This is a genomic window from Arthrobacter sp. ZGTC412 (assembly GCF_002929215.1).
In the GTDB taxonomy this organism is placed as follows: domain Bacteria; phylum Actinomycetota; class Actinomycetes; order Actinomycetales; family Micrococcaceae; genus Arthrobacter.
This window is the reverse complement of record NZ_PJII01000022.1, coordinates 1-56356: the sequence shown is the minus strand read 5'-3', so window position 1 is coordinate 56356 and position 56356 is coordinate 1. Positions and strand designations below refer to the sequence as shown.

Below are 56356 nucleotides of genomic sequence, written 5' to 3'. Positions count from 1 at the left end.
GACATTCCTGCCACGTCTGCGCCTTCGGCAGCCAACAACCTGGGCGCTGCGGCTTCCGCCGTGCCGGCAGCTTTGAAGCGCCGTATTCCCAAGTACTCCGACCTGGCTCCCCTGATGCAGTTCAAGAAGCCGGAGTTCAGCAAGGAAGCCCGACTCAAGCGCGCCAGCACCATCTGGGAGCTTCGGGACATCGCCAAACGCCGCACCCCGCAGGCCCCTTTCGATTACACGGACGGCGCCGCTGAGGAGGAAATCACCCTCCGCCGCGCCCGCCAGGCCTTTCTGGACATCGAGTTCCGCCCGGGCATCCTGCGGAACGTCTCCTCGATCGACCTGAGCACCGAGATCCTGGGCAAGCCTTCCCGCCTCCCCGTGGGCATCGCCCCCACCGGTTTCACCCGGATGATGCAGTCCGAGGGCGAGTACGCAGGGTCCCAGGCTGCCGAAGCCGCCGGAATCCCCTACACCCTCTCCACCATGGGCACCGCCTCCATCGAGGATGTGGCCGCGGCCGCCCCGAACGGCCGCAACTGGTTCCAGCTGTACCTGTGGACGGACCGCGACCGCTCGCTGGAGCTCATCGAACGCGCGACCAAGGCCGGCAACGACACCCTGATGGTCACCGTGGACACCGCCGTGGCCGGCGCCCGGCTCCGCGATGTCCGCAATGGGATGACCATCCCGCCGGCTCTGACCATCAAGACCGTCCTGGATGCGTCCTACCGCCCGGCCTGGTGGTTCAACTTCCTCACCCACGAGCCGCTCACGTTCGCCTCGCTGTCCCGCTACACGGGTACCGTGGCCGACCTGATCAACTCCATGTTCGACCCCACCCTCACCTTCGAGGACCTGGACTGGCTGCGCGAAACCTGGAAGGGCAAGCTGGTGGTCAAGGGCATCCAGACCGTCGAAGACGCCCGCCGGGTGGTCGATCATGGCGCAGACGGTGTAATCCTCTCCAACCACGGCGGCCGCCAACTGGACCGGGCCCCTATCCCGTTCCACCTGCTGCCCGAGGTCAAGCAGGCGTTCACTGCGGACAACACCGATGCCGCAATCATGCTGGATACCGGCATCATGAGCGGCGCGGACATCGTGGCGGCACTGGCCCTCGGCGCGGACTTCACGCTGATCGGCCGTGCCTACCTCTACGGCCTGATGGCCGGCGGCCGCGCCGGCGTTGACCGCACCATCCAGATCCTCGAAAAGGACATGGCCCGCACCATGGCCCTGCTGGGTGTCAGCAAGATCTCCGAGCTGACCCCGGACCACGTGCGCCTGCTGAACAAGTAGGTCCCACCCCAACCTGACTCGCAGTAAACGCACCCAAAAATGCCATTTGAGGACGTTATCTGCGAGTCAGTTGCGTTAAGGGGCTACTTCTTGCGGCCGAACTTGGGAAGGTTGGGCAGGTTCGCCAGCAGGTCGGCCGCCTTGGTGGCCGCACGGCCCACGGTCCGGCCGATCTGCTGCGGCACGCTGTCATCGCTAAGCGGCGCCGTTGTTCCGCCAGGGATCACGACGGCGGGACTCAGGTCAGTGCCGTCGGGGGCCAGCACGCCGGCTGAGACAGCGTCGGCGGCAACTGCATCGGCCGTGACGTCTTCCCGCAGGGTCGCAGCAGCATTAGGCGCTGCCGAGACTCCCTCCGGAATGGAGGCAACAGCCGCCGGTGACTGCGAAGCAGAAACCGCAGCGCCGACGTCGAACGTCTCAAGCCAGCTGGCAATCCCTTCCAGCGGCTTGCGGTTCAGCGCGTAGTAGCGCTTCTGGCCCTGCGCCCGCATGCTCACCAGCTGGGCTTCACGCAGGACCTTCAGGTGCTTGGAGATGGTGGGCTGGCTCGCCGCCAGTTCCTCCACGAGCTCCCCCACTGCCTTGTCTCCGGAACGAAGGGAGGTCAGGATATCCCGCCGGGTCGATTCCGCAATGACGGCAAATACGTCGTCTGTCACCATGCCTCCCACCCTAGCGACATATGCCCCGAAAGGCATCAACTATTTCGCCGGTCAGCGGCATTGGGAAGAGGAGGCTGTCAGTCGAACCAGGGATCCAGTCCGTGCAGCGGAAAGACTGCCTTGCGCGTGGCCATAACCGTGCGGTCCACGGCGTCGTTGGGGTCGAACCCCACTTCCCAGGACCGCCACCAGAGTTCCACGTCGTCACCCATCAATCCAGGCGCCTCGGCCCCGAACTTCTCCTCGACGTACCTCCGCCAGTCTTCGGGCACTGCGGTCCGCAACGGCACTGGGCTGCCAGCGGCGATGGCAATCAGATGGCTCCAGGACCGGGGAACCACATGCAGCACGTTGTACCCGCCGCCGCCGGTGGCAATCCAGCGGTTGCCGCAGTAGCGGGCGGCGAGATTCCCGACGGCGGTGGCTGCCTCCCGCTGCCCGTCCACGCTGAGGTTGAGGTGCGTGAGCGGATCCGTCCGGTGCGAGTCACAGCCGTGCTGGCTTACGATCACCTCGGGCTCGAACGCAGCCACCAGTTGCGGCACTACCGCGTGGAAGGCCCGCAGCCAGCCGGCGTCACCTGTCCCTGACGGCAGGGCGACGTTCACGGCAGTCCCCTCGGCGTTGGGTCCGCCTATTTCATTCGCGAACCCGGTACCGGGGAACAGCGTGAGTCCGCTTTCGTGCAGGGACAAGGTAAGCACCCTGGGGTCGTCCCAGAAGATGCTCTCTGTCCCGTCCCCATGGTGGGCGTCAACGTCGATGTACGCCACCTTGCGGATGCCGCCGTCGAGCAGCTTCTGCACCGCCAGAGCGGCGTCGTTGTAAATGCAGAACCCGCTGGCCTTGTCACGGGCAGCATGGTGCATGCCGCCGCCGAAGTTCACCGCGTGCAGGGCAGACCCGTCCAGGATCCGCGAGGCAGCCAGCAGGGAGCCGCCGGCCAGCCTTGCGGCAGCCTCATGCATCCCGGAGAAGGCAGGGTCGTCCTCGGTGCCCAGGCCGCGCGATTCGTCAGTTGCGTACGGGTCTTCGCTGACCCTGCGGACCGCTGCCACGAATTCGGCCGAGTGTACGGACTCCAGCTCGGCGTCGGTGGCGACGTTGGGGGCTGCCACTTCAAGGTGCTCGAGGTCGAAAAGTCCCAGGCTTTGGGCAAGGCGGGCCGTGAGGTCCATCCGTTCGGGCGCCATGGGGTGGCCCGGACCGAAGTTGTAGGCAGTCATGTCGGCACCCCACACCACCGTCGTTGGCGGCGCGGGCTTGCTGAGACCGGGCAGATATGTCATCAATCACAGGCTACCCGAGCCTGTACCCCTTCCCGCCCGGCCATTACGCGGGCAGAAGTGGTTTACTACTGAGGGAAGCAGAACCAACCGAGGAAAAGCCACACATGACGCAAAGCCAGTCGAGGCCCCGGACTCCGGCCAGCTGGCATCCCGCCTCTCAGGAGCGGGAGGGCCTCTGGGTTCTCACGCAGCTCCGCGACTTTATCGACGACATAGCCAACACGTCGCCGGCCCGGCTTGCCCTGAGTGCGTTCGCTGCCGTGTGCCTTGTGTTCACGTTCCTGCTGTCCCTGCCCATATCCTCCGCCGCCGGCATTGTCACACCGCCCCACCAGGCTTTGTTCACGGCCGTCTCGGCCGTCTGCGTCACGGGCCTGACGGTGGTTTCGACGGCAGTGCACTGGTCCTTCTTCGGTCAGTTGGTAATTCTGATCGGCATCTTCATTGGAGGCCTTGGCACCCTGACCCTGGCGTCACTGCTGGCGCTGATGGTGAGCAAACGTCTCGGTGTGCGCGGCAAAATTATTGCAGCGGAGTCCATGAACAACGCCGGCCGCCTGGGCGAGGTGGGTACCCTGCTGCGCATCGTTATCACCACCTCCGTGGTGATCGAGGGAATCCTCGCGCTGGCCCTCATCCCGAGGTTCCTGACCCTGGGCGAGCCTTTCTGGCAATCCGTCTGGCATGGCATCTTCTACTCCATCTCGTCTTTCAACAACGCCGGCTTCACCCCGCATTCAGACGGCATCGTTCCCTATGAGACCGACTTGTGGATCCTGGTTCCCCTGATGCTGGGCGTCTTCCTGGGAAGCCTCGGATTTCCCGTGGTGATGGTCCTGCAGCAGAACGGCCTGAACTGGAAGAAATGGAACCTCCACACCAAGCTCACCATTCAGGTCTCCCTGATTCTGCTGGTGGCCGGCACGTTCCTGTGGGGTCTGATGGAGTGGGACAACGCCCGGACCATCGGTGGAATGGATCTCGGCGAGAAGATCACGCATTCGCTTTTCGCTTCCGTTATGACGAGGTCCGGCGGCTTCAACCTGGTGGATCAAAACCAAATGGAGTCCACCACCATGCTCCTGACTGATGCGTTGATGTTTGCCGGCGGCGGTTCAGCCTCGACGGCGGGCGGCATCAAAGTGACCACCATCGCCGTGATGTTTCTGGCCATCATCGCCGAAGCCCGCGGCGACGCAGATGTGAAGGTGTACGGCAGGACCATCCCCCAGGGCAGCATGCGCGTGGCCATCTCGGTGATCGTCGCCGGTGCCACCCTGGTGTCCGTCTCCGCTTTCCTCCTGCTGCAGATCAGCGGCGCTTCCCTGGACCGGGTGCTGTTTGAAACCATCTCCGCGTTCGCCACGGTGGGGCTGAGCACCAACCTCAGTGCCGAGCTGCCGCCGTCGGGCGTGTATGTCCTCAGCGCCCTGATGTTCGCCGGCCGCGTGGGCACAGTGACCCTCGCCGCTGCCCTGACCTTGCGCCAGCGCAGCCAGTTGTACCACTATCCCGAAGAGAGGCCCATCATTGGCTAGTTCCCCAGACGCCCCCCGGCGCCCCGCCCACAATGCCCCGGTGCTGGTTATTGGACTGGGACGCTTCGGTTCCTCCACGGCTGAGCAGCTCGTCAAGCAGGGCCGCGAAGTACTTGCCATTGAACGCGACCGGACCCTCGTCCAGAAGTGGGCGCCGCTTCTGACGCACGTTGTGGAGGCCGACGCCACCAACATCGACGCACTCCGCCAGCTGGGCGCACAAGAGTTCAGCTCCGCCGTCGTGGGCGTTGGCACGTCCATCGAGTCCTCGGTGCTGATCACCGTGAACCTGGTGGACCTTGGCATCGAACATCTTTGGGTGAAGGCCATTACGCCTTCGCATGGCAAAATCCTTACCCGCATCGGCGCCAACCACGTCATTTACCCGGAAGCCGACGCGGGCGTCCGGGCAGCCCACCTGGTGTCCGGGCGCATGCTGGACTTCATCGAGTTCGACGACGACTTCGCCATCGTGAAGATGTACCCGCCCCGCGAGACGGTCGGGTTCACCCTCGACGAGTCAAAGGTCCGGTCCAAGTACGGCGTGACGATTGTGGGCGTTAAGTCGCCCGGCGAGGACTTCACGTACGCCCGGCCGGAGACCAAGGTGTCCTCCCGCGACATGCTTATTGTGTCCGGGCACGTGGACCTGCTGGAACGCTTCGCCGCCCGGCCCTAGTCCCCAACCGCACCCTCGCCTCGCAAGCTCGGCCAGGGAACCCTGCGGTCGTGGGCCCAAGTCAGCCGAGCTGCTTGGTGATCTCCGCGGCGCGATCCGCAGCCGCGCGCGCACCGGCGGCGATGATGGAGGGGATGCCCCGCTCGTCAAAGGTCGCGATGGCCCGTTCCGTGGTGCCGTTGGGGCTGGTCACCGCTTTCCGCAGCGTCGAGGGATCAGCGCCCGGCTCGGCAAGCATAAACCCGGCGCCCGCCACCGTTTCACGCGCCAGGAGCAGGGACAGCTCGGCATCCAGGCCAAGCTCTTCCCCCGCGGCCGCCATAGCCTCCGCCAGGTAGAACGCGTAAGCCGGACCTGAGCCACTGATGGCCGAGAGCGCGTCCACCTGTTCCTCCGGCACCTCAACCACGGTTCCGGCGCCTTGCAGGATGTCCTTGACCTTCTGAAGCTGTTCCGGAGTGCAGCTGGAGCCTGGCGAGACCGAAACAACGCCGCGGCCCAGCTTGGCAGGCGTGTTGGGCATGGTGCGGATCACGGGCTGGCCTGCCGGCAGGGCAGCTTCGAGCTGGGCGATCGAAACGGCGGCGGCCACACTCACCACCACCGTGTCAGGAGCCAATGCGCCGCTGATCTCGCGTGCCAGGTCGGTGATGCCAACGGGCTTCACGCCCAGGATCACGACGCCGGACCCCTTGGTTGCCTGCTTGTTGTTGTCCGGCTCCTCCTCACCGGCGATCGCCGTGATGCCGTGATGGCGTTCAGCTAGTTCGGCGGCACGCTCGGCGCGGCGGACGGTGGCGACGATGTCAGCGGGGTCCGTCCCGGCTTCCAGCAGACCGCCCAGGATGGCTTCGTTCATGGACCCACAGCCAAGAAATGCGATTCGGTTGCTCATGGCTCCATCATTGCAGTTCGGCCCTTCCGGCGCAGAAATGAATTAAGCAGCAGAAATCGTGTAATCGGGAACTCGCGGAAATGGGTTCACAGGTTGCTCACATGTTGGGCGCAGCTTCCTCACAAGTGTGGTCCCTAATGTAGTTACTACCTCATTGAGGGTGCGAGTGATGCGGCAGGCATGGGGATGTCTGCCCGGGCACCGGCGTACGCAACAGGTTTTCCCCCATTTTCCTGTCGCGGCCGCCGGTGCTTCCGCTTTTAAGCAGCGCAAGACCTCATAGGCGGTGGGCTTTCCCTTCAGACCGCCGCTTCGATAACCGCCGGCGCAACGTGCGGGGCGGGCTCCAACGGCCCGGAGAATACCAGCTGGTCGAGGCGGCGCAGGATCAGGCCCTCGCGGAGTGCCCACGGGCAGATCTTGATCTTCTTGAACTTGAAGAGCTCCAGCGCCGCCTCCGCCACCAATGCACCTGCCAGCAACTGGTGTGCACGGGCTTCTGAAACGCCCGGAAGATGGAGCCGGTCTTCAGCTTTCATTGCCGAGATGCGCTGCGCCCAGACCCCAAGATCCGAGGCGTGCAGCTCGCGCTTGACGTAGGGGCCGGCAGCGCTGGGGGCGGCCCCCGCGATCCGGGCGAGCGACCGGAATGTTTTGGAGGTGCCGGCGACGACGTTGGCCCGGCCCAGCCCGTCGAATTCCCGGACGGCGGGTTTGAGGGTGGCCTGAATGTAGCGCCTCAGCTCTTTGACACTCTTCGCCGAGGGCGGGTCCTCAGCCAGCCAGTCCCGGGTAAGCCGGCTCGCACCCAGCGGCACAGACGTGGCGGCCTCCGGCAGCTCGTCCTGGCCGAAGGCCATCTCGAAGGAGCCGCCGCCAATGTCCAGGTTCAGGATGGGTCCGGCACCCCAGCCATGCCAGCGCCGGACGGCGAAGAAAGTCATGGACGCTTCTTCGCTTCCCGTGAGCTCCTGCAGCGTGACGGTGGTTTCGTGCTTGACCCGGGCCAGGACTTCGGGGCCGTTGGTGGCCTCGCGGATGGCTGAGGTACAAAAGGCAAGGAGGTCCTCGGCCTTGTGCCGGGCCGCAAATTCCCACGCCTCCAGCACGAATTCGGTGAGCTCGTGCTGCCCCGCGTCACTGATGCTGCCGTCCGCCTCCAGATACTGGACCAGGGAAAGCGGGCGCTTATGGGAGGCGAACGGCACTGGCCGCGCGCCGGGGTGTGCATCCACCAGGAGGAGGTGGACAGTGTTGGACCCGATATCGAGGACGCCTAGCCGCATGCTGCCATTATTCCCCGGCACGGTGGTTCTGGCCCAACCGGCACGTCATGTCAAACCGCGACCGGGGAGGAAGTCAGTTCTCGGACGGGTCGGTAGGTGCGTCGTCGGGAAGCTCATCGGCGCGCTTGAAGTCGCGCTTGATGTTGGCAATGCCTTCGGGGTTGATCTCGAAACCGTAGGCTGCGCCCGGGTTAATGACCATACCCAGCTCCTCGCCGATGTTGGCGATGATGGCAGCCCCCTGGGTGCCGAGGACGTTGGGCGCTGCTTCCAGGTACTGCTGGTCAACGCGGCTGGGGTGGGAGAAGACGGCCAGGACGGGGTCGCCGTCGGCATTGGCCAGGACCAGCGGCTCCACCTGGGAATCCTCGCCCTCGATGCCGTCCGAGCTGATGATGTAGACCTCGCTGTTCAGGAAGGACAGGATGACGTCCACGGGACTGGCATCAGGCTGTCCGCCCTGGGCGAGCTTTTCCTCGAGGTCATTAAGCGGAGTGGTGTCGGCAGTTCCGGGCTGTTCAGTCATATGTCTACCCGACCACGTTGTGGTGCCCCGCGCAAACGGGGCACCTCCTATTTCTTCGCTGCGGCCTTCTTCTTGGCCGGTGGCTTGCGGGCCGTCGTCGTGCGCTTTACCGGACCCTTGGCCCGCTTCTCCGCGAGGAGCTCCACGGCCTGTTCACGCGTGAGTTCCTCCAGGGAGGTGGCCCGTGGAACGGTGATGTTGGTGATGCCGTCGGTGATGTATGGGCCGAAGCGGCCTTCCTTCACCACGATGTTCTTCTCCGAAACCGGGTCCGGCCCGAACTCCGCAAGCGGCGGCACGGCTGCACGGGCACCGCGCTGCTTGGGCTGGGAGTAGATTTCCAGCGCCTGCTCCAGCGTGATGGTGAAGATTTCCTCCTCGGAGCCGATGGACCGGGAATCAGTCCCCTTCTTCAGGTAGGGACCAAACCGGCCGTTCTGCACCGTGATGAGGTTGCCTTCGGCGTCCTCACCCAACGCGCGCGGCAGGCTCATCAGCTGCAGCGCCTCGTCCAGGGTGACGGAGTCCACGGTCATGGACTTGAACAGCGAACCCGTCCGCGGCTTGGCCTTCACCGGCTTCTTGGGCGGCTTGGGCTTGCCGTTCTTGTAGTACTCCACCGGCTGATTGGCGATTTGTTCCTCAGTCATCTCGGGGATGACCTCGGTGACGTAGGCGCCATAGCGGCCGTTCTTTGCAACAACCGTGTGCCCCGTATGCGGATCGGCGCCCAGCACGCGTTCCTCGGGTGCGGCAGTCTCCATCAGTTCGATGGCCTTGGCAGCGGTCAGCTCGTCGGGGGCGAGGTCCTCCGGCACGTTGGCGCGGGCTGACTCCACTACTTCCCCGGTCTTGGCATCCACCGTCGGCAAAGTGCTTTCCAGATACGGGCCGAACTTGCCCACGCGCAGGGTAATGCCATCGGCGATGGGCACGGAGTTGATTTCCCGTGCATCGATCTCGCCCAGGTTGTTCACGATGCTCAGCAGCCCGGGTTCGGCGTCTTCACCGTAGTAAAAGTGCTTGAGCCAGGCGGCACCCACAGCCTGGCCGTTGGCGATCTTGTCCAGGTCGCCTTCCATGTCCGCCGTGAATTCGTAATCCACGTAGTCGCTGAAGTGCTGCTCCAGCAGACGGATGACCGAGAAGGCGATCCAGCTCGGGACCAAAGCGGACCCCTGTTTCCGCACGTAGCCGCGGTCCTGGATGGTCGAAATGGTGGACGCGTACGTTGACGGGCGGCCGATGCCCTTCTTCTCCAGCTCCGCCGTCAGCGATGCTTCCGTGTAACGCGGCGGCGGCGAGGTTTCGTGGCCCACCGCGATGATGTCGGAAGCCTTGAGGGCATCGCCCTTGACCACATTGGGAAGGCGGCGGGCTTCCTCGGAGTCGTCGTCGCCGCGGGTCTCGTCCTTGCCCTCCTCGTACGCCGCAAGGAAGCCAGGGAAAGTGATCACGGTACCGGACGCGGAAAACTCAGCGTCCCGCCCGTCGGAAGAAACCGCGCCAAGGCGGATGGTCGCCGTCGAACCCTTGGCATCGCCCATCTGGGAGGCGACGGTCCGCTTCCAGATCAACTCGTATAGCCGGAATTCGTCGCCGGAGAGCTGCTTCGCTACCTGCGCCGGGGTGCGGAACGAGTCGCCGGCGGGACGGATGGCCTCGTGCGCCTCCTGCGCGTTGGCCGCCTTGCCGGTGTAGACGCGCGGCGACTGCGGGATGTACTCGGGACCGTAGAGCTCGGAGGCCTGGCGGCGGGCAGCCGTCACGGCTTCGTCGCTCAGCGCCGACGAGTCCGTACGCATATAAGTGATGTAGCCGTTTTCGTACAGTCGCTGGGCCACCTGCATGGTGCTCTTGGAGGAAAAGCGCAGCTTGCGGCCGGCCTCCTGCTGCAGCGTTGACGTGGTGAAGGGCGCAGCCGGACGGCGGGTGTAGGGCTTGGTGTCCACGGAGCGGACGCGGAACTCCGCGTTCTGCAGCCCGGCTGCCAGGGAGGTGGCCAGCTCCTCGTTGAGGTGGGCGACGTTTTTGGACGTGAGGACGCCGTCGTCATTGAAGTCCCGGCCGCTGGCCACTTTGGCGCCGTCAACGTTGGCGAGCTTCGCCTTGAAGGAGCCGGCGTCGGCGCCGAACTGACCGGTGAGGTCCCAGTAGGAGGCGGCCCTGAAGGCCATCCGCTCCCGCTCGCGGTCAACCACCATGCGGGTGACCACGGACTGCACCCGGCCGGCGGACAGGCCGCGGGCCACCTTGCGCCACAGCACCGGGGAAATTTCGTAGCCGTACAGGCGGTCCAGGACACGGCGGGTTTCCTGGGCGTCCACCAGCGCGGAATCAACGTCACGCAGGTTGCCCATGGCGCGCTGGATGGCTTCCTTCGTGATTTCGCCAAACGTCATCCGGTACACCGGAACCTTCGGCTTGAGCACTTCCAGCAGGTGCCACGCGATGGCCTCGCCCTCGCGGTCCCCATCGGTTGCGAGATAAAGTTCGTCGGCGTCCTTGAGCGCAGCCTTGAGCTCGGTCACCTTTTTCTTTTTGTCCGCGGACACCACGTAATAGGGCTTGAAGTCGTGTTCAATGTCGACGGCGAACTTGCCTACCGAGGTTTTTTTCAGTTCGGCAGGGAGCTCCGACGGCTGCGGCAGGTCGCGGATGTGACCAATGGAGGCCTCTACGATGAAGCCCTCGCCCAGGTACTTGGCGATGGTCTTGCTCTTGGCCGGAGACTCCACAATCACGAGTTTCTTGCCGGTTTTGGCCTTGCTTGGCACGGTGCTCCTACAGAAAAAGGTTGCTCGGGCAGATGCGCCCATACTGGCCTAGTTCACCATATTTTGGAGAATTGTGCGCATTCATGTGGAAAACAAGGGGGTTATGCGGTAGGCCTTCCGCGCCTTATTCAACGGCCGGGATCAGGAAGCCGTCGCGGACCAGGTTGGCCACTTCAGCGAGCAAGCCAGTCCGGAACGAGCCGGCATCGAACCCTTCCCCGCCCGCTCCACCGCCGCCCAGTAGAGCCTCCAGAGCACCGGCAATCTGGCCGGCGCTCAGGTCGCCGTCGCAGGCAGAAATAAACCCTGCGAGTTCCGTGCTGAGGAGGTTGGTCCGGCGCAGGCCTGCGCCCTGGCGGAGCAGGATCACCCCGGGGTGCTCGGCGCCGGGCCGCTGGTGGCGTTCCTCGGTGACGTCCTCCGCCACCAGCAGGTGCGCATCGCTGATGCTGTTCGCGGACAGCCAGTCCTGGCGCTCCAAAGCCGCGCCCAGGTGGGGCCCGATGGGCTGCTCGATGGGGTAGGTGATTTCCTCGAACCGGTTGAACGGCTCCTGCCCGGTTGTCAGGGGCCGGCGGAGCAGCACCATCCCGAAGCCGATTCCTTCCACGTTCCGGGACTCGAAGTCTGCAAGATAGGCGGCGTAGGCGTCCTTATAGTGCTGCCGGTCCCGGCTCTCGGACGCGTCGCGCAGCCACGTCTCGGCGTATTCCTCCGGGCTTACAACTTCGCGCTGGATAAACCAGGCGTCCATACCGGCGGGAACCCATCCCTGGGGGCGCTTCTGCCACGCAGCGCCGGCGGGCACCTCCCAGTTTCCAAGCATCTGTGCCGTGCCGCCGGGAGCGATGACAGCGGGCAGTCCTGCCACGAGGGCTGCCACAATCTCATCGCCGGGAAGGCCGCCGTCGCGGTAGGTAAACTGCCGGGACGTCTCCTCCCCGGAGCTCCGCGGTGTGATGACGAAGGGCGGGTTGGAGACCACCAGCCCGAATTCCTCGCCGGCGACGGGCTCCAGGAGCGAGCCCACGCGCAGGCTCACCCGGTCCCCCAGCCGGGCCGGATCCACCGACAGCGCCTCGGCGTTAAGCAGGATGTTGAACCGGGTAAAGGCCAGGGCCCTTTCGGAGATGTCCGTGGCCGTCACGTGCCCGCAGTGGTGCAGCAGGTGGAAGGCCTGGATGCCGCAGCCCGTCCCCAGATCCAGCGCCCGCTCCGTGTGCCGCCGGAACGTGGTCTGCACCAGGGTGGCGGAGGCCTGCCCGATCCCCAGGACGTGATCGTGCCGGAGGACGCCCTCCTGCTGGTGTGCCGCCAAGTCGCTTGCCACCCACAGTTCCGCGCCGCCGCTGCCGCTGTCGCTGTGACCTTCGGTGTCTTCCCAGCCGTAGGGCCGCAGGTCAGCCTTGGCGGCCACGAGCGCCCTGCCGGGAACGGGCTCCACCAGCCCCAGCGTCTGCAGGCCTTCCGCGCGGATGCCCGGCAGGGCGGCGTCGAGCGTCTCGCTGGGCTGCGGCTCGGCGAGAAGCCACAAACGGACGACGGCGGCGAGCGCCGCGTTGCCCTCGTCCCGCCGCACGGCCCGCTCGACGGTCAGCAGAGCAGGGATGATCTGGTCGCGGTTCAGCGCGGCGTAGGCCGATTCGCCGAGGAGCCGGGCGACGCCGTCGAGCGTGTAATCCACCAGGCGCAGGTCCGCGGCAAGTGCCGAGAGCAGCTCCGGGAAGTCGCTGCGGGGAGCGTCAGGGGTGTTGCCGGCGGTGAATTCGTATGGGGATTTAGGCACCGCCCAAGTTTAGTCCGGCGCCGGGAGCTCGAAACCGGGCCACGCCCCCGGACGGGGTAGCGTGGAGGTATGCCGACACCGCTTTCCATCCTTCCTCGCGCCCGGACTCGGCCGGCCGGCACCCGGCCCTTCCCGCTTAGGGCCTGGGCACTTGCGGGTATGGCGGTGGCCCTGGCGGGGTGTTCGCCCGTGGTCTCGATCGAGAACGCGGACGTTCCAGAGTGGCGGGCCACTGCGCTGCCAACCGCACCTGGCACCGTTATCGGAGATGCCGGCAAGATCCTCAACCGGGACCGAATTATCCAGGAGGCGGCCGGCGTCCCCGCCGGCCGATACACCCTGACGGCAACCTGCGAGGGCGGCGGCAAGGCCTTCTTCGCGGTGTCGCTGGATGGAGAGGCTGTGGTGGACGCAGGAGCGGCCTGCAACGGCAGTAAGGAAATCACCAGGATCACTTTGCCTCGGTCCGGGACACTGGAAGTCAGCACCTCCAGCGTGGACTCACCCCTTATTTATGCCTACCACCTGACACCCGCAGAATAGGTATGGCCCGCGGGAGCGCGCGGGCTTAAAGTCGGACTATGCCCAGTGTGTGGACGTCCTCCGCGCCTTCTCCGGGGCGGACCGCCCGGGAGCCGCTAAAGCGGAACCCAGCGGCCGCCGTCCTCAGTGTTGTCCTGACGGCAGGGCTGGCGCTGGGCGGCTGTGAATACACGTACGACGACGGCCGGAACCGGAGCGATGCTGCTGAAGCCGGGGAGACGGTTGCCCCGGCGCCCGCGTTCACCCGGGACCCGATGCGGCGCGAGCCCGTCAGTGAGGCCGAGCTTGAAGCATGGGTGGCGCGGACGCTGCCGGAGACCGGGCATCCGGTAGTCCATGCGGGCGCCGGGCTGCTGGCGGCGGGTGAGGACCGGACGGAAGCAACAGCCGTGCTGGAAACCGGCACCTACGCGCTGGCGCTGACCTGCCGAAGCCAGCGGCGGGTGACCTTCACCGTAAAGAGCGACTCACTCACCCTTGTGGACATGGGGCTGCGGTGCGGGGTCAACCGCGAAAACGTCATCTATCTGTCCACGGAAACTGCATTGAGTATCACGGTGGAGGCCAGGCGGAGTGCCAACTACGCCTACCGCCTCCGGCGCCTGTGACATCTGTTTGCCTGGCAGCCTGGTACGTCTGCTTGCTTGACGGATTCCTAGGCGGTGCAGCCTTGCGGGCACCGCAGGGTTTCCGGGCTGGAAGCGCACTCGGCGCAGTACAGGGTGAGGGTGCGGCAGCTGGGGTTGGAGCAGTTTTCGAATTTGCTGGTAGGGGCCGCGCAGCGGGTGCATTCTCCGATGGTTTTGGCGTCCTCGCTGAACTCGAGGTGCATGCGCTTGTCGAAGACGTAGAGCGAGCCTTCCCACAGGCCCTGGTCCTTGAAGGTTTCCCCGTACCGGACAATGCCGCCGTCCAGCTGGTAAACCTCCTTGAAGCCGCGGTTGACCATGAGGCTGGAGAGCACCTCGCAGCGGATGCCGCCGGTGCAGTAAGTCACTACAGGCTTGTCCTTAAGGGAGTCGTACTTGCCGGACTCGAGCTCCTTGATGAAGTCGTGGGTAGTGGCAACGTCCGGCACCACCGCGTCCTTGAAGCGGCCGATCTGGGCCTCGAACGCGTTCCGGCCGTCGAAGAAGACAACCTCTTCGCCGCCCTGTTTTTTGGCGTCAACGAGCTTGTGCAGCTCTTCGGGCTTGAGGTGGGTGCCGCCGCCCACCACGCCGTTGGCATCAACCTTGAGTTCGCCCGGCGCGCCAAAGGAGACGATCTCATCGCGCACTTTGACGCTGAGCCGCGGGAAATCCTCTGCGCCGCCATCGGACCATTTGACGTCGATGCCGTAAAACCCTTTGTATTCACGGGTGGTCTTGACATACTGCTTGACGGCGCTGATCTCGCCGCCCACCGTGGCGTTGATGCCGTCCTTGGAGATGAGGATGCGGCCGGTCAGCCCCAGCTTCTCGCAGAGCGCACGCTGCCAGAGCCGCACCGCTTCCGGGTCCGCGATGGGGGTAAAGCCGTAAAAGAGCACAATTCGGTTCAAAGCCACGTATTTAAGGGTACCGGCTTGGGTTCCGGCAGCCCGCCGGTCCCGTTCTATCGCGCACTCCAGGAGGAACGTCATCCTGGCTCATCACAATTACATAAGTACCGGGCTTCTCCCCTGCACACCCCTGTTGATTGTGACCGCGCTGGAATAGTCTCATCCCATGAGCCCGGAAACCATGGTTAATGACATCACTGGCCTTCTCGAAGTGTGGGTTGCCGGCTGGGCAGGCTGTCGCGGATACCGGACATCCTCCGAAGGCCGCTTCCCCGCCGCGCTTCGCGCCGACACCACCGGGGAATGGGAGTTTTTCGCTTCCGAGCCCACGGACAGCGAATTTGCGGCCTTGGCTGCAAAGACCGCGGAAGTGCCGGCGAGGGGCCTGACCATCCTGACCAACGACCACGCGCGGTATTCCGTCCTTGCCCTGCAGCAAGGATTGAACGTCACCTCCGACTCGCAGGCCATGATGATTGTGGACATGGAGACACAGGATGCTGAGGATCCCTGGCTTTCGGATGATGACCTCGCCCTGACAACGTCCGTGCAGGACGGTGTGCACTACGCCGTTGTCCGTGCCGGGGAGACTCTCGCCGCCAGCGGCCGGGTTTTTGTGGTGGGCGATACCGCAGTGTTCGACAAAATCATCACCGAACCGGACTTCCAGCGGCGTGGCCTCGGCAGTTTTATCATGCGGGCGCTGGCGGCGCAGGCTTTTGAACATGACGTCTCATCTGGTCTGCTGCTGGCATCCCTGGACGGCCAGAAGCTGTATTCCCACCTGGGCTGGACCACCGTCTCGCGTGTGCTGATGCTTTCGGCATCCCGCGACGGGGCCGATCTGTCCCTGAGCTGACCACGCGCCACCGGACCGGCCGGTCCGGTTACCCCTAGGGCGAACCGGGCCAGCTGGTCTGTTGCGGGGTGAAAGAATATTGGGGTGAACCCCCATGACTCCCTGATTCCCTTGCTGGGCCGCGGCCCGGACCCGGAACAGCTCCGTCATGTCCGCACCATCCCCGCCCGCGAGGCCGTTCACGAGCAGTGGCCGGGCTGGGTCCACCCGGATCTGGTGGCTGCTTATGGTTCGCTTGGCGTCCAGGAGCCTTACCGCCATCAGGTTGAAGCGGCAAACATCGCCCACGGCGGGGACCATGTTGTGGTTGCCACCGGGACCGCCTCCGGAAAGTCCCTCGCCTATCAGTTGCCGGCGCTGGATGCCATCCACCGCTCGGAACTGCGGGTTCTTGCCGACCCCGGAAAGATCCACGACGACGGCGCCGTCACCCTCTATCTGTCCCCCACCAAGGCCCTCGCGGCCGACCAGTTAAACGCCATCAGGGCGTTGAAACTGCCCACCGTCCGCGCGGAGACTTACGACGGCGACACCGACCCGGCGTCCCGGCGGTGGATCCGTGACCATGCCAATTTCATCCTGGCCAACCCGGACATGCTGCACTTTGGCATCCTTCCCAATCACGCCTGGTGGGCGGGGTTTTTCCGCCGCCTTCGCTATGTGATCGTGGACGAGGCGCACAGCTACCGGGGCGTTTTCGGTTCGCACGTCGCCAACCTGATGCGCCGGCTGCGGCGGATCTGCGCATACTACGGAGCGGGATCGGCCTTTCCGGAACCTGTTTTCATCGCGGCTTCAGCAACCGCTTCCGAGCCTGATGTCTCCTTTGCCCGGCTCATCGGAGCGCCCGTCAAGGCGGTGTCGGAGGATGGTTCACCGCATGGTGCCACCACCGTGGCGTTCTGGGAACCTGCCCTGACCGAAGTGAAGGGCGAGAACGGTGCCAAGGAACGGCGCACCGCTATTGCGGAAACTGCGGACCTGCTGGCGAACCTGGTGTCAGCGCAGATCCGCACCATCGCCTTCATCAAGTCCCGGCGCGGGGCCGAGACTATCTCGTCCATCACCAAACGCCTGCTGGACGAGGTGGATCCCAGCCTGCCGCAGCGTGTGGCTGCCTACCGTTCCGGATACCTTCCCGAGGAACGCCGGGCCGTGGAAAAGGCGCTGCGCTCCGGCAGGCTCCTGGGTGTTTCGAGCACCTCTGCCCTGGAGTTGGGTATCGACATTTCCGGGCTGGACGCTGTCCTGGTGGCCGGCTGGCCAGGCACCAGGGCTTCGCTTTTCCAGCAGATCGGGCGGGCCGGCCGGGCGGGGCAGGACGCTATCGCGGCGTTTGTTGCCAGCGACGATCCGCTGGACACATTCCTGGTGAACCATCCGGAAGCCATCTTCGATGTCTCGGTGGAAGCTACTGTCTTCGACCCGTCGAATCCCTATGTGCTCGGCCCCCACCTGTGCGCCGCTGCGGCCGAACTTCCGCTCGGTGCCGGGGAGCTTGAGCTGTTCGGGAGCACCGCGGAAGGGCTCCTGGACCGCCTGGTAGCCCAAGGATATCTTCGTCGCCGGCCTGCCGGCTGGTTTTGGACGCATTCACAGAGCGCCGCTGCAATGGTGAACCTGAGGGCTGACGGCGGGGGGCCCGTGAGCATTGTCGACGCTGACACTGGCTCCCTCCTTGGAACGATGGACTCTCCCCAGACCCACTACCAGGCTCACACCGGTGCCGTTTACATTCACCAGGGCGACAGCTACGTGGTGGAGGACCTCAACGAAGACGACCACTGCGTAGTGGTCCGCCGCGCCAACCCGGACTACTACACCACCGCGCGGGATGTAACCCAGATCGAGGTGCTGGAAACCCAGCGCAGCGCGACATGGGGCGACGTTTCGCTGCATTTCGGTGACGTGAAGGTCACCACCCAGGTGGTCTCCTTTCAACGCAAGGCACTGATTTCCAATGAGATCCTCGGCGAGGAACCGCTCGATCTGGGCGCCAGGGACCTGTTCACCAAGGCCGTATGGTTTGTGGTGGACAACCGGTCCCTCGCAGCAGCCGGACTGATCGAAGCCCAGTTCCCCGGCGCCCTGCACGCGGCGGAGCATGCAGCCATCGGACTCCTTCCCCTGGTGGCCTCCAGTGACCGGTGGGATATCGGTGGTGTATCCACTGCCCTGCATGCCGACACCGGGGTGCCCACCATTTTTGTGTATGACGGGCACCCCGGCGGGGCCGGTTTTGCCGAACGCGGTTTCGACAAGGCCAAGGTTTGGCTGGCGGCGACACGGGACGCCATCAAGGCCTGCGAGTGTGAATCCGGCTGTCCCTCCTGCGTCCAGTCGCCCAAATGCGGGAACAAAAACAATCCCCTGGACAAGGCAGCCGCAGTTACCCTGCTCGAAGTCCTGCTTAAGGACGCCACCGAAGGCAGTGCGTTGGGCGTGGAAGCCCAGCGCTGACAGCGAACCACCGCTTGCTTCGCGGGAGATCGCGCCTCACTGGGGGAGCTCCCGTGCGCGTTAAGGAGCGCCCTTCAGGGGCGGACCAGCGCGCTAAGGGGGAGGTCCCGCCCGGGCGCGGCCGGTGGCTGTACCCAGGATGGTCCTTTCCGTCAGCTCAGTCATGACTTCGAGAGTGTGGCCCTCCCCTTGGGAGCAGCTGAGCACGGTGGCAGCATGCCGTGCAGCAACTTCCGCGGCCACCGTACAGGGATCCCCGTCCGTGACGCCGCGCAGGGCATCCGCCCCGGCGAGCGCGGCAAGATCAGCGGCGGCGGCTGCCCTGGTGGCCATCACGGCCGACTGCGCCAAAAGCAGCAACAGCGCCATGGCCGTCATCACCACCAAGGCCAGTCCCGCGGCCAGGACGGTCCCGGATCCGCGTTCCGGGCAGTCCGGGTCTTGCTTCGTGGGCGCGGTGAACTTTCTCTGCACAGCGTTCCTTCCTGTTGTGCTGCACCAGCCCGTCATCCGGCGCTTGGCCCGACCCCGGCAGCCAGCCGTGCGTGCGAGCTTGCGATTGCTGTTTCACTGCGGGTCGAAGCACGGGCTGTCAGCGTCCAAGGAATCGATGCCCCCAACGGGCCACCGACCCGGTCTGTGACGGTGACGCTGAGCCATTCGCCTTCAGTTGCGACAGCCGCCGAGGCTGACGCGCCCGAGAGGGTCCTGACGATCCGTTCCACCGCGGCGGAATCGTCGCCGCGGGCCAAGGCCCGCGCACCGGCGCGTGCTCCCTCTTCCAACCGCAGCTGGGTAACACCGGCCGCGGCACCGGCGAGGAGCATGGCAAGCATCAGCAGGACGGCAGGCAGCGTCACGGCAAACTCGGCGGTGACGGCACCGCGGGATTCGGCCAGCCGCCGGCTCTTTTTTCGGTGCCGACTATCTCCTGGCCCGCAATGACCGGCCGCTTCCGCCATCAGCCACTTCCCCCTCCGGTTGCTTTCACCCGGAAACAGTCGAAGGAACGCGTCCGGTGCGCAGGTCATGGCAAGGCCAGCGCCGTGCGGATCAGGTTCAGCAGGAACCCCCGTACTTCCTCGCTGCGGAGGATGAAGACCAGCAGCCCGGCAAAGCCGACAGCGGCGAGAGTCGTGATGGCGTACTCCGCGGTGGCCATCCCTGCTTCCGACCCCAACAGCCGGCGTACGCCGGAACGATTGCGGGCAGCACTTCCTCCGGGGTAGAGCTCCACCACGTTGGCAGGCAGTGAAGGGGTGCCGGCCTGGTGCGCGTACGCGGACTGGCCGCTGGTGATGCGTCGTTTTGTGTTCGATCGGGCTGCTGTGAGGACTGCGGTTCCAGCGGCGTAGTGGCGGTCCTGATTGATGGACATGGGGTGTTTCCTTTCTGTGGGCCGGCAGGGTTGCCGGCTGCTTCGACTCTTCCGGGCCCCGCGCGGAGCGATAAGGCCCGCGGTTGTGTAAGTAAGTGGAAAAGTCAGGTCTGTTCATCGTTGTGGAGGGAAAGAGCGGGGCCTTGTGAGGCTGGCCATGTCTTCCGCTGCCGCCTCTTCCGGCTGACTCCATGTCCCGGCTACGATCCGGACGGGACCAAGGCAAGCAGGACGGGTACCACGCCTAGGCAGATGAAGGCCGGCAGCGAACACAGGCCCAGCGGGACAACCAGCTTCACGCCCAGCGAGGCTGCCCGCTTTTCGGCAGCACGGAACCTTTCGCGGCGGAGCCTGGCGGCCTGGGCGTAGAGAATTGCCGAGGACGGGGCACCTGTCAGCGCTGCGAACCCCAAAGCGTCCCGCAGCTCGAGAATTTCGGGCAGCCGGACAGCAGAGCTGCGCCACGCGGTTTCCCAGTCCGCTCCGATTGCCAGCGCCGAAACAACCGGCCGGAGGGCCTCCTTGTATTGGCAGGAGGCAGAGGCTGAGACCAGTTCGAGGGAGCGCCCAATGCCGGACCCTGCGTCCAGCATGGCGGCCACGAGTTCGAGCATCATGGCAGTGTCTTTCAGTCCGTCAGGACCGGCCCGGTTCCGCGGCCGCCCGTCCGCGTCCGGCGGATCGGCGTCCGAAACCCCGATCTCCCCGGGCGCCAGGTGGAGCAGCCGCCTCCGGGTACTACCTCGTCCGGGACACAGGAGACACGCTGCGCCGGCCATGGCGAGGAAGAGTGCTAGTGCCAGAATACGGGGATCGATCATGGCACCCCCGCACCGGCCGCTGCTGCCACCAGCTTTGCGGACCACACCCTGCCCGCAACGGTCAGCGCAATCCCCGCCGCCAGCGCCGCGAGACCCAGCGGGGTACCCAACAGAATGGCCAGCGGGTCCACGCCAAGGGCGATTCCCAGGCCCAGCCCCATGAGGGGAAGCCAAGTCAACAGACTGACCGTAGCCTTGGGTCCGGCCAGGGCGGTCTGCCGGGCGGCGTCGGCGTCGTCCTCCACTTCGAGCTGAGCCGCGAACCTGGTGAGCACGTCGGCCAGTGGGCAGCCGCTTGCTTCTGCGATGTCAAAGCACGCTGCCAGTTCCGACCAGATCCGGAATTCCCTGTCCGGCCTCGGAAAGGCTGCGGGCAAAGAACGCCGGATGGCGTCCGATACCGGAGTTCCGGTGCCGGCAGCAGCGCGGGCTGCGGCCAGCATTGCAACCGACCCTCCGGTCAGGCCGCTGGCCCTCAGTCTTCCCGCTTCTGCACGTACCCCGTCGGACGTTGATGCCGGTTGTGTCCCGGAACCAAGCCCGGACGCCGACGGGCCCGTGGACCCGTGCTGTGTGGCAGCGCCATATACAAACCACAGCTCGTCCCATAGCCGAGCGGGGGTTCGCCCGCCTTTGAGCAGTGCGGCCAGTTGCTGAACCACAAGAGTCATGGGTACCGCGGCACCAGATTCTGCCAATTTCCTGCCGCCGGGCCTGAACCGCTGGAACAGACGGGACCAGGTGCTGCCAGCCATTGAAGGAGCGGAACCACCAGTTGCACGACGAAACCTCGCCGGCCCGCCCCGGGGCGGGCGAAGAATCAACACCGCAGCCAGTACCAGGGCGACTGCAAGAACAGCCGTCACAGTGGTTCCCCGGGATCGAGTCCAAGCCGGCCCGCGAGGGCCGGCCATCCCGGGCCGGGAACGGGGACGCCTGCAGGTGCTTCCATAGCAGGCAGGACGCGCAGGCCGTCGGGGCCGTCGTCGACGACGCCAACGCACGTCACTTCCCTGCCGCGGATGGTTCTTTCGACATGGATCACCACGTCCAGGGCGCTGGACGCCTGAAGCCGCACCCCGTCCGGGCTCAAGCCGGCCAGCGCACCAAGTGCGGTAAGCCGCGCGGGAACTGCGGTGGCAGTGTTCGCATGGATAGTTCCGCCCCCGCCGCTGTGGCCGGTGTTCATTGCAGTGAGCAGTTCCCTTACCTCAGCACCACGGCACTCCCCCACCACCAGCCGGTCAGGCCTCATGCGCAGGGCCTGCCGGACAAGCTCGCCCAGGCCCACTTCACCGCCGCCTTCAAGATTTCCATGCCGGGATTCGAGGGAAACCACATGCGGATGGACCGGGTTCAGTTCGGAAGCATCCTCAATGAGGACCAGCCGCTCCTCCGGGGCACAGAGACCCAGCAAGGTGGACAGCAGCGTGGTCTTGCCGGAACCGGTGGCGCCACTGATCAGGAAACTCAGCCGATGCTCCAGCACCCTTGCCAAAATGTCCTTGACGAAAGGACCGAACAGGCCGGCCGCCCGGAGTTCCTCCATCGTGAATACGCGCTCGCGGCGGATCCTGACACTGAGCAGGGTTCCGGCGGTGGACACCGGCGGCAGCACGGCATGGACACGGTAGCCGCCCGGCAACCGCACGTCCACGCAGGGCGAGCCGTCATCCAGGCGCCGCCCGCCCGCAGCAACCAGCCTGCAGGCAAGCGCCCGCAGCTGCGCCTCGTCGCCAAAAACCACGGGAACGCGTTCAATGCCCCGGCCACGGTCCACCCAGACAGCGTCCGGTGCATTAACAAAGATGTCCGTGACTGCCGGGTCGCGGGTGAGCACCTGCAGAGGTCCCAGGCCGTTCAACTCGGCGCTGATCCGCTCCACCGCCGCGAGCGAACCCGCCGTGCCCAACAACTTCCCGGTGGCCTGCACGGCGGCCGCCACCCGGGAGGGAGTCACCACCCCGGCGTCCGCCATCATGGACTCGCGGACCGATTCCAGCAGCCCGGAGTCCAGTGGAGGGCGAGTTTCCCGGCGCGGATCACGGCGATGCCCCTCAAAGTTCCGGGTACGCAGCCGCAGCCCATCCGCCTGCCCAGCTCCGTAAGGGGAAGGTTGCTGCTTCATCCGCGCTCCCCTGCCGGCAACTCGTCCCCGAGGGAATCGAGCACCGAGGCAGCAAAATGCCGGACACTTCGCCGCCTGCCCAGATCCAGGAGGCGGCCGGACTCCATGGCCGCACTGACACCGCGGAGCTCAGGTACGCGTCCCTGCACGGGAAGCCCGATGGCCTCGGAAATTAGTGAGCCGTCCAGTGCGGCGCCTGGCTTCCCCCGCACCAGAAGTGCAGCCTCAATCGGCGGAAATTCCTGCATCAGTCGTACCCCTGCAACGGCCGCCTTCAGCTGCGCGGGAACCACCATCAGAATGCGGTCACAGTCCCAGGCATAGGCCTGCAGCGGCCCTGTCCCCCTGCCAATGTCGACGACAACCAGCTCATAGCCACGGCGGGCGGCATCAAGGACCCCGGCGGTGGTAGCAGCTGCCACTTGAACGGGCTGTTCCCGGCTGGCTGGCCAGGACAGGAACGAGAACCCTCCTGAAACGGGAAGGGCATCAGAAAGCTGGCCGGGATCGATGCTGCCGCGGGCTTCAGAAAGGTCAGGCCACCGCAGGCCGGTGCTCTCTTCCGCGGCGATGGCAAGTTCCAGCCCGCCGCCCCAAGGGTCGCCGTCAACCAGCAGAACACGGGCTCCCATCCCGGCGGCCGCCTGTGCTATCCAGATGGCGGCCGTGGTGGCTCCGGCCCCGCCGCACCCGCCGGTCACCCCGAGGATGAGTCCGCCAGGGCCGGGTGATCGCGAGCGGCTCAGGTGGTCGGCGAGCCATGCAGCGGCATCCGGCAGTACTGCCACCCGCTCGGCCCCGAGGGCTGCAGCGAGGTGCCACAGGCTGTCCCCTTCCCCATCCAGTCCCACCAGGACGGCTGGTGCCCGCCGCCGGGGCGGCAGTTCCCGGATGTCACTCCCCACCAGAACTGCCGCTGCCCCGTCCCAGTACCTGCCGCCCTCAAGTGCATCGGCCACCACGCGAAGGTGGGCTCCGGCCGCCGCGACAATACGCTCCACTTCCGCGCGCAGAAAGGCGGATGAGCTAACCAGCAGCACTTCTTCCGCCCCGTCCGGCAGCCAGGCCCCGCCACTCCCTACCGGATTCCCGGCGGAAGCGGCCGCGCCCGGCGGAAGCTCATCGGCAACCCGCCGGGCCGACGGCGTGGACCGGCCTGGATCAGAGTGGGAGGGGGTTAGCTGGTGCCTGCTCATGAAGCCACTGTCCACCCGCTGCCCCGCATGGATAAGGAGACCGGGTCCGTATGTGGACAACGCCGGTCCCAACAGCCCTGTGCAGGAAGAGTCAACCGGCGGAAGAGGCCTCGAGGACAAGGCAGAATTGAAGCATGTACCTCCTGCTGGCCGCCCACCCCCAGGGCGCGGTCCTGCAGGAACTCACTCAGGCCGGCCGCCCCCATCCTTCCAACCCGGAACCCCGGCCTGTTCCCGCGAGTGAACTGCCCGCCGTCGTGCGTGGACTGGAACGCCGGCGGCAGGGCGGTCAGCCTCCCCGCTGGATCTGGCACCGGACGCAGGACTGGTACCCGTCCCTGTTGGCGTCCGGGGTGGAACTGGACCGGTGCCACGACCTGAGTTTGCGCGGAAGTATCCTGGCCCATTCGCAGTTCACCGCCCATACCGAATATGCCCTGAACGCGGACCAGGTCACGCTCGATGACCCGCAACAGCCACCCCGGGCCCTCCAGCCGCCTCCGCCGCCACCCGAACAGGGCGCCCTTTTCGATGATCCGGACGCCGGCGTCGGGCGCCGGCGTACTCTGGAGGACCTCCGGGAGGAATACGCGGCCCAGCAGGTTGCCCTGGCGTCCGTCAGCCCCGAGGAGAACCGGCGCAACCGGCTTCAGCTTCTCCTGGCCGCTGAATCAGCCAGCGCCATGATCGCCGCTGAGATGCAGCACGCCGGAGTCCCCTGGCGGGAGGACCTGCATGAGGAGATCCTGGCTGATCATCTTGGGCCCCGCCCGCCCATGGGCCACCGCCCGGCCAAACTTGAGGCCTTGAACCTCGAACTGCGCGGCCTGTTGAACGCGCCAACCCTGAACCCGGATTCCCCGCAGGACCTGATGCGTGCCCTCCACCGGAACGGGATCGAAGTCAAAAGCACCCGGCAGTGGGAGCTGAAGGAATCCAAGCACCCCGCCATCGCCCCGCTCCTGGCCTACAAAAAGCTTTCCCGGCTGCACGCAGCCAACGGCTGGGCCTGGCTTGACGCGTGGGTGGCCGGCGGCCGGTTCCGCCCGGAGTACGTTGTGGGCGGCGTTGTTTCGGGCCGCTGGGCATCCAGGGGCGGTGGCGCCCTGCAGATACCGCGCCAGATCCGCGGCGCCGTGCACGCCGATCCCGGCTACAAACTGATCGTCGCAGACGCCTCACAGCTCGAGCCCCGCGTCCTGGTGGCGCTTGCAAAGGACTCGACGATGGCCGAGGCTGCCAGGGACCAGGACCTCTACTCAGGTATCGCCGCCAAGGGGTTCGGCGGGGACCGCGCAAAAGCGAAAGTAGCGCTGCTGGGGGCCATGTACGGAGCCACCTCCGGTGAAGCCGGGCGCCTCATGCCGCAGCTCGCCAGGACCTATCCCCGGGCCGTGGACTTCGTGGAACGGGCGGCCCGCGCCGGCGAGTCCGGCGGAACGGTCACCACCAGGCTGGGCCGCAGCTCCCCGCCGCCGTCGGAACGCTGGTACCAGAGCCAGCGCTCGTCGTCGGCGGAGGAACAGCGCCGCGCGGAATCTATTGCCCGTTCCAGGGGTCGTTTCACGCGGAACTTCGTGGTCCAGGGCTCCGCGGCGGACTGGGCAGCCTGCTGGCTTGCGGAATTACGACGGCGGCTGCGCGCTTTGGGCGCGGATGGTCCGGTCCGGGCGGAACTTGTTTTCTTCCTCCACGACGAAGTGATGGTCCACGCGCCTGAGCACCTGGTGGATGTCTGTATCAAAGCAATCGAGGATGCCGCCTGCGCGGCCAAGGACCTGCTGTTCGGACCTATTCCCGTGGAGTTTCCAGTGAGTGTGGCAGTGGTCGATTCATACGACCGAGCAAAGTAGGGCCTTCCCCGGGAGTGGCACCCGACGCCCCTCAAGCGACATTTGTCGAGAAAAGTAACCTACCCGGCAGTAGCTCGCCGGGGCGCCGTGAGCCGGGTTACAGTCTTGTGGTGACTGAAACAGATCGGTCCAAAGGTTGATGCAACGACGCACACCAAGGGGAGGTCCGGCAGATGGCGGGCAGGTTTGAAATTCATCGGGTAGGGGACGAGTCGTACCGGCTTCGGCTGACGGACGGGGAGGGCAACATCGTTGCCGTCTCACCGAACTTCAAGTCCCTCAATACATTGCTGGAGGGCATCAACGCCATGCGGGAGAACGCGGCCACGGGAATAGTGGTGGACCTCCGCCAGCAGGCCTGACACCAGTCGAGGCAAGAACGCCAGCCGAGGCCAGCACCCCGGCAGTCAGACACCCATCGGATGGACCCGGCTCCGGTCCCAGGGCACAGCCCAGCCGAGCTGTTCAAAAAGGCCATTCAGGACAATTCCGGTAAACCCCCACACCACCACGCCGTTGACGGTGAAAGCCGGGCTGTCGAAAGTATGCCCGGCCCGGCGGACGGTGGCCATGACCCTGTTGTCCGGATCCAGGAGGTCCCGCACGGGTACCCGGAACACCTGGGCGGATTCGGCGTAATCCACCACACGGACGGGCGACGGCGACCGCCACCACCCGAGCACTGGGGTGACGAGGAAGTTGCTGTGGGCAAGGCCAAGCTCCTGCAGGGTGCCCAGCACCTCCACACCGTCTGAGTCGAGGCCCGTTTCCTCTTCCGCTTCGCGCAAAGCTGCCTGTACCGGCGTTTCCCGGGCGTCAATGCTGCCGCCCGGGAAGGCCACCTGGCCGGGGTGGGATCCCAGGGTGTGGGCCCGCTCCAGCAACAGGACATCAAGGTCTGCCGGTGCCAGCGGTTTCCCGGACACCGCCGGAACGTCATCCAGCGCACCGAAAAGCATCAGGACGGCAGCCCTGCGCGCCCGCTGCGCATCAACGGTGAGGGCGGCCCACAGGGGGTCCGGGGCCGCCGCGGATCCGGCCCCTGCCCTGCGGGCAAAATCGATCAGGTCATCACGGGCGCTCAAGGTGTCCTCTTCTGGGATTCCATCCTGATTTCAGCGGCCCTGTCCGTTTCGGCCAACAGTTGCGACAGCAGGGCTTCGCTGCCCGGAGCGAGTTCGTACTTGAGCAGCTTCGCTGCCTTGACGGGGTCTGTTTCGCCCAGACCGTAGCTGGGGCACCAGTTCGCCACGGGGCAAGCACCGCAGGCAGGCTTCCGGGAGTGGCACACGCGCCGCCCGTGGAACACCACCCGGTGGGACAGCATGGTCCAGTCCCGCTTCTCGAAAAGTTCGGCGACGTCGTACTCGATCTGGACCGGGTCCTCGGACTGGGTCCAGCCGAACCGGCGGGCAAGGCGGCCAAAGTGGGTGTCTACAGTGATGCCGGGGATGCCGAAGGCGTTGCCGAGCACTACGTTGGCAGTCTTCCGCCCCACGCCCGGCAGCGTCACCAGGTCCTCCAGCCGCCCCGGCACCACGCCGTTGTATTCGTCCACCACCCGGGTGCACAACGCGATCAGGTTCCGTGTCTTGGCCCGGAAGAAGCCCGTGGGCTTGATAATTTCTTCGACCACGGCCGGATCCGCTTCCGCCATGGATCTCGGGTCCGGGAATCGGGTGAACAGCAGGGGCGTGATTTGGTTGACGGTGACGTCGGTGGTCTGCGCCGACAGGACAGTGGCCACCAGCAGTTCGAACGGGTTGCGGAAATCAAGCTCCGCGTGGGCGTAGGGGTACTTCTCGGCCAATGCCCTGTTGATGCGCCTCGCGCGCCGCTTCAGGCCAAGCATCGACTCCGCGGAGACCGCGGGCATGCCTGGAGCCGGGCCGGCGGGTGCTGTCACTCCGCCGGCCCCTGAAGCCCGGGGCGAGGCCATGTGTTAGCCGCGCTCGATATTGCTGAGGTCGCGCAGCACGCCCAGCCGTCCATCGGTGTGCTGGACCAGGAACTCGTGTCCACGGTCTTCGAGGGCAAGCACCCAGCCGCCCGGCTCAATGACGAAAGCGGGGGCCCCCGTGCGGGGGTCGAAGGCTGTACGGTGCTGCGCCACAGCAAACCAGAAAGCCTCGTGGATGGGCTGTTCCTCTGATTCCTCCGGCCGGCTCGACGGGTCCACCGTTGCCCCGATGGGCTCTTCGGCACGGACCTGCTGGTGCACGGCCGTGGCAGCGGGCGGCTCCCATGTCCCCTGCGCCGCACGCGCAGCAGTGGCGCCGCCGTTGTGATTGCCGTCGTGATGGCCGGCAGACTGATGGGCCGAGGCACCCGGGGCGGCAGCAGCGGGCGTAGGGATGTCGCCCAACTGCGTGTCTTCAGCGGCCGGAGCCGAGGAGGGGCGGACGACGTCGGCGGCCTGGGTAGCAGGCCCCGGGTCGCCTGCGGAGGTGAAGTCGGAGGCCTCGGGCGCGGTTGAAACCGGGGCAGCGCCCGTGGCCCCGGCGCCCGCGGCAGTGGGAACCGCTGCTGTTGCGGGTGCGTGGTGCGAGGGGCCGGTCTGGACGGCGGATGAACCGGCTCCGGCGCCGCCGAACAGGGCTCCGCCCGTTGCCTTGGAAGCGGAAGCGGACACAGCCTTGCCGGAGTCTGTCTTGCCTGACTCAGCCTTCGGCGGTTTGGGCGCCCGCGGCTTCCGGACGGGAACGGCTGCCTCCCGGGCCACCACATGCGCCGGGGCTTCGGCCCGGCCCTGGAAGTCCGGTGAGATGTACGGAAGGAACCGGCCAAGGACCGTCACGGCGAAAAGCACCACGGCCCCGATCAGGCCCACCAGGAGGCTGGGAACGTAGGCTCCGGCCACGGACAGGAAAAAGAAGGCAACGGCGAAAGCCGCTACCACCGAAGCGAACTGGTCAATGGACAGCGAACCGATGCGGATCTTTGTGCCCGGCGCCAGCCTTCGTGCGGCAAAGAGAGCGCTCACTGCCAGGGGCAAGACGACGCCCAGCCCCAGGAAGAAGAGGTTGTTCAGGTTCCACAGGTTGTAACGCCCGCCGAACATGGGGAGCAGGGAAGCGACGAACAGGATGACAGTGCCGGCAAAGACGGCCAGGTCGCGGATGGTGAATGGACCGAGCACCGCCTGGTGGGCGTTCGCGCCGCCCTTCAATCCGGTTGTGGCCTGTTGGCTGTTACCCGAAGCCGGGCCGGCGCCGGTGGCGCTTGAGCTTGCCTCAGTATCGGGGCCCGTTTTCTGGCCAAAGCTCTGCTGGTTCATTCTGTTCTCCTTAGCGTGGCGGCACCAGGGCTGGTGGCCCCAAAACCGTGCCGTCTTAATGCGGTTCCAACCCGTCCCGGGCGCTTGCCCGGGACGGGAAGGGCGGTCCGCAGTGAAGTCACAATTCCATCTCAGCCTAGTCAACAGCCTGACTGATCACTAGCTGGGCACGGCGCAGGACGCCTGCCGGAAACTGGGCCTGGGACCATTCATCGCTTAATAAATGCCGTTCGTGGGGTCGTCTGTGACACCGCCCACATGCACTGCCGGGCAAGCATTAGTCTTGATCCCGGAACAGCTCTTTGCGGAAGTCCGTGACCAGCAGGTGCCCAACGTCGTGCAGACGACGGAGCCCGGCCGGCGGCGGATCTCCGCGCAGCAAAGATCGATGAATGATGAGGTTCACATGTCCCAGGACACTTCACGCTCCACGGCCACCACCCCGGCAGGCTCCGGGCACGGCGGCCAGCAAGGCGATGCTTTTGAAAACCTGCTTCACGAGACCCGCGCGTTTCCACCATCTCCTGAGTTCGCTGCTGACGCCGTTGTCACCGCCGGCGAGTATGAAGAAGCTGCTGCTGACCGTCCCGCTTTCTGGGCGAAGCAGGCGCGGGAACTGCTGACCTGGAGCAAGGACTTTGACCAGGCGCTTGACTGGTCAACCCCGCCGTTCGCGAAGTGGTTCGTGGGTGGGGAAGTCAACGCCGCCTACAACGCCTTGGACCGGCACGTGGAAAACGGGCGCGGTGACCGGGTGGCCATCTACTTCGAGGGCGAACCCGGAGACACCCGCACCTACACCTACGCCCAGCTCACCGAAGAGGTGAAGAAGGCCGCCAACGCCTTCGAATCCCTCGGCGTGGCCAAGGGTGACCGGGTGGCGGTCTACCTGCCGATGATCCCGGAAGCCGTCATCACGCTGCTCGCGTGCGCCCGGATCGGCGCCGTGCACTCGGTGGTGTTCGGCGGCTTCTCGGCCGATGCCCTGCGGTCCAGGATTGCGGACGCCGAGGCGAAACTCGTGGTCACCGCGGACGGCACCTACCGCCGCGGCAAGCCCAGCGCCCTGAAGACCGCTGTTGACGAAGCACTTGCCAATGACGGCCACAGCGTACAGAACGTGGTGGTGGTCAAGCGCAACGGCCAGGACGTGGACTGGCACGAGGGCCGGGACCATTGGTGGGCCGACACCGTGGACGCCGCTTCCACCGAGCACACAGCGGTGGGCCATGATTCCGAGCACCCGCTGTTCATCCTTTACACCTCCGGCACCACGGGGAAGCCCAAGGGCATCCTGCACACCACCGGCGGGTACCTCACCCAGACCGCTTATACGCACAAGGCGGTGTTCGACCTGCACCCGGACACGGACGTGTACTGGTGCACGGCCGATGTCGGCTGGGTCACCGGACACTCCTACGTCGCCTACGCCCCGCTCATCAACGGCGCCACCCAGGTGATGTACGAAGGCACGCCGGATTCTCCGCACCAGGGCCGCTGGTGGGAGATCGTGGAGAAGTACAAGGTCTCCATCCTCTACACCGCCCCCACCGCGATCCGGACGTTTATGAAGTGGGGCCGGGAAGTCCCGGACAAGTACGACCTGTCTTCCCTGCGTGTGCTTGGTTCCGTGGGCGAACCCATCAACCCTGAAGCCTGGATGTGGTACCGGAAGGTCATCGGCGGGGACCGGACCCCCATCGTGGACACCTGGTGGCAGACCGAGACCGGCGCGCAAATGATCGCCCCGCTGCCCGGCGTCACCGCCACCAAGCCCGGCTCGGCGCAGGTCCCTCTGCCCGGCATCGCCGTGGACGTAGTGGACGAAATGGGCGAATCCGTACCCGACGGCCACGGCGGCTTCCTGGTAATCCGCGAACCCTGGCCGGCCATGCTCCGCGGGATCTGGGGTGATCCGGAGCGGTTCAAGGACACCTACTGGTCCCGCTTCGAGAACATGTACTTCGCGGGGGACGGCGCCAAGAAGGACGAGGACGGCGACATCTGGCTCCTGGGCCGGGTGGACGACGTCATGAACATCTCAGGGCACCGGCTCTCCACCACGGAAATCGAATCCGCCCTGGTGTCCCATCCTGCCGTGGCCGAGGCCGCCGTCGTGGGCGCAGCCGACGAGACCACCGGGCAGGCCGTCGTCGCATTCGTAATCCTCCGCGGGGACGCGGTGGATTCAGGGGATGAAATCGTCCAGGAACTCCGCAACCACGTAGGCAAGGAGATCGGCCCCATCGCGAAGCCGAAGAACATCCTCGTGGTCCCCGAACTGCCCAAGACCCGCTCCGGCAAAATCATGCGGCGCCTGCTCAAGGACGTCGCCGAAGGCCGCGACCCAGGCGACGCCACCACACTCTCAGACCCGACCATCATGCAGCAGATCGCGCAGTCGCTGAAAAAGTAAGCCAAGCAGACGCACGACGACGGCGCCGCTCACCTGACGGTCGGGCGGCGCCGTCGTCGTATGCTGGGAGCAGCCCTGCCCCCTGCCCTGAAGGATCGCCCAGATGCTCGCCGTCGCACGCCACCAGGCCATTTTGGACGCTCTTCAGCGCGAACGGGTTGTCCGGGTCTCGGACCTGGCGCAGCAGCTGGGCGTATCCCTGATGACAGTGCGCCGCGACATCGAAGTGCTGGAGGAGGGCGGCCGCCTTGAGCGCATCCACGGCGGGGCGAAAATTCCGGGCGACACCAGTACCCACGAGCCCGGCTTCGACCTGAAATCCACGCAGCTAACAGCCGAGAAGCGGGCTATCGCGGTGGAAGCAGCCGGCCTGGTGCAGGAAGGCATGGCGGTAGGCCTCAGCGCCGGCACCACCACCTGGGCGCTGGCCAAGGAACTCACCAACGGGCCCCGGATCACTGTGGTCACCAACTCAGTGCGCATCGCGGACTTGTTCCATCACGGCGCTTCCGCCGGTTCCGCCCGCTTCGCCTCCACCGTGATCCTGATCGGCGGCGAGCGCACGCCGTCGGACGCTTTGGTGGGTCCCATCGCTACCGGGGCGCTCAAGCAGCTGCACCTGGACCTACTGTTCCTTGGTGTTCACGGCATGGATGCCGCCGCAGGGTTCACTACTCCGAACCTGCTTGAGGCCGAGACGGACCGGGCATTTGTGGCCGCCGCACGCAAAACCGTGGTGCTGGCCGACCACACCAAATGGGGGTTGCTGGGCATCAGTTCCATCGCCTCACTCGAGGAAGTGGACGAGGTCATCAGCGATCCCGGTCTCGGCACCGAGGCGCAGCGCATCCTGCAGGAGCGGGTGGGCCGGCTGCGGCTCGCGGAGCTCTAGCCCGAAAGGGAGCCTAGGGGCAGCCGCAGGATTGCCTGACGTGCAGGGTGGTGTCGAAAATCCGGTGCCGGGGCTTCTCGCCGCGGCTCGCTCCCACCAGCGCCGCTACAGCGGCTTCCGCCATGAGGGCAACAGGCTGTTCAACAGTGGTCAGCGGAGGCCAGGAGTATTCGGACTCGGCGGAACCGTCAAAGGAGGCCACCGCGATCTCGCCGGGGACGGCCAGCCTGCCTCATGGACCGCCCGGAGCAGGCCAATCGCCTGCATGTCCGAGGTGGCGAAAATGGCCGTAGGCCGGTTCACGGACGCCAGCAGGCGCTGACCGGCAAGGTAGCCGCCGGGCCGGGTGAATGCGCTGTAAACAATCGGGCCTTCGGGCAGGCCCGCCTCCTGCAACGCCTCCCGCCAGCCCACCTCACGGCCGTCGGTGGTGCCGGAGACGTTGGTGCCCATCGCCAGCCCGATGTTCGTGTGCCCGTGGCCAATCAGGTGTTCCACTGCAATGCGGGCACCGGCTGCGAGATCCACGCCGATGCTGTTGAACCCGGGGGCATCCCGTTCCTGGTTCAGCAGGACAGAAGGGATGTCTGCAACGACGCACTGGAGGGCAGACCATCCAGCGCTGGACCGGGCTCGTGGTTCCGCCGGAACTGGTGGGCGGGCACATCGGGCCCACCACCTCGCACACCACGGCCCGCACGCACGATCTGTCCTTCCGGGCCATCACGGCCCTCTTCGGGCACTTCGGCATGGAATGGGACGTACGGCAGGTCGCGGGTGCCGAACGGGAGGAACTCAAGCGGTTCATCGCACTGTTCAAGGAGCACCGGGACCTCATCCACAGCGGTCGGATGGTCCGCGCTGACGTTCCGGACGAGTCGCTGATGCTGCACGGCGTGGTTGCTGCCGGGTCAGCAGAGGCAGGCACGACGGCCGCACTGTTCGCCCTGGTCAGCACACGCACCGCGTTCGCCGAGCAGCCCGGCAAAGTGACCATCCCTGGCCTCGATCCGGACCGGAGCTACCGGGTGGAGGCGATCTCGCCCACCCCGGGCGACACAGATTACGCCCACACCTTTACACAGGTCCAGCCGCTGGCCTGGCTGGCGACCGGGGCAGTGGCTAACGGCCGCTTCCTTGCCGAGGTGGGGGTGCCGATGCCGATCCTCAACCCTGAGCACGCGCTGCTGGTACGCTTCACGGCTCTCTAGGAGACAACGAAACAAACGTAAGGCTGCCCCGGCGTTCCGTGCTCTTTTTGAGCTGCGGGAAGACCGGGGCAGTCTTCGTGTGCCCTGCTTACCTGAACCGTAAGAATGCGCGCCAGCCGTTCCCAGGCACTAGATTTGCACCCATGACCGAATCCTCCTCATCAATCAGCCGCGGAACAATCCTGGTAATCAACGGACCCAACCTGAATCTCCTGGGCACCCGCGAACCGGAAAAGTACGGCACCTCCACCTTGGCTGACGTGGAGGAACTGGCCGCCCGGACTGCAGAGGCGCACGGGTTCGCAGCCGAGTGTGTTCAGTCGAACCATGAGGGCGTCCTGCTGGACACCATCCACGCGGCCCGTGGCTCCGCCGTCGGAATTGTCTTGAACGCCGGCGCCTTTACGCATACGTCTGTTGCCCTGCGTGATGCCCTGGCGGCAGTCCAGCTGCCGGCGGTGGAAGTCCACATCACCAACGTGCACCAGCGCGAGGAATTCCGGCACCACTCATACCTCTCACCGGTCTGCTCAGCTGTGATTGTGGGGGCGGGGGTCTTCGGCTACAAGCTGGCCATCGACTACCTCGCTGAGGTTCTCTAAGCAGCTATTTCTGAATGCACTGTCCCGAGGACACCGGCGCACTCAGTGACGGCGCCTGTGCTGCCACAGGGTTGAGGTCGTCCATGGTGATGGCGAAACCCATCTCTGCATCCGACGTCGCCTTCGCAAATATCACTCCCGCTACCTGGCCTCCGGTGGTCAGCAGCGGACCGCCGGAGTTCCCGGGCTGGACGTTTCCTGCAAGCCGGTAGATCTCTTCCGGCGAGGGGTTGGTGCCGTAGATATCCGGCACCAGCACTGTGGTGATGTCCTGGACGGTGGCCGGCCGGGACTGGAAGGGGCCACCGTGCGGATAGCCCGCGAACGCAGCCGGGCTGCCGTTCGGCAGGTCGGCGCTCAAGGCCAGCGGCTGGGCAGGCAGGTCGTCAACCGCCAGCACCGCCAGGTCATGCCGGGTGTCGAAGTAGACCACCCGCCCGGGCATCGCGCCGCCGTCGGGCATCTCCACGACGGGCTGCGACACGCCCGCCACTACGTGGGCATTCGTCACTACGCGGTCCTCGGAAACAACGAAGCCGGTGCCGGTCTGGTTCTGGCCGCACTGGTAAGCGGTGCCGGCAATCCTCAGGACGGATTCGGCGGCCCTGTTCAGGGCAGGGGTGTCGGTGCTGGCATCCGGCACGGGCACTGCCGGACCCTGGTCCAGTCCCTCAATCAGGGTAGGAATCCCGTTGCCGATGACTGTCGAGCGCAACTGCGCCATCGTAGCTTTTACGGGATCCGGCGTCAGCCCGTCGATGAAACGGATGACCCTCGACTCGGCCAGTTGTTGGGAAACTAAGGGGACACCAAGGGAGCTGACGCTGAAGGCCAGCATGGACATAACCAGCGCGGAAACCACCACGTTGACTGCGCCGCCCACCAGCCGGTCAACGGCCCGGAGGGGCCGAATCCGCACTGCGCCGCGGATAGTCCGGCCAATCATGGTGCCAAGGCCATGCCCCAGAACCACCAGCGCGACGGCGGCGGCAATGATTGCGGTCAGCCTCCACCCGGAGTCCTCGACAAAGCCGCTGACGAGCGGGACCGCGAAGAATGCTGCCACGGCTCCTGCAGCGAATCCGGCTATACCGCCCACCGTCACAAGGAAGCCGTTGCGCAGGCCGTAGATCAGATAGGACAGCAGCGCCAGGATCAGGACCAGGTCCAGGACAGTCAAGCCGACCACTAAGGCTCCTTATAAGCAGTTGTAACCTCATTCTAGTGGCGTAGGCTGACAATCCTCTGTGGGTCGGCATCGCCCCCGGCGCCCGCCGTTTGGGCGTTTTGGCTGCCAAGTTCGTCACAGAACCTTGAAAATTCTGAAACAATGGCACAAGCGCCACAGCCGACACTTTTATTCAGGAGATTTTATGGACATCGAGGTACTGCGCCGAGCACCACTTTTCGCCACGCTCGACGACGACGCATTCCGTCTGCTGACGGACGAGCTTACCGAGGTGGACCTTTCCCGCGGTGCTTCGGTTTTCCGTGAGGGTGACCAGGGCGACCAGCTCTACTTCATCGTCTCCGGCAAGGTGAAGCTTGGGCGCACCTCGCCCGATGGCCGGGAATCCCTGCTGGCCATCCTCGGCCCGGGTGAACTCTTCGGCGAAATGGCCCTGTTTGATCCGAGCCCGCGCACTGCCACCGCCACTGCCGTGTCCGAGACCCGTCTGGCTGGGCTGAAGAACGAAAGCCTGAACAACCTGCTGCGCACCCGCCCCGAGGTGTCCGCCCAGCTCCTGCAGGCTTTGGCCCGCAGGCTGCGCCGCACCAACGATTCCTTGTCTGACCTGGTGTTCTCCGACGTTCCCGGCCGCGTCGCCAAGGCCCTCCTGGACCTGGCAGACCGCTTCGGCCGGCCCGCCACGGACGGCGTCCTGGTGGCCCACGAGCTCACGCAGGAAGAGCTGGCCCAGCTTGTCGGTGCCTCCCGTGAGACCGTGAACAAGGCCCTCGCCGAATTCGTCCAGCGCGGTTGGCTGCGCCTGGAAGCCCGCGCCGTCGTCATCCTGGACATGCAGCGCCTCCGCCAGCGCTCCCGCTAGTCCTCGCAGCACAAAGGCCGCCCCAAGGGGCGGCCTTTTGCATGCCGTGATAGAGCGTCCTGGCTGGGTGGCGGGCTCAACCGCAGGAGCGGGCGGTAAAATTAGGCGTAGAGGTGCATGGCGATGTCTGTGGCTATGGCTGTTGTGTTGATCCTGTTGGGCCTGGTGTCAGTTGCCGCGATTGTGGGCACGGTGGTCCTGGTGATCAAGGACGGCCGCGGGCAGATTCCGCTGGAGCCGCCCGTCAGGCCGTGGACCGCTGGCAACCTGCCCAGCCGTCCATACTCGACGCTCCGCCGCATTTAGCGTTCGCGCTGGGGATCCCCTGCGGTGGTCTTTGCGGCTTCGACTTCGAGCAGCAGCTTTCCGTCTTCTTCCACAAGCTGCGGCTGGTACACGTGGGCCTTGCGTTTGTAGCTGAGATAGGCGATGCAGCCGTTGGCAGCCGCCATCTTTTCCAGCATGATTTCGGAGCCGGGCACCAGGAGCCCGCCGAGGGTGCGGCCCACGGTGTTTTCCTGGCCCACCTCGTCGCCGAGATCAGGGGTGTCACGTCCGGCGATGACATTGGCCGCATTCACCCACCGGCCCCACACCCCTTTGCCTTCCAGCAGGGTGGGCTGCTGGTTCAGGGGCACGGTGGCGGCGAAGTAGCGGGTGTCGAACCTGCGGTGCGCGAAGTCCGGGCTGCGCCAGTTCACGAGGGACTTCAGCAGGTCGGTCCGGACGGACAGCCCACGCTTGGCGAGAACCTCCGGAAAAGTTTTTTCCTGCTCGGCCACGGCAAGGCGGGCCCGCATGTACTCCGGCGTGGACGTGGCCTCGACTGTGCTTGCCATATCGGCGCCGGCAAGCAGTACGCCGGTTTCCTCGAAGAGTTCTCGGATGGCGCCCAGCACGTGGCGCCGCGCCAGCCCGACGTCGTCCGTCCCCATCTGCTCAGCCCAATGCTGTGGTGAGGGGCCCAGCCAGCCGACGGGGTCGTCGTCGGCAGCGTCCAGGGAACCGCCGGGGAACGCGAGGACCCCCAGCGGCGAGGAGCCGGGCCGGTAACCCAGCCACGTTTCCAGGCCGGTGGGGGAATCACGCAGCAGGACAACGGATGAAGCGAGGCGCGCGGCCCGCGGGGTCCGTTCGCCGTGTTCGAGCCAGCTCTGCGCTGCCCCTTCAAGGTCCTGAGGGAGTGCAAACAGGCGTCGGGCGAGCTGAGGCAAAGGAAGCGACCGGTCCTAGCTGAATTCTGCGATCAGTTCGACCTCTACGGGAGAGTCGAGCGGCAGCACGGAAACGCCGACGGCGGAACGCGCGTGCTGGCCTGCATCACCCAGGACGCGGCCCAGCAGCTCCGACGCACCGTTGATGACGCCCGGCTGTCCGGTGAAAGAGGGGTCGGAAGAGACGAATCCCACAACTTTGACGATGCGGGTGATGCGGTCCAGATCCCCGATGACGCTCTTAACCGCCGCCAGGGCGTTGACGGCACAGATTGCGGCGAACCGCTGTGCGTCCTCAGGCGAAACGGTGGGTTCGTCCGCAAAGCCTCCGGTTCCGGCGGAAACCTTGCCCGTGGCTTCAAGCTTGCCGCTGACGAAGGGCAACTGGCCCGAGGTGTACACGTGGTTGCCGGAGATCACTGCCGGAACGTAAGCGGCTACCGGTGCGGTAACCTCAGGAAGTGTGATTCCCAACTCGGCGAGCCGCTGTTCAACAGCCGAGATCGGTGCAGCCGAAGTGCCGGAGTGGGCTTCTGCAGAAGCACTCATGCTACTGCTTCTCCCTCTTCAGGTAGGCAACCAGACCGTTTCCGTCCGGTCCGGGGACTACCTGGACGAGCTCCCAGCCGTCATCTCCCCACTGGTCCAGGATCTGCTTTGTGGCGTGAATAATGAGCGGAATCGTGGCGTACTCCCATTTGGTCATGAGAGAAAGACTAGTCCTTGCCGGTAAAGTGGAAAACATGGCTCCTCGTAAGAACCCATTATTCGACACTGCCACCACCCTCGGAAAGATCCTAGTCTTCCTTGGCGTGAGTGCTATTTGCGGTGTCCTGGTAGCAGGCCTGCTGGTCCCCGCGGCGGCCGTTTCAGGCAGTGCGGCCAGTGGTTCGATCGAGTTCTTCGACACCCTTCCGGCGGAGTTGAAGGTAGATCCGCCCAACCAGACCACCCGGATCCTGGCCGCGGACGGCAGCGAGATCGCCAGCGTCTACAAGGAGAACCGCACCAAGGTTGCCCTGAACCAGATTTCGCCTTTCGTGAAGGAAGCTGTCATCGCCGTCGAGGACAGCCGTTTTTATGAGCACGGCGGTGTGGACACCACGGGTATCCTGCGTGCAGTGGTCAGCACCGCACGCGGAAACAGGCAGGGTGCCTCCACCATCACCCAGCAGTACGTGAACAATGTCCTCAACTCCAATCTCGCCGCCGAGGGCAGGGACGAGGACATCAAGCTCAATGGCGTGAACAAGGGCGTGGGCGACAAGCTGCGCGAAATGAAGCTGGCCATCGCCCTGGAAAAAGAGTTCAGCAAGGAGCAAATCCTTGAGGGCTACCTGAACATCGTCTTCTTCAACCGCGACGCGTACGGCATCGAAGCCGCCTCCCGCTTCTTCTTCAGCACCACAGCCAAGAACCTGAGCCTTCCACAGTCTGCGCTGCTGGCCGGCCTGGTCAACAGCCCGTCGGCGTTCGACCCCATCAGCAATCCGGAGAACGCCAAGCAGCGCCGCGACCTGGTGCTGAGCCTGATGCTGAGCCAGGGCAAAATCACCCAGGCTGAGCACGACGCCGCCGTCGCCACTCCCGTGAAAACCAAGGTGACGCAGCCTAAGCAGGGCTGCGCCTACGCTTCCTCTGCCCCGTACTTCTGCGACTATGTTCTCCACCTTCTGGAGAACAACCCGGCCTACGGCGCCGAACTTGCAGAGCGGCAACGCCTCATCTACGGCGGCGGCCTGACCATCAAAACCACACTGGACCGGAACGCGCAGGCCGTGGCTCAGGAGCAGGTCAACGCTTCGGCCGGCGCGAACCCGGACAAGTGGGGCGCAGCCATGGTTTCCGTGCAGCCCAACAGCGGCAAGATCGTCTCGATGGCCCAGAACACGAGGTTCCTGCCGGCCAAGGGTTCCTTCGACTCGCAGGTGAACTTCAACGTGGACAAGCTGGACAAGGACGGCAACGACCTTAACGGCCTGGGTGGCGCACAGCCCGGGTCCACCATGAAGCCGTTTACATTCGCCCAGTGGCTCAACGAGGGCAAGTCCATGAACACTGTGGTCGACGCAGCCCAGCGCGTCTACCCGTTGGGCTTCCCCTGGCGGAACTCCTGCGGCCAGGTGACCGGCGGCTACAGCACTGAACAGAAAAACCAGAATTTGGGCACGGCGGACGACCTGCAGAACGCTGAGCCCCAGTGGTACCGGCCCCTGTCCGTGCTTGAAGGCCTGTACAACTCGATCAACACCGTCACGTTCGCTTCTGCAGCCCAGCTGGACTTCTGCGGCATCCAGAAGATCGTGGACGCAACCGGACTCCACGGCGGGCTTCCGGCTGACGGCGAACCGAACCCTAAGGTCAACATGTCCACGCTGGCCAACCTGCTGGGCTCCACCCAGACGGCCCCGCTCACCATGGCCAGTGCCTTCGCGACGTTCGCCAATGACGGAAAGTACTGCGAGCCCATCGCCATCTCGTCCGTCACGGACCAGACAGGTGCCCAGCTGCCGGCACAGTCCACCAGCTGCCGGGACGCCGTGACGCCGGAGGTCGCCCGCGGCGTGAACTACGCCCTGCAGGAAGTCCTCAACCAGGGATCGGGTTCGTTGATCCAGCCCCGGATTTCCACCCGGACCAGCTTCCCGATCGGTGCAAAGACCGGTACGTCCAACAACAACGGATCCACCTGGGTTGTTGGCCACACCACCGGGCTGGCCACAGCCGCCTGGTTCGGTGACCCGCTGGGCGCCCAGGACCGTTCCGGCCAGAACATCACCGTGAACGGAAAGTTTTACCAGGGCATCGACGGCTACATGATCGCCGGGCCCATGTTCTCCAACTTCATGTCGCGGGTCGCTCCCTCGTTCGGTACCGAGCCCTTCCCCGCGCCGCCAAGCGAGATGTTGTACGGCGGCGGCGGATTCGACCGCGGCACCGATCCCGCCGCACCCGAAGAGCCCCAGGAGCCGGGGACGGCTCCCTCCGCCCCGGCAGCCCCTGAGCCCGCCCCCGGGTCGAGCAGCAACAGGAACGGCAACGGAAACGGGAACAATGAGGATTAGCCCGATGATCCCAATCGGTGCAGCGGCCAGCCGCGCCCGAACCATCGGGCGCGGCTTTGCCGTCACCGCAGGAGCCGGGGCTGCGGCCGGAATCGCCGCCTTTGGCTATGGCCTGTGGGAAAAAAACCAGTTTGAACTCCGCGAAGAGACGCTGGACATCCTTCCTCCCGGGCAGGCGCCCTTTCGCATCCTCCACCTGAGCGACATCCACTTTGTCCCCGGGCAGAAGAAGAAGGCTGTTTGGCTGGAGTCACTTGCCGGTCTTGAGCCCGACCTGGTGGTCAACACAGGCGACAACCTTAGCCACGCCAAAGCGGTGGACCCGCTCCTGCAGGCCCTCCGCCCCCTCCTGGAGTTCCCCGGCGTCTTCGTCCCCGGCTCCAATGACTACTTCGCCCCCAGCCTGAAAAACCCGGCTTCATACCTGCGGGGACCATCCAAGGCAAAACCGAAACCCACGGTGCTGGACTGGCCGCGGCTGCGTTCCGGCTTCGGCATGAGCGGCTGGGTAGACCTGACCAACCGTCACCAGTCCGTGGTACTGAAGGGCATCCGTTTCGACTTCTCCGGCGTGGACGATCCGCACCTGAACCGGGAACGCTACGCGGGCTGGCCCCGGGGCACCATCAACCAAAACGCCACTCCGCACCTTAAAGTCGCCGTCATCCACGCCCCTTACCAGCGCGTGCTTGACCACTTCACGGAGGACGGTGCGGACCTCCTGCTCGCCGGCCATACGCACGGCGGCCAGTTATGCCTCCCCGGTTACGGCGCCCTGGTGTCCAACTGCGACCTCCCCGCCTGGCGTGCCAAGGGGCTCAACGACTGGCAAAGCAACGGAAGCACGACGCCGGTCAACGTCTCCGGCGGCATCGGCACTTCCCGCTTCGCCCCGGTCCGCATCGCGTGCAAGCCGGAAGCTGTCCTGCTTACCCTCACCTCACCCAACTAACCACCTGTACAGGTGCGGGGGCATTACACTTCGCAATAACTCGCCAAGCTCTGACTGCAGCACAGATGCCTGTCAATCGGCTCACGCCATGGCATAGGGTAGTTGCTACGGGAAACTACATTCGTTTTAGAGCTTGAGAAGCGGGCATGGCCAAGCAGACTTCATTTTTTCGATCCATCAGCCGTCTCTACCCCCATGTCAGGCCGATCATCCCCCGGCTTCTCATGGGGCTCCTGTGCGCACTTCTGGCCAGTGTTGTTGCCCTGGCCATCCCCCAGGTTCTCCGGGTCCTGATCAACGAATCGCTTCAGCCGGGCGGCACCGCAGAGGCCGTCTGGATCCCGGCCGGCGTCATCCTGGTACTGGGTGTGGCGGAGGCCGGGCTGGTGGCCCTTCGCCGGCAGTTCGTCATCAATCCCGCCACCTCCGTTGAGACCCAGATGCGCGTTTCGCTGTATGACCACCTGCAGGACCTGACGGTCTCGTTCCACGACCGTTGGGGTTCCGGCCAACTTCTCTCCCGCGCCATGACGGACCTGAACTTCCTGCGCCGCTGGATGGCCTTCGGCGCCATCATGTTGGTGGTGACCACCCTGACGGTCATCATAGGCATCGGGATCATGTTCGCCATGAGCTGGCAACTGGCCCTCATCTTCCTGGCCGCTGCCGTGCCCATCATGGCCTACAGCTTTAGGTTCCGGACCCGCTTCAGCCGGGTGGCCCGCCGCAGCCAGGACCAGGCCGGCGACCTTGCCACCACCGTTGAGGAGTCGGTCCACGGCATCCGCGTGCTCAAAGCCTTTGGCCGCAGCCGGGAAGCCCTCGAAAACTTCGAGGAACAAGCCGAAGAACTGCGCCAGACGGAGATCGATAAGGCGCGCCAGCAGGCGGCCTTCACGATGGTGGTCACCTTGTTGCCGGAACTCGCCCTTGGCGCGGGACTCGTGGTGGGTGTGATGCTGTGCGCGAGCGGCCAGTTGAGCATCGGTGCGCTGGTGGCCTTCTTTGCCACTGCCGCCGTCATCGCCTCCCCCGTTGAGTTCTCCGGCATGCTGCTGGCCATGGCACTCACCGCCAAGACCGCCGTCGACCGTCACTTCGAGGTGATGGACACGGCCAACAGCATCGCCAGTCCCCCTGAACCCCGGATGCCCAGCCGGCTCGCCGGTGCGCTCCGCTTCAACAACGCCACGTTCGCCTTCGAGGACGCTCCGGACAAGCCGATCCTGAAGGAGATCAACCTCGACCTCCTGCCCGGCGAAACGATGGCCCTGGTGGGCATCACCGGAAGCGGCAAGAGCGCCATGATCCAGCTCGTGCCCCGCCTCTACGACGTCACCGCCGGCTCCATCACCATCGACGGCGTGGACCTGCGGGACTTCGACGTGGAAGAACTCCGCCGCATCGTGGGAGTGGCGTTCGAGGACACTACCCTGTTCTCCAATTCCGTCCGTGACAACGTCCTCCTCGGCGCCCCGGTACGCAATGATGCGGTCCTTGAGGAGGCGTTGGACGTGGCCCAGGCGCACTTCGCCTACTCCCTGCCCGAAGGCGTGGACACCCTCATCGGCGAGGAGGGCCTAAGCCTGTCCGGCGGTCAGCGGCAGCGCATCGCCCTCGCCCGCGCCATCGCCGCACGCCCGCTCGTGTTGGTGCTCGACGATCCGCTGTCCGCCCTGGACGTCCACACCGAGGAACTCGTGGAGACGCGGCTCCGGGCGGTGCTGAAGGACACCACCACTCTGATCGTTGCCCACCGGCCGTCCACAGTGGCGTTGGCGGACCGGGTGGCTCTGCTGGAGGACGGCCGCATCACCGCCGTCGGGACCCACACAGAACTGCTGGCGGGAAACCACCACTACCGCTACGTCATCGCCAGCCTTGACCAGGAACCACGGGACCTGGACTCCGAGCTGTCGGAGCTCGAAGACGCCGGCATCCAAGCGGAGGAAGTGACCCGATGAGCACGGCAACCTTTGGCACCGCCAACGAAGACAACGCCCACCTGAGCAGGAGTGAGAGCAGAGCCGTACGACGGCGGTCGCTGGCACTGCTGCGCTCCCTCATCCGGCCCGTGCGGCTGCGGTTCTGGCTGACGATAGCCACAGTGGTCCTCTCCCAGGCGGCGCGGGTGGCCGGCCCGGCGCTCATCGCCTTTGGCATCGACCACGCCCTGCCCGCCCTGCAGTCCGGGGACAACCTGCCCCTGGTGCTCACCGGCGTCGCCTATCTGCTCGCGGCAATTGCGACGGCGGGACTCACCGCCCTGTACGTCACGTCCACGGCGAAGTTGAGCCAGGCGATGCTGCTGGACCTGCGCCTTAAGGTTTTCCGGCACACTCAGCGGCTAAGCCTTGAGTTCCACGAGAAGTACACTTCCGGCCGGATCATTGCACGGCAGACTTCGGACTTGGAGGCTCTCCGCGAACTCCTGGATTCCGGAGTCAGCTCGCTGGCGTCCGGAATGCTGTTCATGATCTTCACCGCGATTACCGTGTTCGCCCTGGACTGGCGCAGCGGCCTGCTGGTGCTGGCCGCAGGAGTGCCGATGTACTTCCTGGCCCGCTGGTACCAAAAGCATTCCCAGATCGCCTTCCGCGAATCCCGGGTGGTGTCTGCCCGGCTGATTGTGCACTTTGTGGAGACCATGACCGGCATCCGGGCAGTGAAGGCCTTCCGCAAGGAACGGGAGAATGCCGAACGGTACGGAAAACTCGCGGAGGACTACCGGTTGGTCACCGTCCGCTCCATCAACCTCAACGGCATCTTCCAGCCGGGACTGGTGCTGATCGGCAACGTCTGTGTGGCCGTGGTCCTGCTCTTCGGTGGTTTCCGCGTCCTCACCGGCGATCTTGCGGTGGGAGTGCTGCTGGCGCTCATCCTCTCCACAAAAAGGTTCTTCCAGCCGGTGGACCAGATGGCGATGTTCTACAACTCCTTCCAGAGTGCGCAGGCGGCGCTGGAAAAGGTGTCAGGGCTGTTGGAAGAAGTACCGACGGTTCGGCCACCCAAAAATCCTGTCGCATTGAAGAACGCCAACGGGGCGATCGACTTCGAGGACGTGGAATTCCGCTACGGCGACGGGCCGGTGATCGTCCCCACGCTGAACCTGCACATCCCGGCGGGCCAGACCGTTGCACTGGTAGGCCAGACGGGTGCGGGAAAGTCCACCCTGGCCAAGTTGATCGCCCGCTTCTACGATGTCTCCTCAGGCTCCCTCACTCTTGATGGCGTGGACCTCCGGAACCTGAGCACAACGGACCTGCGGCGGAACATCGTGATGGTGACGCAGGAGGCTTTCCTGTTCAGCGGTTCCGTCGCTGACAACATCGCCCTGGGCCGGCCCGAGGCTTCCCGGGCCGAAATCGAGGAAGCAGCCAAGGCCGTAGGAGCACATGAATTCATCCTTGAACTCCCGGAGGGCTATGACACAGATGTCAATAAGCGCGGCGGCCGGGTGTCCTCCGGCCAGCGCCAGCTGATCAGTTTTGCGAGGGCCTTCCTTGCCCGCCCGGCCGTGCTGATCCTGGACGAGGCAACGTCCTCGCTTGATATTCCTTCAGAGAGGCTGGTGCAGGCCGGCCTGGCCCGGCTCCTGGCGGGCACCGACGCTGCCAGGAGGACTGCGCTGATCATCGCCCACAGGCTGTCCACGGTGGAGACGGCAGACCGCGTGCTGGTAGTCCACAACGGCCGCATTGTTGAGGATGGATCGCCCGCAGAACTGATCGGGGGCGGCGGACGCTTCGCGGACCTGCACGGCGCCTGGAAGGACTCCCTGGTCTGACCGGCCGCGACTGCTGCGGATTTCGCATCGAGGGCCCGCATCGGCTATTCTTGTAAAGTTGCTTTTGCAGCGGATCGGGATGTAGCGCAGCTTGGTAGCGCGCTTCGTTCGGGACGAAGAGGTCGCAGGTTCAAATCCTGTCATCCCGACCAAACAAAAAGAGGGTCTCCATACGGAGGCCCTCTTTTTGGCGTTCCAGGCCACCGGACCTGCGTCTTCCCGGGAAAGGGAAAGCCCCGAAGCAGATGCCCCGGGGCTTCCCTCGCCTCCTTGTTGAGGAAGCTACTACATCGGGTTAGGCCAGTTGCCGCTGTACGGGGTGTACGGAGTTTCCGTGCCCTTGGCCTTTTTCCCTTTCTCTGTCATAGGGTTCGGCCAGTTGCCGCTACCTGCAGAGATGCCGGCGTTGTCCGCAGGGGAACCGGCCGCCAGTACGGCCGGGGCCGCAGCGGAAAACGCCAAGGCACCCGCAAGAACCGCGGCCGCTGCAATCTTCTTCAACATATTAGTTCCTCTATACGAGTCGGATTCGTCACAAAGCCAGCACTGTCCTTGTTGACACTCATTGTAAAATGTTTTGCACAGGGACTGTCAAGCACCAGTTCCAGGCCGTCCGAATGAAAGGAGATCCCATGGGCAACGGATTCGGGGAGAAGCTCCGGGCGGAGCGGCTCGAACGTGGGATGACGCAGGCCGAACTGGGCAAGGACCTGTATTCGCCCAGCTACATTTCACTGCTCGAAACCGGCCGACGGGAACCCACGGCTGAAGTGATTGAGGAACTGGCCAGGAGACTTGAACTGGCGCCCAAAGCACTGGAAGCCTGGAGCCAGCCAATCTCACTCAGCGACGCGGAATACGTACTGGCAGGTCTGTACGCCCGGCAAGCGTGGGATCTGCGCGATTACCCCCTGGCTGCCAGCCATGCTGCAACTGCCGCCAAAATTGCTCTCGAGGGTAAGAACACCAGCGCGTGGTGGAATATGACTTACATGCAAGCTGAATGCCTGTTGCGCCACGGTGATTTGGCGGAATGCCAGCAGATTACGGAACGCCTGCTGGAACATCCGATGGCGAGGGAGTCCGTGGGACTGGGTGTGCGCGCCCGTCAAATGCTTGCGGCTGTTTTGCAGCGGCAGGGTCAGCTTTCTGCCGCCGTGGACCAAGCAATGGAAGCGATGAAGCTGGCGGAGCAGCTGCCGCCAAGTTCCACCATCATTACGGGCGCTTTGCGGGTCCTCATCGGGGCCTTGGCAGAGAGTGGCCGACTGGACGAGGCATGGACCCACTGCCGAGTCCTCATCACGCAGGTGGACGAAAAGACAATGCCCCAGCTTGCCGGTGAAGTGGCATGGGTGGTGGGAAATGTTGCCTTCATGCGGCATGACTACGCAGAGGGAGTCAAGGAACACGAACGGGCGGCCAGGCTGCTTTCCCCGGCCAATGACATTGAGATGTGGGCACGGTTCAACAAAGCGTCTGCGGCCGTGCGGCTACAGGCCGGCATTGTGGAGCCCGAGACGCTCGCCTCGATCGAGCGAGCCGAGCTCGCGTTTTCGATAGTTTACGAAATGAAAAGCGACGAGCTGGAAGTCGCATTCATCCGCGCCCGCTGGCTTTACCTGACCGGTGACATTGTTGCCGCAATTCAGAAGCTCCGCGAGGTCCACGCACAGCGGGACGCTCTCGCCAAGCACACCGCCGGGGAGGTTTCATTGCTGCTCGGCAAATCGCTCAAGGCCGCGGGCGAAGCCGACGAAGCCCTGATTTTCCTTCAGGAAGCACAGAAGGCCTTCAGCTCCGCCGGAGCCCAGGATCTCATCCAACAGGCATTGGACGCGATGCTGGAGATCCGGCTCGCCCAACAACGGACAGATGCCGCGGCTAAAGACGCGAAGGCAAGCTGACCGAAGTCAGCCGACGTATGCGAGGGGCGGGCCGAGTCCGAACTTGCAAAGCGGTTTACGCGAACGTTTTTCCGGTCAGTTTCTCGTAGGCGTCGACATAACGGCTGCGTGTCCGGTCGACAACTTCTGCAGGCAGCGCGGGCGGAGGGGTATCGGAAGCCCTGTCCCAGCCGGATTCAGCCGATGTCAGCCAGTCCCGGACGTACTGCTTGTCATACGAGGGCTGCGCCTGTCCCGGCTGGTAGGTGGCGGCGTCCCAGAACCGTGAGGAATCCGGTGTCAGGACCTCATCGCCCAAGGTGATGGAGCCAGAGTCGGCGTCGTAGCCGAACTCCACCTTGGTGTCGGCAAGGATGATTCCGCGTTCGCGGGCGATTTCCTCGGCCTTGGTGTAGATCTCCAGGGTGAGCAAGCTCAGCTTGCCGGCGATATCGTCGCCCACCATCGCCACCACGGCGTCATAGGTGATGTTCTCGTCATGCTCGCCCACTGCAGCCTTCGCCGACGGCGTGAAGATGGCCTGCTCCAGCCGCGAACCGTCCACCAGGCCCTCCGGCAGCGGGATGCTGCACACAGTTCCTGAGGCCTTGTACTCCAGCAGGCCTGAGCCCGTGAGGTAGCCGCGGGCGATGCACTCCACCGGGAACATTTCCAGCTTCTTGCAAATCATGGCACGGCCCTCGACAGCCGCCGGCACACCGTCCTCCACAGTGGAAGCCAGCACGTGGTGCTCCACGTTCAGCTGGTCGAACCACCACAGGCTCAGCTGCGTGAGGATGCGCCCCTTGTCCGGAATCTCGCTGGTAAGGACGTGGTCGAAGGCACTGATGCGGTCACTGGCCACCACCAGCACGCAGTCCCGGCCCAGCCGCCGCCGGATGGAATCGTCGGCCGGTTCATAAAGGTCACGGACTTTACCGGAGTAGACGTGTGTCCAGCCCGGCAGGTCCAGCGCGGTGGCAGCAAAACCGCGTGCTGCGGAGTTCTCGGTCATGTTAAACCTTCCCCTTCGTTACGGGCAGTGATCCGGTAGCCGCTGACGATACCCGGATCTCGCCCCGGGCGGCCTTGCGGCCGATGTCCGTGCGGAACTGTGAGCCTTCAAGCTGAACCAGCTCCACGCCGTCGTACGCTCTTTCCCGCGCCTCCACCAGGTCGCTGCCCAGCGCGACCACCGCAAGCACGCGCCCGCCGGCGGAAACCACCTTGCCGTCTTCGTCAAGGGAGGTGCCTGCGTGAATCACGTGCACGCCTTCCAGCTCCTCCACCTTCTTCAGCCCGCGGATCCGGTCACCGGTGCGCGGGCTGTCAGGATAGTTTTCGGACGCGACGACGACGGCGACGGCAGTGTCCTTCGCCCAGCGCAGCTCTTCTGCCTTGTCCAGTTCGCCCTTGGCGGCTGTGAGCAGCAGGGCACCGAGCGGCGTCTTGAGCCGGGCCAGCACGGCCTGGGTTTCCGGGTCGCCGAAACGGACGTTGAATTCAATGACGCGGGTGCCCCGCGAGGTCAGCGCGAGCCCCACAAACAGCACGCCCACGAACGGGGTGCCACGGCTGGCCATCTCGTTGACCGTGGGCTGTGCAACGCGCTCGATGACCTCCTGGACCAGGCCTTCGGGGGCCCATTCCAAGGGGGTGTAGGCGCCCATTCCGCCGGTGTTGGGTCCTTCGTCGTTGTCGAAGATCCGCTTGAAGTCCTGGGCCGGTGACAGCGCCACGGTGTTGTGCCCGTCGCAGAGGACAAAGAGGGAGACCTCGGGACCGTCCAGGAACTCCTCGATCACCACGGAGCCGCCTGCGTCGAAGCAGGACTGAGCATGTGCAAGGGCTTCGTCGCGGTTCTTGGTGACCACCACACCCTTGCCGGCAGCGAGCCCGTCGTCCTTGACCACGTAGGGTGCGCCGAAGGTGTCAAGTGCTGAAGCGGCTTCGCCGGCGTTGGTGGCGACCATCGCCATGGCCGTGGGTACACCGGCCTCGGCCATGATTTCCTTGGCGAATGCCTTGGAGGCCTCGAGCTGCGCGGCGGCCTTGCTGGGGCCGAATACCGGAATCCCGGCATCGCGGACGGCGTCGGAAACACCTGCGGCCAGCGGCGCCTCGGGGCCAACTACCACGAGGTCCACAGCGAGCTTGGTGGCCAAGGCGGCGACGGCGTCGGGATCATTGCCGTTGATCTTGTGGGTGGGGACCAGCTTGCTGATGCCGGCATTGCCGGGAGCTGCATGGACCTCGGACACGTTGGGGTCGGCGAGCAGGGAGCGGACAATGGCGTGTTCGCGGCCTCCGGGGCCGATGACGAGTACCTTCACAGTCTCCAAGGGTACTTTGTACACCCTGCCCGGTCCTAAGCTGTGTCAGCCCCGGAAAACAATCCCCTGCCCGCTCCGCTCCGAACCTATGTCATGAAAAAGCTTTGGAATTGGCTCAAGGGTCCCACCGCCATGGCCGCACTGGCAGGCGTGGTGGCTGCCGCCGTCGTCCTTGCCGTGGCTGAGCTGGTTGGAGCGTTTTTCACGGCCCGCGCCACACCCGTGATCGCATTGGGATCCACGTTCATCGACTTCACGCCGTCCTGGCTGAAGGACTTCGCGATCGCGACGTTCGGCACCAATGACAAAGCCGCACTCTTCGTGGGCATGGGCCTGACCATTGCCGGCCTGGCCTGCGTGCTGGGCGTGGTGGCGTACCGGCGCTGGGGGCTGGGGGTTCTGGGCGTCCTGTTCATGGGGGCGGTGATCGTGGCCAGCGTGGTGACCCGGGCAGGCGTAGGGCCGGCGGACGCCATACCGTCGCTGCTGGGCACGCTCGCGGGCCTGGCCGCCCTGCGGTTCCTGATTGCCCCTCTGTGGAAGGCCAAGGGTTTGCCCGATGCGCCCGCCGGCGCCGCCGCGGACACTCCGGGTGCCAGCCGCCGTCGCTTCTTCGCCGCCACCGGAATCACCGCAGCCGCTGCCGGCATCGCCGCCACGGGTGGCCGCCTCCTGAGTGCCGCCCGCAGCAACATCGCCAAGGCGCGGGATGCCGTGCAGCTTCCCGTGCCGGTAAAGGCCGCTGCTGCCGTTCCAGCCGGCGTGCAGTCGCCGGTGCCGGGCGTCGCGCCGTGGGTGACGCCCAACGGTGAGTTCTACCGCATTGACACGGCCCTCAGCGTCCCGGAAATCAACGCGGATGAGTGGGAGCTGCGGGTGCATGGGCTGGTGGAGGAGGAGGTCCGGCTCACGTTCCAGGACCTGCTCGACGCCGACCTGATCGAATCGCACGTCACGCTCACCTGTGTCTCCAATCCAGTGGGCGGCAATCTTGCCGGCAACGCCAAATGGCTGGGCCTGCCCATTCGCGAGGTGTTGGAGCGGGCAAAGCCGACGGACGGGGCGGACATGGTGCTCTCAACCTCCGTCGACGGCTTCAGTGCGTCCACCCCGCTGGAGGTCCTGCAGGATGACCGGGACGCGATCCTGGCCATCGGCATGAACGACGAGCCGCTCCCCCTCGAGCACGGCTACCCGGTGCGGATGGTGGTTCCGGGACTGTACGGATTTGTTTCCGCGACCAAGTGGGTGGTGGACCTCGAAGTGACCCGGTTTGCCGACAGCAAGGCCTACTGGACCGAGCGTGGATGGTCCGAGCGCGGACCCATCAAGACGATGGCGCGCGTGGACGTCCCCAAGTCCTTTGCAAAAGTCCCCGCCGGGACGGTTGCCGTGGGCGGAACCGCCTGGGCACAGACCCGCGGCATCACCAAGGTGGAGATCCAGATCGACGACGCCGACTGGGTGGAGGCGGAGCTGTCCACCGAGGCGTCCCTGGTTACGTGGCGCCAGTGGTCCTATCAATGGGACGCCACGCCCGGGCCGCACTACATAAAAGTGCGTGCCACCGACGGGTCCGGCGAGGTGCAGACTGAGCAGCGGGCCGATCCCGTTCCCGACGGCGCCTCCGGCTGGCAGTCGGTCATGGTCACCGTGGAGTAGCCGGGCATCCGGGATGCTGGCCCCTAGACTGGCACCATGCCGCATAATCCGCACGCCACCTTCACCGTGGACTCCGCCGTCGAATTGGCCGTGATCGAGCGCAGTGGCTTTGTGGAGTCCCGGCACATCGGTTCGGCCGTGCTGCTGGCAGCGGACGGGACTGTGGTCACAGAGCTTGGCGACATCAACACACCCATTTTCGCCAGGTCAGCCCTTAAGCCGTTCCAGGCACTGGCTTCGATGCAGTCCGGGGTTCCGCTCCGGGGCGCACAGGTGGCCCTGGCCTGTGCAAGCCACGTGGGCTCGCTGGACCATATGGACGTGGTGTCAGGCATGCTCAAGGCGGCCGGTGTCGGCGAGGACCAGCTGCAGTGCCCGGAGGCCTGGCCGCAGGATGAAACGGCCCGCAACTGGCTGGTGCGTTCCGAGCACGGCAAGTCCAGGCTCGCGTTCAACTGTTCCGGCAAGCACGCTGCCTTCCTGTGGGCGTGCACGGAAAACGGCTGGGATACCCACAGCTATTTGGAGCCCAACCACCCGCTGCAGCAACGGGTCCGCACGGTCATCGAGGAGTACACGGGCGAAAAGATCGCGCATCTGGGAATCGACGGCTGCGGTGCGCCCGTGGCCGCGGTTTCGCTCAAAGGCTTGGCGCGGGGCTTCTCCCAGCTGGCCAAGGCGCCCGGTGACCAGAGTTTCAGCGCCCGCGCCGCCACCATCGCAACGTCTATGCTCGACTATCCGTGGGCGGTACAGGGCCGCGGTGAAGCCAACACCCTGGTGATGGACGAGCTGGAGGTCATCGCCAAGGTTGGCGCCGAAGGCGTCCTCGCCATGGCAACGCAGCAGGGCGTTTCCGTGGCCGTCAAAATACTGGACGGGAATGTCCGGGCCACCTCGCTGGTCGCCCTGACCCTTCTCGCTGCGGCCGGCGCCGTGGAGATCCCGGGGGTTGCGAGCGTCCTGGAGAAAGTGGTGGAGCCGGTGCTGGGCGGCGGCCGCCCCGTGGGGCAGATCCGGCTGGGCCCGGCAGTGTCGGCGCTCTTGGACTAAGGGCTGGCCTTCCCAGGGGGTGGCGCGACGCCGGAGTCAGACGTGCTGGTCCACAATCACCGGATTGCCGTCCGGGTCCACCACAATGAAGCTCCCCGGCCCGGTGGTTCCTTCGTCTGCTTCCGCGAGGAACTGGATGCCCTGGCCCTGAAGAGTCCGCTGGAGTTCCCGCACATCCGTAAACGCGTCAAGCGGCTGCGCGTCCTGGCCCCAGCCCGGATTGAAGGTCAGGGCATTCCGCTCCAGCACTCCTTGGAAGAGCCCGACGACGGCCTGGCCGTTTCTCAGGATCAGCCAGTTCTGGGAGATGTCTCCCGCAAACCGTTCGAACCCCAGTTTTTCGTAGAACTCTGTTGATGCCTCGATGTCCTTGACGTTGAGGCTGACCGAGAAAGCGCCGAGCTGCACGGGTAGCTCCATTCTGTTCTGACGATGTTGGTACCGATGGTACCCGGGGCCCACTCCGATTCCGTCTCAACCACGGTCCGGGGTACCCTGATTGCCTTTGCCACTGCATCCCCACCTGAAGGAAGCCGGAAACATGCCTGTAGCCCGCCGTCGTATCGACGTTGAAGAAGGCGCCGCGGCGGTGGCGGCGTGGCGGAAAGCTGCCGGGCCATCGTCGGACGTTCCTGTTCCGCGGGCCCTTCTGGCAACCGCAGTGAGGTACACGCTGGAGGAAGTAACGGCGCGGGCTCCGGGCAATTCGGTGGAGGTGCGCGTGCCGCCCTTCGGCGTCACGCAGTGCGTGGAGGGGCCGCGCCATACGCGTGGTACCCCGCCCAACGTGATTGAGTGCGACGCCGCCACCTGGCTTGCGATGGTGACCGGCCAGTTGAGCTGGGCGGAGGCGGTCGCTGCCGGCAGGGTGGCCGCTTCGGGCCTGCGCGCGGATCTCTCGGCGTTACTGCCGCTGTAACTGCTGCTCAGCCGCGGCCGATGAACGGCATGCCCGCGGCGGTGATCACCACTGACCCAACGCTTGCCGAGGCCGGCATGTTCGCCATCATCAGCACCGCGCGGGCTGCGTCCTCCACGGGAAACGTAGGTTCAACCCGGCGGCTGCCGTCGGCCTGGAGCGCGCCCGCCCCGACGCCGATGGTGTCCATGATCTCCGTGGCCGTGTTGCCGATGTCGATCTGCCCGCAGGTGATCCCGAAGCCCCGCCCGTCCAGCTCGATGCTTTTGGTCAGCCCGGTCAGGGCGTGCTTCGTGACGGCGTAGGCCACCGTCCGGGGCCGGGGAGAGTGCGCGGAAATGGAACCGTTGTTGATGATCCGCCCACCCTGTGGATCCTGCGCCTTCATGGCCCGGACGGCGGCCGCAGCACACAGCATGGAGCCGGTGAGGTTCACTGCGACGGTGGCGTCCCAATCGGCCAGCGAGATCTCGTCCACGCTTGCCGCCGGCCCGAACACCCCGGCGTTGTTGAACAGCAGGTCCACCCGGCCCCAACGCTGGCGGGCGGCCTCGAAAAGACGCTCGACGTCGTCGGGCCGGGTGACGTCACAGGTGACCGGAAGCGCGTGCGGATGCCCGCCCGCCGTCTCCACAAGCTGTGCCGCCCGCCGCCCGGCGAGGGCAACGGCGAAGCCATCGGCCAGGAGGAGCCGGGCCACTGCCCGGCCGATGCCGGAACCCGCTCCGGTGACCACGGCCACCCGTGCCGGGCGCTGGGAATGGTTCAAACTCTTCTCCTGTGTGCCGATACCTTCGCCGCGCCTGAAGGGCTGCCTGCTAAAGCGAAGCCGGCACGGCGGTGTTCAGCGGCCAGCCTATGACGGTTTTGGGCCGCGGCGCAGCGTAAGTCCGGACCTTGGATGTGGACAGGCGCATGCGGACCAGGGATTCGGCGATGGCGACGGCAGACGCAACACCGTCCACCACGGGCACTCCTGCACGCTGCCGGATCTGCTCGTCGAGGCCAGCCATGCCGCCGCAACCCAGCACAATCACCTCGGCCTTGTCCTGGCTTACCGCTAGCATCGCCTGATTGATGATGGCCTCCACCGCGCGCCCGGGCTCTTCCTCAAGTTCCAGTACGGCCATGCCGCTGGCGCGGACCGAGGCGCACCGGGCGTCAAGGCCGGCAAGCTTGAGCCGGTCCTCGATGAGCGGGACGGTCCGGTCCAGGGTGGTGACTACCGAATACTTGTGGCCCAGGAACATGGCCGTGCTGGCCGCCGCCTCGGTGATGTCCACAACGGGAACGTCCAGCAGCTCCTGCAGCCCTTCTCGGCCGTGCTCGCCGTAGCCTGCCTGGACGACGGCGTCGAACGGTTCGGGGTACCGGGTAACGGCGTCCATGACGGCGATGGCCGCCAGGTAGCTTTCGAAGTTCCCTTCGCAGGAATTGGCGCCGAACCGAGGCGTTATGCCGACGATGTCCGTGCCCGGAGCGGCGATGCTGCGCGCCTGGGCGGCGATGGAGCGGGTCATGGACTCGGTGGTGTTGACGTTCGCTACGAGTATGCGCATTTTGGGACTCCTTAGTGGGTGCTGGCCATGGCGATAGATTCGCCGTCGCGATCTTCAAGTCGTTGGGAGCGGTCGGCGATGAAGAAGTACACCACTGCCGCGATCCCGGCCGCGAAGAACCAGGCGAACGGCGCTGCCGCAGCCAGGGCCGGTACGAAGGCTATGAGGAGTGCTACGGCGGCGGCTGGAACCAGTGCGATGATCGCCCTGGGGTTCACTCCATTTTTGTAGTGGTAGGCACCTGCCGGAGAAGTTGTGTAGAGCTCGGGGACATTGACCTTCCCGCGGCGGATCAGCCAGTAGTCAGCCATCACGACACCGAACAGCGGGCCGAGCAGGGCGCCGAGGCCGCCCAGGAAGTAGACAATGACCAATGGATTGTTATAGAGGTTCCAAGGCAGGATGACCAGTCCGATGACCGCGCTGACGATGGCTGCCTTGCGGAAGTTCAGGTGTTTCGGGAACAGGTTGGTTAGCGCATAGACGGGGGCCACGAAATTGGCCATCAGGTTGACAGCTATGGTCAGGATCAGCAGGGCAAGGCAGGCCAGGATCAGGAAGACCGTGTTGGGAATAGTCTGGACGATGTCCGAGGGGCTTTCGATGATGGTGCCGTTGATCTTGAACTGGCCGCCGGCCATAACCACGACGATGGCGCCGAAGACAAGCATGTTTATGGGGATGCCCCAGAAGTTGCCCCGGACTATGGCCTTCTTGGAGACGGCGGAGCGGGTGAAGTCGCAGAAGTTCAGGACAAAAGTGCCGTAGATGGAGACCCAGAGGGCACCGCCGGCGAAGATGGTGAGCCACATTTCGGGTCCTTCGAGAGCGTTGTCCGAGGACCAGGCGATGGCGCCTCCCGCTTCGACGAAGATCCATACGGCGATCGCTGCCATGGTAGCCAGGATCACCGGGCCGGCGAACGCCTCGTACTTGCGGATCATCTCCATGCCGAAGCTGACGATCACCAGCTGGACCACCCAGAGAATGACGAAGGCGATCCAGCCCAGCGTGGACAAACCGAGGATGGAGTCCTTGTCCAGTTCGCCGAGGGACGGGAACATCGCCACGAGCATCACGCGGAACACCACGGAGGCAAGGTAGGTCTGGATGCCAAACCAGGCAACGGCGACGGCACCGCGCAGGAGGCTGGCGATCTGGGCTCCCCTGATCCCGAAACTGATCCTGCTCATCACCGGGAAGGGGACGCCCGTCTTGACGCCCATAAAGCCGGAGAGGTTCAGGAGGCCGAAGAGCAAAGCCGCGCCAATGCCCAGGGCCAGCAGGATTTGCCAGCCGCCGAGGCCCAGTGCGAACAGGCCGATGGCGAAGGCGTAGTTGCCGAGGCTGTGTACGTCGTTGGCCCAGAGGGTAAAAATGCTGTAGCCGGACCAGCTGCGGCCGGCGCGCTTGGTGGGGGCAAGGTCTGCGTTGTAAAGGGTGGGGCTGATGGCCTGGCCTGATGCTGCGCTTGCTGATTCGCAGAGAGCTTCGACGCCGACGGCGGCGTGGGTGGAAGAATCTGACGGCGCTGTCAGGTCAGGAGCCATGTCAACGCCCGCCGGTGGAGGAGTTTGCATAGGGATCTCCAGTTCTAGGGGTTTCGCGTGGTGAGCCCGCGGTCGAGGACCGGTTCCTGTTATTCCACATTGCGAAAACAAGATATTGAATGGTGAAAACAGGTTATGACGTGGATCACCTTGGGTCAAGGTGCCGTACTAGCGTGGACGGTCACAATCGGTTGGCAGGCCTCCTATTTTCATGCCTCTGTACCCGCGGGCATGCTCGTTTGACCGGAGCAATAACCGCTGGCTAATCTCATAAAGCAATAATGTTTTCTCGCAATGCGAAAACATGAAGCCAGTATTCAACGATGAAAAGAGGCGGACGTGGCTGCAGGAGAAGATACCTCCCATATCCTCAGCGGGTTGACTAACCAGCTGCCTGATCGTGATCCGGAAG

At 65.2% G+C, this 56356-nt stretch carries 51 protein-coding genes, 1 tRNA gene and 2 pseudogenes (1 of these 54 cut by a window edge); 24 read left to right on the top strand and 30 right to left on the bottom strand.

What is annotated here, in order from left to right; all coding sequences use genetic code 11:
• A protein-coding gene (locus CXQ88_RS18925; protein ID WP_104045668.1) for an alpha-hydroxy acid oxidase crosses the window boundary here: on the top strand, positions 1–1293 show its 3' portion. 57 nt of this gene lie to the left of the window's left edge; only the last 1293 of its 1350 coding nucleotides appear in the window; its start codon lies off the left edge, out of view; the stop codon is at positions 1291–1293.
• An 83-nt stretch (positions 1294–1376) separates the two neighbouring features.
• Here the strand turns inward: CXQ88_RS18925 and CXQ88_RS18920 are convergent, their stop codons facing one another.
• The gene (locus CXQ88_RS18920) at positions 1377–1958 is read right to left on the bottom strand and encodes an ArsR/SmtB family transcription factor (RefSeq protein WP_104045667.1); all 582 of its coding nucleotides are present in this window, start codon (positions 1956–1958) and stop codon (positions 1377–1379) included.
• 77 nt (positions 1959–2035) lie between these two features.
• Positions 2036–3247 carry an acetoin utilization protein AcuC gene (locus CXQ88_RS18915; RefSeq protein ID WP_104045666.1) on the bottom strand — a complete coding sequence of 404 codons (1212 nt, stop codon included), beginning with the start codon at positions 3245–3247 and terminating at the stop codon, positions 2036–2038.
• Positions 3248–3351: 104 nt separating this feature from the next.
• Between CXQ88_RS18915 and CXQ88_RS18910 the strand changes: the two genes are divergently transcribed.
• Both CXQ88_RS18910 and CXQ88_RS18905 read left to right on the top strand, forming a co-directional pair.
• Positions 3352–4785 carry a TrkH family potassium uptake protein gene (locus CXQ88_RS18910; RefSeq protein ID WP_104045665.1) on the top strand — a complete coding sequence of 478 codons (1434 nt, stop codon included), beginning with the start codon at positions 3352–3354 and terminating at the stop codon, positions 4783–4785.
• Positions 4786–4825: 40 nt separating this feature from the next.
• The gene (locus CXQ88_RS18905; RefSeq protein WP_172801511.1) at positions 4826–5464 is read left to right on the top strand and encodes a potassium channel family protein; all 639 of its coding nucleotides are present in this window, start codon (positions 4826–4828) and stop codon (positions 5462–5464) included.
• 61 nt (positions 5465–5525) lie between these two features.
• On the opposite strand, the gene proC is transcribed toward CXQ88_RS18905, so the two are convergent.
• The 5 genes from proC to CXQ88_RS18880 form a co-directional block, all read right to left on the bottom strand.
• Positions 5526–6359 carry a pyrroline-5-carboxylate reductase gene (gene proC / locus CXQ88_RS18900; RefSeq protein ID WP_104045664.1) on the bottom strand — a complete coding sequence of 278 codons (834 nt, stop codon included), beginning with the start codon at positions 6357–6359 and terminating at the stop codon, positions 5526–5528.
• A 299-nt stretch (positions 6360–6658) separates the two neighbouring features.
• The gene (locus CXQ88_RS18895) at positions 6659–7645 is read right to left on the bottom strand and encodes a Ppx/GppA phosphatase family protein (RefSeq protein ID WP_104045663.1); all 987 of its coding nucleotides are present in this window, start codon (positions 7643–7645) and stop codon (positions 6659–6661) included.
• 73 nt (positions 7646–7718) lie between these two features.
• Positions 7719–8171: an SseB family protein gene (locus CXQ88_RS18890; protein WP_104045662.1), complete on the bottom strand. Its 453-nt coding sequence runs from the start codon at positions 8169–8171 to the stop codon at positions 7719–7721.
• A 47-nt stretch (positions 8172–8218) separates the two neighbouring features.
• A complete protein-coding gene (gene topA, locus CXQ88_RS18885; protein ID WP_104045661.1) occupies positions 8219–10948 on the bottom strand; it encodes a type I DNA topoisomerase in 2730 nt (909 codons plus the stop codon).
• Between the two features lie 124 nt (positions 10949–11072).
• On the bottom strand, positions 11073–12734 hold the full coding sequence (locus CXQ88_RS18880) for a DUF7059 domain-containing protein (protein WP_104045660.1): 1662 nt from the start codon (positions 12732–12734) through the stop codon (positions 11073–11075).
• Between the two features lie 69 nt (positions 12735–12803).
• Between CXQ88_RS18880 and CXQ88_RS18875 the strand changes: the two genes are divergently transcribed.
• Both CXQ88_RS18875 and CXQ88_RS18870 read left to right on the top strand, forming a co-directional pair.
• Positions 12804–13277 carry a hypothetical protein gene (locus CXQ88_RS18875; protein ID WP_104045659.1) on the top strand — a complete coding sequence of 158 codons (474 nt, stop codon included), beginning with the start codon at positions 12804–12806 and terminating at the stop codon, positions 13275–13277.
• Positions 13278–13315: 38 nt separating this feature from the next.
• Positions 13316–13885, top strand: coding sequence for a hypothetical protein (locus CXQ88_RS18870; protein WP_104045658.1), 570 nt, complete (start codon positions 13316–13318; stop codon positions 13883–13885).
• 47 nt (positions 13886–13932) lie between these two features.
• Here CXQ88_RS18870 and trhO read toward each other — a convergent pair whose 3' ends face one another.
• A complete protein-coding gene (trhO, locus tag CXQ88_RS18865) occupies positions 13933–14826 on the bottom strand; it encodes an oxygen-dependent tRNA uridine(34) hydroxylase TrhO (RefSeq protein ID WP_104045687.1) in 894 nt (297 codons plus the stop codon).
• A 160-nt stretch (positions 14827–14986) separates the two neighbouring features.
• Between trhO and CXQ88_RS18860 the strand changes: the two genes are divergently transcribed.
• Entirely contained in the window at positions 14987–15679 is a 693-nt protein-coding gene (locus tag CXQ88_RS18860) for a GNAT family N-acetyltransferase (protein ID WP_104045657.1), read from the top strand.
• Positions 15680–15763: 84 nt separating this feature from the next.
• On the top strand, positions 15764–18139 hold the full coding sequence (locus tag CXQ88_RS18855; protein WP_104045656.1) for a DEAD/DEAH box helicase: 2376 nt from the start codon (positions 15764–15766) through the stop codon (positions 18137–18139).
• Positions 18140–18232: 93 nt separating this feature from the next.
• Here the strand turns inward: CXQ88_RS18855 and CXQ88_RS18850 are convergent, their stop codons facing one another.
• The 7 genes from CXQ88_RS18850 to ssd form a co-directional block, all read right to left on the bottom strand.
• Positions 18233–18613 carry an Rv3654c family TadE-like protein gene (locus tag CXQ88_RS18850; protein WP_258062004.1) on the bottom strand — a complete coding sequence of 127 codons (381 nt, stop codon included), beginning with the start codon at positions 18611–18613 and terminating at the stop codon, positions 18233–18235.
• 32 nt (positions 18614–18645) lie between these two features.
• The gene (locus CXQ88_RS18845; protein ID WP_258062003.1) at positions 18646–19101 is read right to left on the bottom strand and encodes a TadE family type IV pilus minor pilin; all 456 of its coding nucleotides are present in this window, start codon (positions 19099–19101) and stop codon (positions 18646–18648) included.
• Between the two features lie 65 nt (positions 19102–19166).
• Positions 19167–19517: a DUF4244 domain-containing protein gene (locus tag CXQ88_RS18840; protein WP_104045654.1), complete on the bottom strand. Its 351-nt coding sequence runs from the start codon at positions 19515–19517 to the stop codon at positions 19167–19169.
• Between the two features lie 200 nt (positions 19518–19717).
• Entirely contained in the window at positions 19718–20335 is a 618-nt protein-coding gene (locus tag CXQ88_RS18835; RefSeq protein WP_373637789.1) for a type II secretion system F family protein, read from the bottom strand.
• A complete protein-coding gene (locus tag CXQ88_RS18830; protein WP_104045652.1) occupies positions 20335–21204 on the bottom strand; it encodes a hypothetical protein in 870 nt (289 codons plus the stop codon). Before CXQ88_RS18830 ends, CXQ88_RS18835 begins: the two co-directional genes overlap by 1 nt.
• Positions 21201–22466, bottom strand: a complete 1266-nt coding sequence (locus CXQ88_RS18825; protein WP_104045651.1) for a TadA family conjugal transfer-associated ATPase — start codon at positions 22464–22466, stop codon at positions 21201–21203. The genes CXQ88_RS18830 and CXQ88_RS18825 overlap by 4 nt, the downstream gene beginning before the upstream one ends.
• Positions 22463–23662 carry a septum site-determining protein Ssd gene (gene ssd, locus CXQ88_RS18820; protein ID WP_104045685.1) on the bottom strand — a complete coding sequence of 400 codons (1200 nt, stop codon included), beginning with the start codon at positions 23660–23662 and terminating at the stop codon, positions 22463–22465. The genes CXQ88_RS18825 and ssd overlap by 4 nt, the downstream gene beginning before the upstream one ends.
• Positions 23663–23796: 134 nt before the next feature.
• Between ssd and CXQ88_RS18815 the strand changes: the two genes are divergently transcribed.
• Both CXQ88_RS18815 and CXQ88_RS18810 read left to right on the top strand, forming a co-directional pair.
• Positions 23797–25515 (top strand): bifunctional 3'-5' exonuclease/DNA polymerase, encoded by a 1719-nt coding sequence (locus CXQ88_RS18815; RefSeq protein WP_104045650.1) that lies wholly within the window; start codon positions 23797–23799, stop codon positions 25513–25515.
• A gap of 173 nt (positions 25516–25688) precedes the next feature.
• Entirely contained in the window at positions 25689–25877 is a 189-nt protein-coding gene (locus CXQ88_RS18810) for a YegP family protein (RefSeq protein WP_104045649.1), read from the top strand.
• A gap of 45 nt (positions 25878–25922) precedes the next feature.
• Here the strand turns inward: CXQ88_RS18810 and CXQ88_RS18805 are convergent, their stop codons facing one another.
• From CXQ88_RS18805 to CXQ88_RS18795, 3 genes are all read right to left on the bottom strand, one after another.
• A complete protein-coding gene (locus tag CXQ88_RS18805) occupies positions 25923–26600 on the bottom strand; it encodes an NUDIX hydrolase (protein ID WP_181037605.1) in 678 nt (225 codons plus the stop codon).
• The gene (gene nth, locus CXQ88_RS18800) at positions 26597–27391 is read right to left on the bottom strand and encodes an endonuclease III (protein WP_258062008.1); all 795 of its coding nucleotides are present in this window, start codon (positions 27389–27391) and stop codon (positions 26597–26599) included. Before nth ends, CXQ88_RS18805 begins: the two co-directional genes overlap by 4 nt.
• 66 nt (positions 27392–27457) lie before the next feature.
• On the bottom strand, positions 27458–28792 hold the full coding sequence (locus CXQ88_RS18795; RefSeq protein ID WP_104045647.1) for a hypothetical protein: 1335 nt from the start codon (positions 28790–28792) through the stop codon (positions 27458–27460).
• Between the two features lie 406 nt (positions 28793–29198).
• Here CXQ88_RS18795 and acs point away from each other — a divergent pair, with 406 nt between their 5' ends.
• Entirely contained in the window at positions 29199–31208 is a 2010-nt protein-coding gene (gene acs, locus CXQ88_RS18790; protein WP_104045683.1) for an acetate--CoA ligase, read from the top strand.
• 103 nt (positions 31209–31311) lie between these two features.
• Positions 31312–32100 carry a DeoR/GlpR family DNA-binding transcription regulator gene (locus tag CXQ88_RS18785; protein ID WP_104045646.1) on the top strand — a complete coding sequence of 263 codons (789 nt, stop codon included), beginning with the start codon at positions 31312–31314 and terminating at the stop codon, positions 32098–32100.
• Between the two features lie 13 nt (positions 32101–32113).
• Here the strand turns inward: CXQ88_RS18785 and CXQ88_RS18780 are convergent.
• Positions 32114–32691: pseudogene (locus CXQ88_RS18780) on the bottom strand (LacI family DNA-binding transcriptional regulator); the annotation flags it as partial.
• On the opposite strand from CXQ88_RS18780, the pseudogene CXQ88_RS18775 reads away from it, so the two are divergent.
• Positions 32686–33311 (top strand): annotated as a pseudogene (locus CXQ88_RS18775) (alpha-galactosidase); the annotation flags it as partial. The pseudogenes CXQ88_RS18780 and CXQ88_RS18775 sit on opposite strands and share 6 nt — an antisense overlap.
• A gap of 143 nt (positions 33312–33454) precedes the next feature.
• Positions 33455–33913, top strand: coding sequence for a type II 3-dehydroquinate dehydratase (gene aroQ / locus CXQ88_RS18770; protein WP_104045644.1), 459 nt, complete (start codon positions 33455–33457; stop codon positions 33911–33913).
• Between the two features lie 4 nt (positions 33914–33917).
• On the opposite strand, the gene CXQ88_RS18765 is transcribed toward aroQ, so the two are convergent.
• Complete coding sequence (locus tag CXQ88_RS18765; RefSeq protein ID WP_104045643.1) at positions 33918–35102, bottom strand: MarP family serine protease; 1185 nt, start codon at positions 35100–35102, stop codon at positions 33918–33920.
• A 184-nt stretch (positions 35103–35286) separates the two neighbouring features.
• Between CXQ88_RS18765 and CXQ88_RS18760 the strand changes: the two genes are divergently transcribed.
• The gene (locus CXQ88_RS18760) at positions 35287–35964 is read left to right on the top strand and encodes a Crp/Fnr family transcriptional regulator (RefSeq protein WP_009359192.1); all 678 of its coding nucleotides are present in this window, start codon (positions 35287–35289) and stop codon (positions 35962–35964) included.
• A 117-nt stretch (positions 35965–36081) separates the two neighbouring features.
• Positions 36082–36270 (top strand): hypothetical protein, encoded by a 189-nt coding sequence (locus tag CXQ88_RS18755; RefSeq protein ID WP_104045642.1) that lies wholly within the window; start codon positions 36082–36084, stop codon positions 36268–36270.
• Here CXQ88_RS18755 and CXQ88_RS18750 read toward each other — a convergent pair.
• From CXQ88_RS18750 to CXQ88_RS18740, 3 genes are read right to left on the bottom strand one after another with little or no spacing between them, the layout of a single operon-like run.
• Entirely contained in the window at positions 36267–37178 is a 912-nt protein-coding gene (locus CXQ88_RS18750; protein ID WP_104045641.1) for an NUDIX hydrolase, read from the bottom strand. The two genes, CXQ88_RS18755 and CXQ88_RS18750, sit on opposite strands and share 4 nt — an antisense overlap.
• Before the next feature lie 15 nt (positions 37179–37193).
• Positions 37194–37727, bottom strand: a complete 534-nt coding sequence (locus CXQ88_RS18745; protein ID WP_104045640.1) for a RidA family protein — start codon at positions 37725–37727, stop codon at positions 37194–37196.
• Position 37728: 1 nt separating this feature from the next.
• Complete coding sequence (locus tag CXQ88_RS18740; RefSeq protein ID WP_003797879.1) at positions 37729–37884, bottom strand: DUF4177 domain-containing protein; 156 nt, start codon at positions 37882–37884, stop codon at positions 37729–37731.
• A gap of 37 nt (positions 37885–37921) precedes the next feature.
• On the opposite strand from CXQ88_RS18740, the gene CXQ88_RS18735 reads away from it, so the two are divergent.
• The 5 genes from CXQ88_RS18735 (at position 37922) to CXQ88_RS18715 (ending at position 45134) form a co-directional block, all read left to right on the top strand.
• A complete protein-coding gene (locus CXQ88_RS18735; protein ID WP_104045682.1) occupies positions 37922–40243 on the top strand; it encodes a transglycosylase domain-containing protein in 2322 nt (773 codons plus the stop codon).
• A 4-nt stretch (positions 40244–40247) separates the two neighbouring features.
• Positions 40248–41195 (top strand): metallophosphoesterase, encoded by a 948-nt coding sequence (locus tag CXQ88_RS18730; protein ID WP_104045639.1) that lies wholly within the window; start codon positions 40248–40250, stop codon positions 41193–41195.
• 146 nt (positions 41196–41341) lie between these two features.
• Positions 41342–43159, top strand: coding sequence for an ABC transporter ATP-binding protein (locus tag CXQ88_RS18725; protein ID WP_104045638.1), 1818 nt, complete (start codon positions 41342–41344; stop codon positions 43157–43159).
• On the top strand, positions 43156–44982 hold the full coding sequence (locus tag CXQ88_RS18720) for an ABC transporter ATP-binding protein (RefSeq protein ID WP_104045637.1): 1827 nt from the start codon (positions 43156–43158) through the stop codon (positions 44980–44982). Before CXQ88_RS18725 ends, CXQ88_RS18720 begins: the two co-directional genes overlap by 4 nt.
• A gap of 75 nt (positions 44983–45057) precedes the next feature.
• Positions 45058–45134 (top strand) — tRNA-Pro (locus tag CXQ88_RS18715).
• A 133-nt stretch (positions 45135–45267) separates the two neighbouring features.
• Here CXQ88_RS18715 and CXQ88_RS18710 read toward each other — a convergent pair.
• Entirely contained in the window at positions 45268–45486 is a 219-nt protein-coding gene (locus CXQ88_RS18710; RefSeq protein ID WP_104045636.1) for a hypothetical protein, read from the bottom strand.
• Positions 45487–45614: 128 nt separating this feature from the next.
• Here CXQ88_RS18710 and CXQ88_RS18705 point away from each other — a divergent pair, with 128 nt between their 5' ends.
• Positions 45615–46889, top strand: a complete 1275-nt coding sequence (locus CXQ88_RS18705; RefSeq protein ID WP_104045635.1) for a helix-turn-helix domain-containing protein — start codon at positions 45615–45617, stop codon at positions 46887–46889.
• Between the two features lie 55 nt (positions 46890–46944).
• On the opposite strand, the gene CXQ88_RS18700 is transcribed toward CXQ88_RS18705, so the two are convergent.
• Complete coding sequence (locus CXQ88_RS18700) at positions 46945–47883, bottom strand: phosphoribosylaminoimidazolesuccinocarboxamide synthase (RefSeq protein ID WP_104045634.1); 939 nt, start codon at positions 47881–47883, stop codon at positions 46945–46947.
• A 1-nt stretch (position 47884) separates the two neighbouring features.
• Complete coding sequence (purD, locus tag CXQ88_RS18695) at positions 47885–49201, bottom strand: phosphoribosylamine--glycine ligase (protein WP_104045681.1); 1317 nt, start codon at positions 49199–49201, stop codon at positions 47885–47887.
• 93 nt (positions 49202–49294) lie between these two features.
• Here purD and CXQ88_RS18690 point away from each other — a divergent pair, with 93 nt between their 5' ends.
• Positions 49295–50863, top strand: coding sequence for a molybdopterin-dependent oxidoreductase (locus tag CXQ88_RS18690; RefSeq protein ID WP_104045680.1), 1569 nt, complete (start codon positions 49295–49297; stop codon positions 50861–50863).
• 36 nt (positions 50864–50899) lie between these two features.
• Positions 50900–51916, top strand: coding sequence for an asparaginase (locus CXQ88_RS18685; protein WP_104045633.1), 1017 nt, complete (start codon positions 50900–50902; stop codon positions 51914–51916).
• A 36-nt stretch (positions 51917–51952) separates the two neighbouring features.
• Here CXQ88_RS18685 and CXQ88_RS18680 read toward each other — a convergent pair whose 3' ends face one another.
• The gene (locus CXQ88_RS18680) at positions 51953–52324 is read right to left on the bottom strand and encodes a VOC family protein (RefSeq protein WP_104045632.1); all 372 of its coding nucleotides are present in this window, start codon (positions 52322–52324) and stop codon (positions 51953–51955) included.
• A gap of 133 nt (positions 52325–52457) precedes the next feature.
• Between CXQ88_RS18680 and CXQ88_RS18675 the strand changes: the two genes are divergently transcribed.
• The gene (locus CXQ88_RS18675; protein WP_104045631.1) at positions 52458–52835 is read left to right on the top strand and encodes a sterol carrier family protein; all 378 of its coding nucleotides are present in this window, start codon (positions 52458–52460) and stop codon (positions 52833–52835) included.
• 7 nt (positions 52836–52842) lie between these two features.
• On the opposite strand, the gene CXQ88_RS18670 is transcribed toward CXQ88_RS18675, so the two are convergent.
• From CXQ88_RS18670 to CXQ88_RS18660, 3 genes are read right to left on the bottom strand one after another with little or no spacing between them, the layout of a single operon-like run.
• The gene (locus CXQ88_RS18670) at positions 52843–53604 is read right to left on the bottom strand and encodes an SDR family oxidoreductase (protein WP_104045630.1); all 762 of its coding nucleotides are present in this window, start codon (positions 53602–53604) and stop codon (positions 52843–52845) included.
• Positions 53605–53653: 49 nt separating this feature from the next.
• The gene (locus CXQ88_RS18665) at positions 53654–54394 is read right to left on the bottom strand and encodes an aspartate/glutamate racemase family protein (protein WP_104045629.1); all 741 of its coding nucleotides are present in this window, start codon (positions 54392–54394) and stop codon (positions 53654–53656) included.
• An 11-nt stretch (positions 54395–54405) separates the two neighbouring features.
• The gene (locus CXQ88_RS18660) at positions 54406–55974 is read right to left on the bottom strand and encodes an NCS1 family nucleobase:cation symporter-1 (RefSeq protein ID WP_104045628.1); all 1569 of its coding nucleotides are present in this window, start codon (positions 55972–55974) and stop codon (positions 54406–54408) included.
• Positions 55975–56356: the final 382 nt, after the last annotated feature.

Bases quoted from the DNA above. Each gene is read 5' to 3' on its own strand.
- CXQ88_RS18920 (WP_104045667.1), bottom strand. From the start codon at position 1,958: ATGGTGACAGACGACGTATTTGCCGTCATTGCGGAATCGACCCGGCGG.
- CXQ88_RS18915 (WP_104045666.1), bottom strand. From the start codon at position 3,247: ATGACATATCTGCCCGGTCTCAGCAAGCCCGCGCCGCCAACGACGGTG.
- CXQ88_RS18910 (WP_104045665.1), top strand. From the start codon at position 3,352: ATGACGCAAAGCCAGTCGAGGCCCCGGACTCCGGCCAGCTGGCATCCC.
- proC (WP_104045664.1), bottom strand. From the start codon at position 6,359: ATGAGCAACCGAATCGCATTTCTTGGCTGTGGGTCCATGAACGAAGCC.
- CXQ88_RS18895 (WP_104045663.1), bottom strand. From the start codon at position 7,645: ATGCGGCTAGGCGTCCTCGATATCGGGTCCAACACTGTCCACCTCCTC.
- CXQ88_RS18890 (WP_104045662.1), bottom strand. From the start codon at position 8,171: ATGACTGAACAGCCCGGAACTGCCGACACCACTCCGCTTAATGACCTC.
- CXQ88_RS18875 (WP_104045659.1), top strand. From the start codon at position 12,804: ATGCCGACACCGCTTTCCATCCTTCCTCGCGCCCGGACTCGGCCGGCC.
- CXQ88_RS18870 (WP_104045658.1), top strand. From the start codon at position 13,316: ATGCCCAGTGTGTGGACGTCCTCCGCGCCTTCTCCGGGGCGGACCGCC.
- CXQ88_RS18860 (WP_104045657.1), top strand. From the start codon at position 14,987: ATGAGCCCGGAAACCATGGTTAATGACATCACTGGCCTTCTCGAAGTG.
- CXQ88_RS18845 (WP_258062003.1), bottom strand. From the start codon at position 19,101: ATGGCGGAAGCGGCCGGTCATTGCGGGCCAGGAGATAGTCGGCACCGA.
- CXQ88_RS18840 (WP_104045654.1), bottom strand. From the start codon at position 19,517: ATGTCCATCAATCAGGACCGCCACTACGCCGCTGGAACCGCAGTCCTC.
- CXQ88_RS18825 (WP_104045651.1), bottom strand. From the start codon at position 22,466: ATGAAGCAGCAACCTTCCCCTTACGGAGCTGGGCAGGCGGATGGGCTG.
- ssd (WP_104045685.1), bottom strand. From the start codon at position 23,662: ATGAGCAGGCACCAGCTAACCCCCTCCCACTCTGATCCAGGCCGGTCC.
- CXQ88_RS18815 (WP_104045650.1), top strand. From the start codon at position 23,797: ATGTACCTCCTGCTGGCCGCCCACCCCCAGGGCGCGGTCCTGCAGGAA.
- CXQ88_RS18810 (WP_104045649.1), top strand. From the start codon at position 25,689: ATGGCGGGCAGGTTTGAAATTCATCGGGTAGGGGACGAGTCGTACCGG.
- nth (WP_258062008.1), bottom strand. From the start codon at position 27,391: ATGCCCGCGGTCTCCGCGGAGTCGATGCTTGGCCTGAAGCGGCGCGCG.
- CXQ88_RS18795 (WP_104045647.1), bottom strand. From the start codon at position 28,792: ATGAACCAGCAGAGCTTTGGCCAGAAAACGGGCCCCGATACTGAGGCA.
- acs (WP_104045683.1), top strand. From the start codon at position 29,199: ATGTCCCAGGACACTTCACGCTCCACGGCCACCACCCCGGCAGGCTCC.
- CXQ88_RS18785 (WP_104045646.1), top strand. From the start codon at position 31,312: ATGCTCGCCGTCGCACGCCACCAGGCCATTTTGGACGCTCTTCAGCGC.
- aroQ (WP_104045644.1), top strand. From the start codon at position 33,455: ATGACCGAATCCTCCTCATCAATCAGCCGCGGAACAATCCTGGTAATC.
- CXQ88_RS18760 (WP_009359192.1), top strand. From the start codon at position 35,287: ATGGACATCGAGGTACTGCGCCGAGCACCACTTTTCGCCACGCTCGAC.
- CXQ88_RS18755 (WP_104045642.1), top strand. From the start codon at position 36,082: ATGGCGATGTCTGTGGCTATGGCTGTTGTGTTGATCCTGTTGGGCCTG.
- CXQ88_RS18745 (WP_104045640.1), bottom strand. From the start codon at position 37,727: ATGAGTGCTTCTGCAGAAGCCCACTCCGGCACTTCGGCTGCACCGATC.
- CXQ88_RS18740 (WP_003797879.1), bottom strand. From the start codon at position 37,884: ATGACCAAATGGGAGTACGCCACGATTCCGCTCATTATTCACGCCACA.
- CXQ88_RS18735 (WP_104045682.1), top strand. From the start codon at position 37,922: ATGGCTCCTCGTAAGAACCCATTATTCGACACTGCCACCACCCTCGGA.
- CXQ88_RS18730 (WP_104045639.1), top strand. From the start codon at position 40,248: ATGATCCCAATCGGTGCAGCGGCCAGCCGCGCCCGAACCATCGGGCGC.
- CXQ88_RS18725 (WP_104045638.1), top strand. From the start codon at position 41,342: ATGGCCAAGCAGACTTCATTTTTTCGATCCATCAGCCGTCTCTACCCC.
- CXQ88_RS18720 (WP_104045637.1), top strand. From the start codon at position 43,156: ATGAGCACGGCAACCTTTGGCACCGCCAACGAAGACAACGCCCACCTG.
- CXQ88_RS18710 (WP_104045636.1), bottom strand. From the start codon at position 45,486: ATGTTGAAGAAGATTGCAGCGGCCGCGGTTCTTGCGGGTGCCTTGGCG.
- CXQ88_RS18705 (WP_104045635.1), top strand. From the start codon at position 45,615: ATGGGCAACGGATTCGGGGAGAAGCTCCGGGCGGAGCGGCTCGAACGT.
- CXQ88_RS18700 (WP_104045634.1), bottom strand. From the start codon at position 47,883: ATGACCGAGAACTCCGCAGCACGCGGTTTTGCTGCCACCGCGCTGGAC.
- CXQ88_RS18690 (WP_104045680.1), top strand. From the start codon at position 49,295: ATGAAAAAGCTTTGGAATTGGCTCAAGGGTCCCACCGCCATGGCCGCA.
- CXQ88_RS18685 (WP_104045633.1), top strand. From the start codon at position 50,900: ATGCCGCATAATCCGCACGCCACCTTCACCGTGGACTCCGCCGTCGAA.
- CXQ88_RS18675 (WP_104045631.1), top strand. From the start codon at position 52,458: ATGCCTGTAGCCCGCCGTCGTATCGACGTTGAAGAAGGCGCCGCGGCG.
- CXQ88_RS18665 (WP_104045629.1), bottom strand. From the start codon at position 54,394: ATGCGCATACTCGTAGCGAACGTCAACACCACCGAGTCCATGACCCGC.
- CXQ88_RS18660 (WP_104045628.1), bottom strand. From the start codon at position 55,974: ATGCAAACTCCTCCACCGGCGGGCGTTGACATGGCTCCTGACCTGACA.